Origin of the sequence: Solimicrobium silvestre (genome assembly GCF_002976435.1) — a bacterium.
Lineage (GTDB): Bacteria > Pseudomonadota > Gammaproteobacteria > Burkholderiales > Burkholderiaceae_D > Solimicrobium > Solimicrobium silvestre.
Genome location: NZ_PUGF01000009.1, coordinates 115,344 through 173,014, shown reverse-complemented (window position 1 = coordinate 173,014; position 57,671 = coordinate 115,344). Strand labels below are relative to the sequence as shown.

The 57,671-nt window shown below is 45.8% G+C and carries 48 protein-coding genes (1 of these 48 only partly in view); 11 read left to right on the top strand and 37 right to left on the bottom strand.

Annotated features, from left to right (window positions below; all coding sequences use genetic code 11):
* Positions 1-321 precede the first annotated feature (321 nt).
* The 4 genes from S2091_RS11240 to S2091_RS11225 all read left to right on the top strand — a co-directional run bounded on the left by S2091_RS11240 (position 322) and on the right by S2091_RS11225 (position 2,712).
* Positions 322-768, top strand: a complete 447-nt coding sequence (locus tag S2091_RS11240) for a hypothetical protein (RefSeq protein WP_105531906.1) — start codon at positions 322-324, stop codon at positions 766-768.
* Between the two features lie 89 nt (positions 769-857).
* Positions 858-1,205 carry a hypothetical protein gene (locus S2091_RS11235; protein WP_105531905.1) on the top strand — a complete coding sequence of 116 codons (348 nt, stop codon included), beginning with the start codon at positions 858-860 and terminating at the stop codon, positions 1,203-1,205.
* 244 nt (positions 1,206-1,449) lie between these two features.
* Positions 1,450-1,974: a hypothetical protein gene (locus S2091_RS11230; RefSeq protein WP_105531904.1), complete on the top strand. Its 525-nt coding sequence runs from the start codon at positions 1,450-1,452 to the stop codon at positions 1,972-1,974.
* 207 nt (positions 1,975-2,181) lie between these two features.
* Positions 2,182-2,712: a dihydrofolate reductase family protein gene (locus S2091_RS11225; protein WP_165794974.1), complete on the top strand. Its 531-nt coding sequence runs from the start codon at positions 2,182-2,184 to the stop codon at positions 2,710-2,712.
* Between the two features lie 224 nt (positions 2,713-2,936).
* Here the strand turns inward: S2091_RS11225 and S2091_RS11220 are convergent, their stop codons facing one another.
* Both S2091_RS11220 and S2091_RS11215 read right to left on the bottom strand, forming a co-directional pair.
* Entirely contained in the window at positions 2,937-5,162 is a 2,226-nt protein-coding gene (locus tag S2091_RS11220; RefSeq protein ID WP_207769682.1) for a DUF3141 domain-containing protein, read from the bottom strand.
* Positions 5,163-5,575: 413 nt separating this feature from the next.
* The gene (locus S2091_RS11215) at positions 5,576-5,857 is read right to left on the bottom strand and encodes a hypothetical protein (protein ID WP_105531902.1); all 282 of its coding nucleotides are present in this window, start codon (positions 5,855-5,857) and stop codon (positions 5,576-5,578) included.
* Positions 5,858-6,027: 170 nt separating this feature from the next.
* Between S2091_RS11215 and S2091_RS11210 the strand changes: the two genes are divergently transcribed.
* On the top strand, positions 6,028-6,981 hold the full coding sequence (locus tag S2091_RS11210; RefSeq protein WP_105531901.1) for a LysR family transcriptional regulator: 954 nt from the start codon (positions 6,028-6,030) through the stop codon (positions 6,979-6,981).
* A gap of 59 nt (positions 6,982-7,040) precedes the next feature.
* On the opposite strand, the gene S2091_RS11205 is transcribed toward S2091_RS11210, so the two are convergent.
* The 21 genes from S2091_RS11205 to leuC all read right to left on the bottom strand — a co-directional run bounded on the left by S2091_RS11205 (position 7,041) and on the right by leuC (position 30,881).
* On the bottom strand, positions 7,041-8,432 hold the full coding sequence (locus S2091_RS11205) for a carbohydrate porin (RefSeq protein WP_105531900.1): 1,392 nt from the start codon (positions 8,430-8,432) through the stop codon (positions 7,041-7,043).
* Positions 8,433-8,526: 94 nt separating this feature from the next.
* Entirely contained in the window at positions 8,527-8,739 is a 213-nt protein-coding gene (locus tag S2091_RS24470; RefSeq protein ID WP_105531899.1) for a hypothetical protein, read from the bottom strand.
* 13 nt (positions 8,740-8,752) lie between these two features.
* Positions 8,753-9,931 carry a methyltransferase gene (locus S2091_RS11195; protein ID WP_105531898.1) on the bottom strand — a complete coding sequence of 393 codons (1,179 nt, stop codon included), beginning with the start codon at positions 9,929-9,931 and terminating at the stop codon, positions 8,753-8,755.
* An 85-nt stretch (positions 9,932-10,016) separates the two neighbouring features.
* The gene (locus S2091_RS11190; RefSeq protein WP_105531897.1) at positions 10,017-10,415 is read right to left on the bottom strand and encodes a group II truncated hemoglobin; all 399 of its coding nucleotides are present in this window, start codon (positions 10,413-10,415) and stop codon (positions 10,017-10,019) included.
* Between the two features lie 58 nt (positions 10,416-10,473).
* Positions 10,474-12,948 carry an ABC transporter permease gene (locus S2091_RS11185; RefSeq protein WP_105531896.1) on the bottom strand — a complete coding sequence of 825 codons (2,475 nt, stop codon included), beginning with the start codon at positions 12,946-12,948 and terminating at the stop codon, positions 10,474-10,476.
* Between the two features lie 46 nt (positions 12,949-12,994).
* Positions 12,995-14,224: a cystathionine gamma-synthase family protein gene (locus tag S2091_RS11180; RefSeq protein WP_105531895.1), complete on the bottom strand. Its 1,230-nt coding sequence runs from the start codon at positions 14,222-14,224 to the stop codon at positions 12,995-12,997.
* A gap of 5 nt (positions 14,225-14,229) precedes the next feature.
* The gene (gene purF / locus S2091_RS11175) at positions 14,230-15,747 is read right to left on the bottom strand and encodes an amidophosphoribosyltransferase (protein ID WP_105531894.1); all 1,518 of its coding nucleotides are present in this window, start codon (positions 15,745-15,747) and stop codon (positions 14,230-14,232) included.
* A gap of 22 nt (positions 15,748-15,769) precedes the next feature.
* A complete protein-coding gene (locus tag S2091_RS11170) occupies positions 15,770-16,252 on the bottom strand; it encodes a CvpA family protein (protein ID WP_105531893.1) in 483 nt (160 codons plus the stop codon).
* Positions 16,253-16,270: 18 nt separating this feature from the next.
* Complete coding sequence (locus tag S2091_RS11165) at positions 16,271-17,203, bottom strand: SPOR domain-containing protein (protein WP_105531892.1); 933 nt, start codon at positions 17,201-17,203, stop codon at positions 16,271-16,273.
* Positions 17,204-17,274: 71 nt separating this feature from the next.
* Positions 17,275-18,573, bottom strand: a complete 1,299-nt coding sequence (gene folC / locus S2091_RS11160; protein WP_105531891.1) for a bifunctional tetrahydrofolate synthase/dihydrofolate synthase — start codon at positions 18,571-18,573, stop codon at positions 17,275-17,277.
* Positions 18,574-18,635: 62 nt separating this feature from the next.
* Positions 18,636-19,508: an acetyl-CoA carboxylase, carboxyltransferase subunit beta gene (gene accD / locus S2091_RS11155; RefSeq protein ID WP_105531890.1), complete on the bottom strand. Its 873-nt coding sequence runs from the start codon at positions 19,506-19,508 to the stop codon at positions 18,636-18,638.
* A 50-nt stretch (positions 19,509-19,558) separates the two neighbouring features.
* A complete protein-coding gene (gene trpA / locus S2091_RS11150; RefSeq protein WP_105531889.1) occupies positions 19,559-20,368 on the bottom strand; it encodes a tryptophan synthase subunit alpha in 810 nt (269 codons plus the stop codon).
* Positions 20,369-20,386: 18 nt separating this feature from the next.
* Positions 20,387-21,631 (bottom strand): tryptophan synthase subunit beta, encoded by a 1,245-nt coding sequence (trpB, locus tag S2091_RS11145; protein ID WP_207769684.1) that lies wholly within the window; start codon positions 21,629-21,631, stop codon positions 20,387-20,389.
* On the bottom strand, positions 21,606-22,313 hold the full coding sequence (locus S2091_RS11140; RefSeq protein ID WP_105531887.1) for a phosphoribosylanthranilate isomerase: 708 nt from the start codon (positions 22,311-22,313) through the stop codon (positions 21,606-21,608). Before S2091_RS11140 ends, trpB begins: the two co-directional genes overlap by 26 nt.
* Before the next feature lie 13 nt (positions 22,314-22,326).
* Positions 22,327-23,136: a tRNA pseudouridine(38-40) synthase TruA gene (truA, locus tag S2091_RS11135; protein WP_105531886.1), complete on the bottom strand. Its 810-nt coding sequence runs from the start codon at positions 23,134-23,136 to the stop codon at positions 22,327-22,329.
* 116 nt (positions 23,137-23,252) lie between these two features.
* Complete coding sequence (locus tag S2091_RS11130) at positions 23,253-25,985, bottom strand: motility hub landmark protein FimV (RefSeq protein ID WP_243405397.1); 2,733 nt, start codon at positions 25,983-25,985, stop codon at positions 23,253-23,255.
* Positions 25,986-26,355: 370 nt separating this feature from the next.
* Positions 26,356-27,480, bottom strand: a complete 1,125-nt coding sequence (gene asd, locus S2091_RS11125; protein WP_105531884.1) for an aspartate-semialdehyde dehydrogenase — start codon at positions 27,478-27,480, stop codon at positions 26,356-26,358.
* 55 nt (positions 27,481-27,535) lie between these two features.
* On the bottom strand, positions 27,536-28,606 hold the full coding sequence (gene leuB, locus S2091_RS11120; protein ID WP_105531883.1) for a 3-isopropylmalate dehydrogenase: 1,071 nt from the start codon (positions 28,604-28,606) through the stop codon (positions 27,536-27,538).
* Positions 28,607-28,626: 20 nt separating this feature from the next.
* Positions 28,627-29,274: a 3-isopropylmalate dehydratase small subunit gene (gene leuD, locus S2091_RS11115; RefSeq protein WP_105531882.1), complete on the bottom strand. Its 648-nt coding sequence runs from the start codon at positions 29,272-29,274 to the stop codon at positions 28,627-28,629.
* 33 nt (positions 29,275-29,307) lie between these two features.
* Positions 29,308-29,451, bottom strand: coding sequence for an entericidin A/B family lipoprotein (locus S2091_RS11110; RefSeq protein ID WP_105531935.1), 144 nt, complete (start codon positions 29,449-29,451; stop codon positions 29,308-29,310).
* Positions 29,452-29,474: 23 nt separating this feature from the next.
* Positions 29,475-30,881, bottom strand: a complete 1,407-nt coding sequence (gene leuC / locus S2091_RS11105) for a 3-isopropylmalate dehydratase large subunit (RefSeq protein WP_105531934.1) — start codon at positions 30,879-30,881, stop codon at positions 29,475-29,477.
* 594 nt (positions 30,882-31,475) lie between these two features.
* Here leuC and S2091_RS11100 point away from each other — a divergent pair.
* Positions 31,476-32,105 carry a glutathione S-transferase family protein gene (locus S2091_RS11100; protein ID WP_105531881.1) on the top strand — a complete coding sequence of 210 codons (630 nt, stop codon included), beginning with the start codon at positions 31,476-31,478 and terminating at the stop codon, positions 32,103-32,105.
* A gap of 65 nt (positions 32,106-32,170) precedes the next feature.
* Here S2091_RS11100 and glmM read toward each other — a convergent pair whose 3' ends face one another.
* The 4 genes from glmM to S2091_RS11080 form a co-directional block, all read right to left on the bottom strand.
* Positions 32,171-33,514 carry a phosphoglucosamine mutase gene (glmM, locus tag S2091_RS11095; protein WP_105531880.1) on the bottom strand — a complete coding sequence of 448 codons (1,344 nt, stop codon included), beginning with the start codon at positions 33,512-33,514 and terminating at the stop codon, positions 32,171-32,173.
* On the bottom strand, positions 33,511-34,377 hold the full coding sequence (gene folP, locus S2091_RS11090; RefSeq protein WP_105531879.1) for a dihydropteroate synthase: 867 nt from the start codon (positions 34,375-34,377) through the stop codon (positions 33,511-33,513). The genes glmM and folP overlap by 4 nt, the downstream gene beginning before the upstream one ends.
* A gap of 83 nt (positions 34,378-34,460) precedes the next feature.
* Complete coding sequence (ftsH, locus tag S2091_RS11085) at positions 34,461-36,335, bottom strand: ATP-dependent zinc metalloprotease FtsH (protein WP_105531878.1); 1,875 nt, start codon at positions 36,333-36,335, stop codon at positions 34,461-34,463.
* Between the two features lie 158 nt (positions 36,336-36,493).
* Positions 36,494-37,129: an RlmE family RNA methyltransferase gene (locus S2091_RS11080; RefSeq protein ID WP_105531877.1), complete on the bottom strand. Its 636-nt coding sequence runs from the start codon at positions 37,127-37,129 to the stop codon at positions 36,494-36,496.
* Positions 37,130-37,167: 38 nt separating this feature from the next.
* Here S2091_RS11080 and S2091_RS11075 point away from each other — a divergent pair, with 38 nt between their 5' ends.
* On the top strand, positions 37,168-37,644 hold the full coding sequence (locus S2091_RS11075; RefSeq protein WP_105531876.1) for a YhbY family RNA-binding protein: 477 nt from the start codon (positions 37,168-37,170) through the stop codon (positions 37,642-37,644).
* 42 nt (positions 37,645-37,686) lie between these two features.
* Here S2091_RS11075 and S2091_RS11070 read toward each other — a convergent pair whose 3' ends face one another.
* From S2091_RS11070 to carA, 4 genes are all read right to left on the bottom strand, one after another.
* The gene (locus tag S2091_RS11070; RefSeq protein WP_105531875.1) at positions 37,687-38,133 is read right to left on the bottom strand and encodes a DUF4149 domain-containing protein; all 447 of its coding nucleotides are present in this window, start codon (positions 38,131-38,133) and stop codon (positions 37,687-37,689) included.
* Between the two features lie 19 nt (positions 38,134-38,152).
* Positions 38,153-38,629, bottom strand: coding sequence for a transcription elongation factor GreA (greA, locus tag S2091_RS11065; RefSeq protein WP_105531874.1), 477 nt, complete (start codon positions 38,627-38,629; stop codon positions 38,153-38,155).
* Between the two features lie 113 nt (positions 38,630-38,742).
* Complete coding sequence (carB, locus tag S2091_RS11060) at positions 38,743-41,961, bottom strand: carbamoyl-phosphate synthase large subunit (protein WP_105531873.1); 3,219 nt, start codon at positions 41,959-41,961, stop codon at positions 38,743-38,745.
* Complete coding sequence (gene carA / locus S2091_RS11055) at positions 41,954-43,129, bottom strand: glutamine-hydrolyzing carbamoyl-phosphate synthase small subunit (protein ID WP_105531933.1); 1,176 nt, start codon at positions 43,127-43,129, stop codon at positions 41,954-41,956. Before carA ends, carB begins: the two co-directional genes overlap by 8 nt.
* Before the next feature lie 420 nt (positions 43,130-43,549).
* Between carA and S2091_RS11050 the strand changes: the two genes are divergently transcribed.
* Complete coding sequence (locus S2091_RS11050; RefSeq protein ID WP_105531872.1) at positions 43,550-45,622, top strand: M13 family metallopeptidase; 2,073 nt, start codon at positions 43,550-43,552, stop codon at positions 45,620-45,622.
* A gap of 181 nt (positions 45,623-45,803) precedes the next feature.
* Here S2091_RS11050 and S2091_RS11045 read toward each other — a convergent pair whose 3' ends face one another.
* From S2091_RS11045 to S2091_RS11030, 4 genes are all read right to left on the bottom strand, one after another.
* Positions 45,804-46,661 carry an alpha/beta fold hydrolase gene (locus S2091_RS11045; RefSeq protein ID WP_105531871.1) on the bottom strand — a complete coding sequence of 286 codons (858 nt, stop codon included), beginning with the start codon at positions 46,659-46,661 and terminating at the stop codon, positions 45,804-45,806.
* A 67-nt stretch (positions 46,662-46,728) separates the two neighbouring features.
* Positions 46,729-48,135 (bottom strand): ATP-grasp domain-containing protein, encoded by a 1,407-nt coding sequence (locus S2091_RS11040; protein ID WP_105531870.1) that lies wholly within the window; start codon positions 48,133-48,135, stop codon positions 46,729-46,731.
* 75 nt (positions 48,136-48,210) lie between these two features.
* Entirely contained in the window at positions 48,211-50,700 is a 2,490-nt protein-coding gene (locus S2091_RS11035; RefSeq protein WP_105531869.1) for a DNA internalization-related competence protein ComEC/Rec2, read from the bottom strand.
* A complete protein-coding gene (locus S2091_RS11030) occupies positions 50,700-51,497 on the bottom strand; it encodes a TatD family hydrolase (protein WP_105531868.1) in 798 nt (265 codons plus the stop codon). The genes S2091_RS11035 and S2091_RS11030 overlap by 1 nt, the downstream gene beginning before the upstream one ends.
* A gap of 259 nt (positions 51,498-51,756) precedes the next feature.
* On the opposite strand from S2091_RS11030, the gene S2091_RS11025 reads away from it, so the two are divergent.
* From S2091_RS11025 to S2091_RS11015, 3 genes are all read left to right on the top strand, one after another.
* Entirely contained in the window at positions 51,757-53,937 is a 2,181-nt protein-coding gene (locus S2091_RS11025) for a TonB-dependent siderophore receptor (protein WP_105531867.1), read from the top strand.
* 18 nt (positions 53,938-53,955) lie between these two features.
* Positions 53,956-55,164 carry a PepSY-associated TM helix domain-containing protein gene (locus S2091_RS11020; RefSeq protein WP_105531932.1) on the top strand — a complete coding sequence of 403 codons (1,209 nt, stop codon included), beginning with the start codon at positions 53,956-53,958 and terminating at the stop codon, positions 55,162-55,164.
* Between the two features lie 79 nt (positions 55,165-55,243).
* On the top strand, positions 55,244-56,269 hold the full coding sequence (locus S2091_RS11015) for a GGDEF domain-containing protein (RefSeq protein ID WP_105531866.1): 1,026 nt from the start codon (positions 55,244-55,246) through the stop codon (positions 56,267-56,269).
* A gap of 26 nt (positions 56,270-56,295) precedes the next feature.
* Here the strand turns inward: S2091_RS11015 and S2091_RS11010 are convergent, their stop codons facing one another.
* The gene (locus S2091_RS11010) at positions 56,296-57,285 is read right to left on the bottom strand and encodes a YncE family protein (RefSeq protein WP_105531865.1); all 990 of its coding nucleotides are present in this window, start codon (positions 57,283-57,285) and stop codon (positions 56,296-56,298) included.
* 158 nt (positions 57,286-57,443) lie between these two features.
* Positions 57,444-57,671, bottom strand: partial view of an ABC transporter ATP-binding protein gene (locus S2091_RS11005; protein WP_105531864.1) — the final stretch only. The gene runs 1,101 nt beyond the window's last position; 228 of the gene's 1,329 nt are visible here — the last part of the coding sequence; its start codon lies beyond the right edge, outside the window; the stop codon is at positions 57,444-57,446.

The following is a 57,671-nucleotide window of genomic DNA, read 5'->3' as shown; positions in this document are numbered from 1 at the left end:
ACCCAAGCTCGCGAGCTGTTTTGCTTGGCATGTCACTCTTAACCGAGACTGAACTCTATGGTGGTAAGGATACATATCCGCAGCAAAAAAATATTAAAATAGCAAAATATGACACTAAGGCGACGGTCATGCAGACCACCAATATATGTCCAATTCAATGGTAAATCCAACGTTCGATTACCGTTTTGATTCTACAAACCTGAGAATAAAGTGTGGATTCGACACACATTCCGGACCTTCGTCTGTAGGCGCTGATTTTGCAAACTAAGATTTTACTGCCTGACTTGGGCTATTCAACTATTCAAGTGAAGGTTCAAAAATATGAAAATACTTTCGGCATTTGTTGCAGTAATTTCTGGCATCGTCCTTGGCAATCTAATTATCTACGTTTCAGGATATTTAGCCGCAATAGCCATTCCTAGAGAATATTTTTTATGGTTTGGTAAGCCGCATATTACGATGGCTTTAATCATTTATGACGCAATCGTCATGGGACTCCCAAGAGTGATCATTGCCACAATCTGGTGCGTTTGCACCATTCTTGTGTTCCGCAAAAAATATTTACTATTGATAACAGCGTGGTGCTTTGGTGGTTATGTTTTGACGCAGGCATATTGGGATTGGAAATTTGACTTTGGTATCAATTACCCAACATTATTTATTCAACAGCCGTGGGCTATCCTGAGCATAATCGCAGCTCCATGCGGAATTTTATTTGCCGGAATTTTCTTTTATAAATCCCATCATGCTAATTATTTGTCACCTTAACAGGTAACATTCGGCACGTTGCGGGCACAACTTTCAAGAACGCGCGTAAGTACAAAATTCATCACCTACAACAAAGTTAGATACTAAATATGAGACTTATTTTTATCCTGATATTCACAATATTAGTTGCAGGATGTGACTTTACCTTTCCAGGAGCAGATGAAAAATTTGGTCAGCAAAATTTTGTCTCTGCAGTTTCATTAATCGAGCTTCATAAAACAAGAAATGGCGTTTATCCAGAAAGTCTCAAGGATTTGAAATACCTTGGGGATTGGGATGGCATTTGGCTGTCGGCTGTTCGATATGAAAAAGCAGGAAAGGGCTACAACTTATTTGTGGAAAGAGGCTGGGCAGGCAAGCCACATCTTGAATTTCCAATCGGATTCAAGCAAGGTCTTGGTCTGCAAGATAGTAATGTAGCGTGGATTTCAAAATAAGTACTGGGCTATTGAGTACTATCGGCACTATATAGATAGTCCGTTTCATTTTTAGTTGATTTAGCCAGGTCGTTCTTGAATCCAGTCGGTCGGATGCGCGGCCAATTTTCTTCAATTGTTGATGAAAATGCCCTAAATAGGGCATATCTTAAAATCAGAATGTTCGATAGTATTCCTCGGCTGAAACTAAATTGGCTAAAGCTCAGCACGCAAGAAAACCAACCAAACCGATTTTGAGAAAACAATGAAATTTCTTGTATCTGTCCTAGCTTGTGTCTTGTTTCAATCAGGTTCCGCGAACGCAGCCACACCGTCATATTTGGAAAATCACGCGACCTCATCAGAAGATTTCAGTTCGATCACAAAGCTCATCGGTGATTTTGGAACGGCGATCAAAACAAAGAATCCCAAATTGCTTTCGACTTTGGTCTTAAATAACAAGGTCTTGTTCATGTCGCCATGGCCCGTGGAAGATATAAAGGAAGCGCAAAACGGATGGGATACGACATTTGATGGGACATACCCAGACGGGTACAGCACATTTGTCAAACTATTGAAAACCGAGAAATCCCCGATAGAAGAGAAATTTTATAACGTCAAGATTACTCAGGACGACAATTTGGCCTGGGTGATGTCTGACTTTGAATTCATGAAAGAAGGCGTCACGCTCAATCACGGCGTTAAAGTCTGGCAATTGATGAAATCGGTGGATGGAAACTGGAAGATCCTATCGGTGGTTTGGTCTAGCAAAGGCAAGCCGTCCCAATAGCGGTGTAGGGAACGGCTTATGACAGGTTCGATCCTGCAGTGCGATTTTTGCGGGAGAATTACCCGAATACCTTCCGGGATAAACCTGAAAACACTGGCTGAAATTTTGTTAGGGCCGTAGATACTGGTTTGAAAACCCGGCATCTATTTTTTTAACTCGAATCTATCTACCGTAGCTAGGGCGATTCGGCCAGTAGGAGGAACTAAAGTGCGAAAATTGACAGCCAACCTTTTTATTTCGCTCGATGGCGTCGTCGAAGCGCCAAGTACTTTTATGCGCCCGGACCTATATGGCGACATCCCTGAAGAATATATTGCCGAACAAGATACCGTTCTTATGGGGCGGAAGATATACGAAGAATGGTCACAATTCTGGCCTGACTCGAAAATTGAGCCGTTTGCATCCTTTATCAACAAGCACCCGAAGATTGTTGTAAGTAGCACTTTACGCAATTTGGAATGGCGTAATTCAACGCTACTGGATGGTGACCTCGAAGGAGCCGTAAGAAAACTCAAAGCTCAACCAGGCAAGACGATCGGTGTACATGGCATTAGTTTAATTCAATCATTGTTGCTAGCTGGCTTAGTAGATGAATTGCACTTAACACTGGTTCCTGCCATTGCAGGACGTGGACGAAGATTGCTTGACCACCAAGGCGCTGCGATACAACTAGATCTGCAGAATTCACGTAGCACTCCTAGAGGATTAGAGTGTTTGGTTTATGCAGTAAGGCGATAGAATAACGCGATTGGCAGGAATTTCATTTCTCGGACTACACCTGTAAATGAATGACCGCACTCGAAAATCCTATCTGGCGGCATCGAGCACAACAGGGGCAGTCGCCTCATAAAATCAATGTCTATCAACTGGCGGTGATTTGCCAGTTAATTAAGTTAAATTTATCAAATAGCAACCAAAAATGTAAATGGGGAGATTTTAAGTTTTGATTCGATCTGGCACTTTCATTTAGACACTTTTTTTGGCACGACCGATTTAGCGCGAACCGCCTTTTTCTTGCTAACGGCCACATCACTATCCAAATCCAGCACATGTGCAACCCGTTGCAAGCGCCCTTCTTTTTCCGCACTAATCGGCCCGCTTAATTCGAGCAGTTCACGCGCCAATTTCAGTGCGCGATGACGTTCGGCTGGCTTTGGAAGCAGCACCGTTAAACCTGACAATGCCCGCTGTTCGTCCATTCGCACCAAAAAAGTTTGCTGCTTAATGGTCGCTTTTAATTGTTGCAAGCTCACGGTTTTGTCGAGTCCGATTTCAAGCATCAAGCGCCGGATGCCATTAAAAGGACGTTCATCGATCACCCCATTACCACTGGCGACAAAGATTAATAAGCGCAGGAAGCCGGTTTCTACGCTGCCTTGTTCAAACCAGCATTCATGCTCAGCGCGCCGTTGGCGCATTTTTTCGTCTTGCTCATCGTTTGAACGGTGTCTGGTTCCCTCTTCCTGGTTGTATCCACTCATGCTTGCAACTAGCGGCGATTCGTAAATGGCTTTGAATAGTTTTTCGTAACCGGCATCGCGCTTGTCACGATAACTGTCCCAGGAGTTGCGTATTGCCTCGGCAGTTTTTTGTTCCGCTTTTAGCCAAGGATTATCGGCGGCAATGGGCTTGCGTTGGGCGCGCACCATATCTGCTAGTGGTTTTAATGCTTTTAACATCGGATTGGAGTCCGAAATGAGCGAACGTTCTAATCTGGCCGAATTCAGGTTCCGCAAACATGTTGCTGTCAGTTCACTGGAAAACATTTTCACAAAAGGAGACATGAATTTGTCATACATGGACTGGTTCAATTCAGCCACGTGCCGCACCAATTCAAAGGCCTTCTCACCTTCGCGCCCATCGCCTAACGCCAGAATATCCGCGACGTCACGCGGCTCGAATCGGATCACGTGTTTATCATCGCCAAAGGATAATCCCGGCATATCTGGGGTTGTGTCCCGGATGATCGCCTCGTATAAGCCAGGCGGCAGGACGTCGATTAAATCAAGCGCGCTGGCAAATTCACTGTGTTCGCGATTTGCCACGCCGGAAGAGACAAAAATGCCGAGGTGCCCTATTTGCTCATGAAGAAAATAGACAATAGTTTGTTCGTTGTCGCGAATTTCATCTGCACTGTCATATAAATCAGGTATCCAGTTCAAGGCCTGTTGCGGCGGCGTAATGTTGTCACCCCACGACGCAAAAACGACGATGGGCGAGCGAATATTGCGCAGATTCACTGTTTCGCCGTCGATCGTTATCTCGCCTGCGCTCAGGCGGTTTCCAACAAACAAATTTTGCGATATCCATTCCATTTCCTCTTTATTTAACAGGAAATGCCCGCCCCACCAGCGTTCAAATTCAAGATAACGTTCCTTTTCGGTATCAATATTGGCGTACAAGCCATAAAGCTTGCTCCAATGCGTGTTGCCAGGATCTAATTTTTCGAAATTATTGACCAGATTGGCACCATCAAACTTCCCATTACCTAAATCACCAGCAAACGAGGCAGCCCAAGTTCCACCCAATAAACCGCCCATATACCGCATCGGATTCTTGCCTTCGACGCCTGCCCAATAGGAAATCGGCGAGCCGGCCAGTAGGATTGGACCAACCGAGTTCGGCGCAAGAGCAGCCAATATCATCAACGCCCATCCGCCTTGGCAATTACCGATGACGAATGGTTTGCCGGGCGCATGTGGATGTCGCTCGTTGACTTTGTCAAGAAACAGGCGCTCAGCATTGGTTACACACTCTATCGTTTGCCCTTCCACCGGATGCGGGAAGAACATTACGAAATAGCAAGGATGACCGGCTTTAAGTGCGATGCCGATTTCACTGTCCATTTTAAAACCGCCAATACCCGGGCCATGTCCAGCGCGTGGGTCGATCACGACAAACGGACGTTTATTCAAGTCAGTTGGAATGCAACCAGCCGGTGGCAGTATCGCAGCCAGCGCGTAATTTGCGGCGCGCGTGAATTTGCGCGCATCAAGAATAATTTGGTAATCAAACACCAGCACTGGCGGTTTGCCGGATTGTTCATGCTCGATATAGTCATTACCGCGCTCGCGCAAGGCATCCCAGAACAGCAATGTACGCTGGGCGGTATCAGTCCAATAGTCGAAAGCCGATGTATTTAGTGAGTTTAAAGTAGGGATTGGAACATCAGAAGAAAGCATGGGCATGTGGCACTCCCAGAGGATAAATCGCGTGAATATCAAGACACAGCAATGTGTCATTTCACTATAGCAGTAATTTTATTTATTGATACACCACGCGATTTTCTTTTATTTTATTCAAATAAATCAATTACTTGCAATTCAAATCAAATGTGATTTGTAATCATGTAATTTCAATCCTTATATTACCATCAGCCAAATCAGAATACAGTTTGTGTGTGCTCAAATGCGAGTTACGTATTCAACTGCCTATTGGCTAGCAACAAATTCACCCTGATTTCTTCGCCCCCTTGCCAACAGGCGTCGGTGAACGCCCGCGGCAGGACTTTGGACTCAAGGCAAATCGTTAGAATGCAGTACCGCGCGTTGCGATAAGCCGGTGTTTAACATTTAAATTTTTTCAAGCTGTGAATCTGCTTTTAGTGCGCAGCGTAGATACGCACGTCTGGATCGGACGCTAACAGCGGTTTCAAACTAACCACCACGTCGTTGGTAAAGAGCGCGCTGTGGAGATAAGCGTTGGCGTTTTCTCTCGTATCAAAACCGTGCTGTACCTGAACGTCTTCATCCCGTATCAACAGTTCTTTAGACTTAGCGCCTGGTACCTGTTCCAAGAACGCACTTTTGAACTTGCTATAAATTGCGGCTGCTGCTGGACGGTTGATTGGTGCAATGTTCAGGCTGATTTGCAAATAAATCATGGTATTTCCTTTATATGTCGTTGATGAATGTATTTTTCACTTCATTTGCTACTTCATTTACTAACTCTCGCAAACGTGGTGTTCGCTTAAGAAGTAGGATATTCTTTTGTGAACTTATTTAAAAATTGTCATTCAACATGCCACTCATTCAATAAATCTATTAATAAACCATGAATTTGAATCAACTTCGTTTTGCCCATGCCGTCGCCACTACAGGCTCATTTACTGCCGCTGCCGCAGAATGCTTTGTCACTCAGCCGACTTTATCGAATGGAATTGCTCAGTTTGAAGAGGAATTAGGCGAGCGCCTGTTCGTCCGCACCACACGAAAAGTGACGCTAACAGCATTCGGCATTCATATTCTGCCTTGTATTATTGATGTGCTAAGCGCACAGGCTACGCTGGTGCATCAGGCTCAGGCATTTCTTCAGCCGGAAAAACGTTTGATACGAATAGGCACCTCACCGCTCATTAACGCGAATTTGCTTGGTTTGATGATCGAACCGTTTCAGCGTGAAAACCCCGCTGTTGATGTAGTGCTGCGCGAAATGAATATGGAAGACCTGTATCGCATGTTGGATAGCGATCAGCTAGATTTTGTTTTTGGGATTACCAATACCCACAAAGGGAGCTGGGATAGCACTTTTTTGTACCAGGAACCGCTACTTTTTATTCCCCGGCTGGCGGAACTGCACAAGTCTCCACATGCGCAATCGGTGCAATTTAAAGATATTTCCGACGAAACCTATGTGATGGTCCCGGACGGCTGCGGCCTGTCACGTGCTACTCGAGCGCTGTTTCGCAGTCATCGTCGCAAACTGAACGAGTATGCAGGCCAAGCCATGAGTTATCAGGTGCTGGAAGAATGGGCCATGCTTGGCATCGGTGCGGCAATTTTGCCTAAGTCCAAAGTGTCGGACAAGACCCAGCATGCGCTTCCCATCACGGATAAAGCCGGGGTGGATGTGGTACTGGATTTTCAGGCAATCTGGTCGCGAAAAGGCTTGCAGCTGCCGCATTTATTTGCATTTTCCAATCATCTCAGCCAAGTGGTTCCCGCCGTAGTTGCGGGGCTTGGGCTAGGTATGAAAAATGAAAGTCAAGCCAGCTATCAATCCAATTAAATCAATTGGTTAATGAACTAACTTAATTTAATAAATTAAGTTAGTTATTGGGTGAGCTATTAGAAATTGGCGTGTAGACGAAGGCTATAAACCGACACTGGGCCACGATCTTGGTTGTAGGCCGGATTAGCAATATATTGATAATCGACGCTCGCTGTTGCAGTGGAACTGAATTGCATCGAGTAAAACATTTCCACTATTTTTTCTGGTGCATAGTTCAAATTGCCATCACCAATCAACAAACCTAAGCCTCCGGCAGTAAAGTATTTTTGAGCATCACCAGAAATCCGGTTCATTACAACAGCGATTCCAATCGTGTCATTCTCACGAGCCCAAGTCCCCCCTTTTATCGATAAGCCAGCCGAAATGGATTGGTTAATATCGCTAAATTCATAAGTTTCTTTGTCACCCCGATTAGCACTAAGGCGCGCAAAAGCGCCTATATCGCTTGATATTTCCTGTTCCATATTCAGAGCAACACCAGCGCGAGAGCTGTAACGACGCACTAAAGCAACGTCTGGCGTTGAATTCGTTGCTTGCCCAAGCGCAACCGCATCTTGGTAGCTAGCCATTCGTCCCTGGTTAATCCAGGTGAGTAGTTTGATTTTCCCTGGATGGCCTAACCACTGATGCCTTGCTTCAACTTCCAGGTTGGTGGAATTTTCTCCAAAGTTGATACGGGTAATTTTCCCGTTTGGCTCAGATGACAATTGAAAAAATCCCGCCCGTAAGGTCCACCAATCTTGGTTCCATTCGGCGGCCGCACCAAAGGTAAAGCCCCATGGATCCGCCGCATAATCATAAGAACCAGCTTCAAAAATAGACCAGTTTAAAAAGTCGGCGCGTGGATCGTGCGCATAACTGTTGGTATCAAAAATATCAACTACCGAAAATTTACCGACGGTAAGCGTGACATTGTTCGATGTTTGGCTGCCAGCTAACTGATTCGGCGCAGCGGCAATCGCTTCGTTTGTGCCATCTAAGGCAATTATCTGGCGTACGAATAATTTGGGGAAGCGTAAATAAGGTGTATTGGCACCAATTTTGTAAGCGCCGCCACTGGGAAAGCCAGCCACTCCAAGCGTATTGTCAAAACCAAAGCCTTGATCAACTTCAGGGTTAAGCCATACTTCTGCGCCACTCCACAAACGTAATCCAAGGAACAGTGTGGTGTCGGTAGTTTCTTCCATCCCACCATGTGGGTTCAAGCTATTGGTACCGCTGTAGGGTGCGATGAAGTCAGAATGTTTTTGGGTGATGTTGGTTGCTTGCCAGTGTATTGCCCAAGCTTCACTGTCTGGGATAAGTAGCTCAGTTGCTGGAGGAACAGTGGTGGCATTTGACGACGTGGTGTCAACTGCGTGGGCCAAATCACTCGATAAAACAGTCAAGCTAAAACAAACGGCCAACATTGCCGCCATATTGGGAGATATTTTTTTAATATTGAACATGTTCGCTTGTTTTAGGCTGAGCAAGAAATAAAATTTATAGTTTAAATTCAATTACTTAAATAAGTAATTGAATGTTTTAAACTAAATAGCTTGTTTAATGATGGTGGGACCAATCGCTATCTGCCGAATTGATAAACGAGGTCACGGCATCTGCCTGACCTGTAGCGTGGCGATGTAATTCACCGCATTTGCAAATGCCTTGATAAGGCTGAATGTGGGAGCATGCGGAAACTTTTTGCAAAAACACCTGTACCGGTTTTGCGCATTTTTTGCATTTAAAGGTCAAAATTCGTGCTGGTTTGTTCATGTTTCTTCTTTCTTTATTTACTCTTAGTTGCTAATAAATTTGCTGTTAAGCGCCATAACGAAGTTATTTCTGCGGCTCTGGCGGTATGTAACGGATCGGTCTGATCAACTACTTTAGGGTGCGTTGGCTTCACGTCAATGCGTTCGGCCACCTGCAAACCGGCTTGCTCTATCCACAGCAATAATTCTGCACGGGTACGAAGTCCTAAGTGCTCGGCAAAGTCGGAAAGTAATAACCACCCTTCCCCATTTACGTCCAAATGCTCGGCTAAACCCGCTAAAAAGCCTTTTAACATGCGGCTTTCCGGATCGAAAATAGCGTATTCAATCGGTGAACTAGGACGCGCAGGAACCCACGGTGGATTACAAACGATGAGTGGTGCTTTGCCCTCTGGAAACAAGTCGACTGAAGTCAGTTGCACCTGATTCAAAAAGCCGAGCCGTTGCAGGTTTTCTTGCGCGCACGCTAAAGCGCGTGGATCTTGGTCGGTTGCAATAACGCGCTGCACGCCGCGTTTAGCTAGTACGGCAGCCAGCACACCAGTCCCTGTACCAATATCAAACGCGAGTTGCGTGTTAGGCAATACGGCATTCGCAACCAGGCCGATGTATTCGCCACGCACCGGAGAAAAAACGCCGTAATGTGGATGAATATTGGCTTCCAGTTCAGGAATCGCTACACCTTTTTTGCGCCATTCATGCGCGCCAATCAAGCCTTGCAGTTCACGTAAAGAAACGATGGAGTTCGGCGTTGCTTCAGTCAGCTTTCCATAAGCTTCGGTACAGGCATCCAGCACGTTGGGCGCACGTTTTAGGGGAATTGTGTAATCAGAATTCAGGGGGATTAATACCATCGCCAAAATTCGGGCGCGTTGCGATTGAGCTTGTCGGTGCAAATTAAATACTTGCGCCGATGTCGGCTCAACAGCTTCTTTTGCCGCTTTACGTGGTTTTTTATCTGGGCGATCACAGCGTCGCGCTAAGGCTTGTAATAATTGGCGGGCATTTTGAAAGTCGCCCTGCCATAACAGGCCACAACCTTCGCACGCCAATTTGTAGGCACTATCTGCCGTTAATGTGTCATCGGCAACAATGAATTTTTTGGGCGCAGTAACTCCATTTTCGGCGCGCCAGACAATGTGCTGCGTTTGTTGGGCGTCTTGCCATTGGAGAATTTCGTGGATCGGTTTCATTATTTGTCGGCCTGACGGCTCGTAAGTTGCTGCGATTAAAGTAAATTATTTCTTGGTTCAATGTATTGGTGAATCTGAGACTAAATCAGCCTTCCCGATTACGCATCCAATCCGCTGTTTCATAAAAAGACTGTAGCAAACGATCACGAAGTTTTTCTTCTATTTGCATGTCTTGCATCGCTGTACACATACAGATGAGCCATTGATTACGTTCAGAAATACCAATTTGATAGGGTAAATGGCGTGCGCGCAAGCGCGGATGTCCAAACTGTTCAATATACAAATCCGGCCCGCCCATCCAGCCGCTTAAAAACCAGAATAATTTATCGCGTGAGCCAGATAAGGGTGTTGGATGCAATTTTAAAATGCCGTTAAAATCCGCTTCCAACGACATCAAGTCATAAAACCGGTCGACCAGTTCGCGTAGTTTTTCTGCCCCGCCAATTTGTTCGTAAAGAGTACTGCTGTCACTATGTTGAGTCATTGAATCAGAGATAAGTTAAATAGATATAAAAGAAATTTTGCAAAAAATGAGGCAACTTTCATGCTTCGCGCAGGCTTAATAATGGCGGTTGCCGCAATATATGCCGCAAACCTAGCCAGCCGCCAATTAAGGCACACAGTGCTCCTGCGACTAAACCAAACAGCCATAATACCGGGCTTGGATGGAAAGCAAATTCAAACACTTGATGTGCCAACACCCAGCCGATTGCTGCCGCGCCACTTGCTGCCAGCAAGCCGGCCAAACTACCCAGCAAGCCATATTCTATCCATTGCGCTTGGGAAAGTTGCTTTTTGGATGCGCCTAACGCACGCAATAAACTGGCTTCTTGCAAGCGTTGTTGCTGGGAACTTTGTAGCGCCGCATACAACACCAGTAAACCGCAAGCCAAGGTAAATAAGAATAAAAATTGCACAGCAGCGACAACCTGATCCAACACGTGCTGCAACTGAAGCAGCACCGCGCCGGTATCAACAATGGTTAAATTCGGGTAGTCACGTGATAATTCGGCGATTAACCCCGGTTGATTGGCAGGCAGATGGAAAGCCGTAATAAAAGTTTGCGGCAAGCCAACGGCGCTTTTGGGATTGATAATCACAAAGAAATTGACTTGCATCGAGCCCCAGTCCAATTTACGGATGCTGGTAATATCCACGTCCATTTGCTGCCCCGCTACATCAAAGCGCAATTTATCACCTAGTTTTAAGCGCAGCGTTTTGGCGATGCCCTCTTCTACAGATGCTTCTGGCTTGTCGCCGGAAAACCATTGACCGGAAATTAAGCGGTTATGGCTTTGCATTTGGGCCATTGTTGACAGGTTAAATTCACGCTCAATCATGCGCTTGGCGTTGTCGGCTTCAAAATCTTTAGCACTAATTGATGTGGCATTTACGGCAATTAAACGGCCACGTATCATCGGATAGAGCGCAGGATTGTCTACTTTGTGTTGAGCAAGCAGCGCAGCAATCGGTTCTTTTTGTTCCGGCAAAATGTTAATAATGAATTGATTTGGTGCGTTAGCCGGCGTTGCCTGCTGCCAGGCAGACAGCAAATCGGCGCGTATAGCAGTCAGCAACAATAAAGCCATTAGCCCCAAGGACAAGGCCACGACTTGGACGATGCTCGCAACCGGACGGCGTTGCAATGCGTTAATGGCGAAGCGCCAAGCCGGAAAATGAAACCAGCCTCGCATGAGTTTCATCGCGCGTAAAAAAGCCCAGGCACATACTGCAAAAACGAGCATGCCGACTAAAAATCCCAGCAAGGTAAAGCCCGCTAATTTAACGTTGCCGGTTTGCCAGACCAGCAAAATCGCAAACATGACGACACCAATCAGATAGGCGAAGATGGTATGCGCTTGGGGCGTACCGGTTTCGCGCCGCACCATCAAGTTATGTGGAACATTGCGCAGTTGCAAAATAGGTGGAATGGCGAAACCGATCAACAACAACATGCCGATCGCAATCCCCTGCAATGCCGGTAATACAGAGGGTTCCGGTAAAGTGGTACTGATAAAACTGCCCAACCAGATGAGTAAGGCTAAATGTCCAAAGTAGCCCAACGCTGCGCCAAGTAAGCTGGCGACGAGTCCTAGCGTAAAAAATTCAATCAAAAACAATGTTGTGACTTGTGTTTGCGTCATGCCCAGGCAACGCAACATGGCGCAAGCATCAATATGGCGTAACATAAAACGGCGTGCAGCCAAGGCAATCGCTAATGCGGCCAGCATCGCTGATAGCAAGCTAACTAAGGATAAGAATTGTTTGGCTCGGTCTAGCGTAGAGCTCATTTCTGGCCGGCCAGTTTCCAGCGATTCTAAATTCACGCCTTTTAACTGCTGGCTTTCAATCATTTTTACCAGTGTCTTTTGCGTTGCACTGACTTGCTTGGCGGCGCCCGATAACATCAGCCGATAAGTTACCCGTGAGCCAGGCTGGATTAAGTTAGTTGCGGCTAAATCGCTTTCCGCCAACATCACTCGAGGAGCAAAATTAATGAAGGCTGAACCGCGATCGGGTTCGTTTTGGATCAAATGGCTGACGGTGAAAAATTGGTCACCTAGTTTAAGGCGTTGTCCGAGTTGGGTGTTTAGCGCAGTTAATACGGCTTGATCAACCCAGACCGTGCCCGATGCGGGAATCTGCTGCTGAGCAATACCGCTGTCTAAAGTAAGGTGACCGCGCAACGGATATTGAGCTGAAACTGATTTAACGGACACTAATTTGCTGAGTGACTCATCATTATTCACAGCCATGCTGACAAAGCTGGCGGTTTCGGCTTGTTGTAAGCCTTTGGTTGGCTCCCGCAGATTGTTACCGATCGGTGCGTCAGAGCTAATCACCAAATCAGCGCCCAACAATTGATTGGCATCGCGTTGCAAACCGCTGCTAACCCGATCAACAAAAAAGCCGACGGAACTGAGCGCACCGACGGCAATCACTAAAGCGATTAACAGAAAATGTAATTCACCGGCACGCCAATCGCGCCAAGTCATGCGTAGGGATTGCAGTAACATGGTTATCCTAAAAGGGACAGCTAGCTTCGGTGAATTTCAACGAGTTTCAGGAAAGCTCTAAGGCTTGCTTGAAATCAGATAACAAATCGGCAGGATCTTCAATGCCAACGGAAACACGAATCAACGACTCGGCAATACCCATTGCAGCACGACGTTCGGCACCCATTTCAAAGAAAATGGTGTGTGCTACAGGAATAATCAAGGTGCGATTATCGCCCAGGTGGGTTGCGGAGATGGCAATTTTTAGGTGATTTAAAAAATCAAAACAGTCGATATCGGCGTTTAATTCAAAACTAAAAATAGAACCCTGCGCTTTGAATAATTCACTTGCCAAACCATGTTGAGGGTGATTTTTCAGGCCAGGATAATAGACTGCTGCTACTTTTGGATGTGCGGCCAACATTTCTGTTAGCTGACTAGTATTGCTACATTGACGATCAATTCGGAGTGCCATAGTTTCGGCACCGATGGCAATTTGATGTGCCGCATCGGGCGACAAACAAGCGCCAAAATCACGTAAAGATTTAGCGCGCAACTGGGCAATTCCCCATTGCTGCACCGCTTGCTTTTGAAAGTTGACTGCTATATTCGGATAGTTACGCCAGTCATACGCGCCAGTATCGGTAATACAGCCGCCCAAGACATCACCATGCCCTGATATTGCTTTAGTTAAAGAATTAATCACCAGACCTGCGCCAACAGCTTTAGGGCGGAACAGATAAGGCGAAGTCATGGTGTTATCCACCACAAATAGAATTCCACGTGCCTGACAAAGTGCGCCAATTTGAGCCAAATCAACAACTTGGGTACGTGGATTAGCGATGGTTTCTACAAACACCATGCGCGTTGCCTTCGTTATGGCCGCTTCGACATTAGCAACATTAGTGGCATCAACAAAGCTGACCTCAACACCCAAATTAGCTGCTGTTTGCCATAAATTACTGGTATTGCCAAACAAAAAAGCCGACGAAACAACGTGGTCTCCCGACTTTAATAACGCTAACGGTAGCGCGCCGATGGCTGCCATACCACTGGCAAAACACAGGCTGGCTACGCCGTCTTCCATTTTTGTGAGCTTGTCTTCTAACGCTGTTACGGTCGGATTCCCCTGTCTACCATAACGGTAACCACTTTTTTTGCCTTGAAACACCTCAGCCAACTCACGCGCATCGGAATACCCGTAGGTCACCGCGGTGTGAATCGGCTTATGAACAGAACCATGTTCAATTAAACTCTGGCGATCATTATGCAAAATCGTGGTGGTGAATCCGGCCATAGGAACTATTCGCCTTTAGCTAAATTTAAATTTAATTGTGAAGGTACGCCATCTTCAGTCATCGAATTCGGGCTATTGCGCGCAGCTTCCAATCTATCCAAATAATCACGGGTAATATCGCCAGTAATGTATTCGCCGTCAAAACAAGACGCTTCCAAGCTAGTAAGACGTGGATTCACATCAGCAATTGCGCGACGCATGGCTGATACTTCCTGGTAGACCAATGCATCGGCCGTAATTTCACGGCAGATTTCTTCATTACTGCGGCCATAGGCAATCAACTCTTGACGGGTTGGCATATCAATACCGTACACATTCGGGAATTTAACCGGAGGTGCTGCAGAAGCAAAAATAACCCGGGTTGCGCCGGATTCACGGGCCATTTGAACGATTTCACGACTAGTTGTGCCGCGTACAATGGAGTCATCCACCAGCAATACCGATTTGCCTTTAAATTCAGAACCGATTGCGTTGAGTTTCTGACGTACCGATTTACGACGTGACACATTACCCGGCATGATAAACGTACGGCCAATGTAGCGGTTTTTAATAAAACCTTCGCGATAATCCAGGTTCAATTTAAGCGCTAATTGCATTGCCGATGGGCGCGATGTATCAGGGATCGGCATAACCACGTCAATGGCACCGGAAGCCATATGATGACGCACTTGTTCTGCCAAGTATTCGCCCATTTTAAGACGCGTCGCATACACCGAAGCACCGTCGATTATTGAATCCGGACGTGCCAAGTAGACATACTCAAAGGCACACGGATTAAGACTAGGATTTTCAGCACATTGTTGACTGTACAGTTTGTGATCTTCATCAATAAAGATCGCTTCACCAGGTTCAACATCGCGGACAAATCTAAAGCCCAAACCTTCCAAGGCAACAGATTCGCTGGCGATCATGTATTCATCGCCTTTGTCTGTTTCCAATACGCCAAGGCATAAAGGGCGAATACCGTAAGGATCGCGGAACGCTAACAAACCGAAACCGGCAATTTGCGCAACCACCGCATAAGCACCACGTACCCGGTTATGCAAGCGTGCAATTGCACCAAACAGAGTTGCCGGATCTAACGAGTAGGAACTGGTAGCTTGTTGAATTTCATGCGCTAACACATTCAATAACACTTCCGAATCGGAATCGGTATTGATGTGGCGACGATCATTTTTGAACAGTTCAATTTTCAACTGTTCAGCATTGGTCAGGTTACCGTTATGCGCCAACGTAATGCCGAATGGGGCATTCACATAAAACGGTTGTGCCTCTTCTTCGCTGGTTGATCCAGCGGTTGGGTAACGCACATGACCGATACCGACATTGCCCGGTAAAGAACGCATATTGCGAGTACGGAAAACATCTCGCACCAAGCCATTTGCTTTATGCATAGCAAACGAACTGCTGTGATTGGTTGCGATACCTGCAGCATCTTGACCACGATGCTGCAACAATAACAGTGCATCGTAAATCACTTGGTTGACCATACTATTTGAAACTACGCCGACTATCCCACACATGGTGGACTCCTAAAACAATGAATTAAAAATTGACATACCGTGCAAATGAGCCCGGCAATAATGGTTTAACGACCAATGCCGCTGTTTCTACAGTTGGCCTAAAAAATGCTTCTCGCCAAAATGCTTGTTGCGGTAGATTTGTCATTCCGCACACAAACGTTAAAGCCAACACAATCACGCAACCGCGCGCTGCGCCAAATAAGCTACCTAAACTTCTATCCACCGACTTTAATCCGCTCGCTGTAATGATGCTGTCGAGTGCCATTGTCAATAACCACATTAGCAAACGTACGCCAATGAACAAGGAAACAAATGCCGTTATCAGTCGGATTGATTGTTCGGTCAGTGGGATGAATTCAGCTAGTTGTGCACCATAAGCGTTAGCAACCAAGAAAGCGATTACCCAACTGGCGAGGGATAAAATTTCCTTTAACAGGCCGCGCATGGTACTGATGATGATTGATGTAATTAATATAAATAAAACCAGGTAATCGAATAAAGTCATACAAATAATGTCGTTACACTACAGGGGAACCAACTTACCGGTTAATCCTAATTTCTCCAATTGCGTTTTAACTTTATCAGCAGCGTCTTTATCAGAAAAAGGGCCGATTCTTACGCGAATTTTATCGCCAGAATCAGTCGCTACTTTTTGAGTAAAGGATTTGAACCCTGCAGACGTTAATTTGCTTTGTAATTCATTTACTTTTTCTTGGGTCGCAAACGCGCCAACCTGTACGACAATACGAGACGTTACGGCAGTTGCTTTAGCGCTAGTGTCAGCACCACCTAAAATGGCCATCGCTCGAGCTGATTCATCGGCGCTGGTGACGTGCGAATCGGAAGGTTTAGGGTCGGCTTTAAAGTCAGCTTTAGATTCGGCTTTAGGTTTGGCTGCCGCCTCTTTCTTAGCAACCATTTCACTGGAATGCGCTGTTTCAACTTTGGCTTCGGCCTTAGTTTCAATCTTCGGTTCTGGCTTGCTTGTTTTAGGCGCGGCTTCCGCCACAGTCGTTACAGGTGTAATTGTTCTTGTATCTGGCGCAGCTTTAGCAACTGGCGGCACTGACGGCTGTTTAGGTGCTGTAGGTGCTGGTATCGGCGTGTCAACTTGTAGCCCATTCTGGACAATCTCTTCTTTCGGATCCAGAGAAGCGACCGTTGCATCCTTAGATGGAATTTGTATAACGATGTTTTTATTTAATGGCTTAGGTTCTGAATCAAGCACCATAGGCAAACCAATAACTACTGCTAACACCATGGCAATGGCACCGATTAAACGGCGTCGAGCCCGTTTTTTTTCAGGCACCAACTGCTCATTTTGTGCATCTGTGTGTCGCGTATCTGATTTACGGCTTTTTGATTTAGCGGGTGTGGCATCAGCCGTTCCAGCTAAAGCTTCGGCAACGGAAGTCACTTCGGGTTGTTTTTTACTAAAAATTGAAAACAAGCTCATGCGTAATTTCAGTTTAATTAATGATTAAAATACAGAATTAAAAACAACGTCGTAACCAGCCATTTTCAGCGTCATTGCTGCTCATTTCGTTGCTGAATTACACCCGCAACAGTTAAGAATGAGCCGAAAACCACTATTCTATCATTTTCCCCTGCTTTACTTACGGCATAAGTGTAGGCGGAAGCTGGATTTTCAAAGCATTGAATACTATGATCCTTGTCATTTACAACATTTTGCTCAGTTAATAGGCTCTGAATGTGCTCCGCCGTAGCGCCACGAGGCAGCGGCAGGTCTGTTAAGCACCAGTGATCTATCTGATTTTTTAACTGACTGATAACACCTGCAATATCTTTATCTTGCATCGCTCCAAATACTGCATAGGTGTAAGCATGAAAACCCATATTATCCAGGTTTTGATGCAAAGTAGCCGCCGCATGAGGATTATGCGCCACATCCAAAACCACAGCCGGCACCCCTGGCAGCACTTGGAATCTGCCTGGCAAATCAACCATCACCAAGCCACTACGAACTTCCTGCGCACCTAATGGCAAACGGGTGCGAAGAGCTTCTAATGCCGCTAATGCCGCAGACGCATTTAATAACTGGTTTGCACCACGCAAGCTCGGATATGCGAGTGAATGACGGCGATGCTGACGACCGGCAAAATTCCATTGCTGCTTATCGCCAGAATAATTAAAGTCACGATTAAATAACCATAAATCTGCGCCGATTTTATTCGCATGTTCGATGAGTGAAAGCGGTGCAGCTGGGTCAGAGCAAATGGCTGTACGCCCTGCCCGGAAAATCCCTGCTTTTTCAAATCCAATCGCTTCCCGGGTGTCGCCTAAATATTCAACATGATCAATATCAACGCTGGTGATGATGGCGACATCCGCATCAAATATATTCACCGCGTCTAAACGACCACCTAAACCGACTTCTAATATCACGACATCGAGTTTTGCATCGGCAAAGATTTTTACGCAAGCCAGCATAGTGAATTCAAAATAGCTCAATGATGTATCTTGCTTCGCTTCTTCTACTTGTTCAAAAGCGCTAACGAATTCAGCATCCGCAACGGATACACCATTGATTCTGGCCCGTTCATTAAAATGAATTAAATGCGGTGACGTGTACAAGCCGACTTTATAGCCGCCTTGCATTAAGATTGATTCCAACATCGCACAGGTAGAACCTTTGCCGTTAGTGCCCCCGACAATAATAACCGGGCATTCAAATTGAATGCCCAAACGATCGCGAACGGAGCCTACACGCTGCAGGCCAAGTTCGATGACAGTTGGATGTGCGGTTTCTAAATGAGCTAACCAGTCGGCTAAAGTAGACAGAGATGTGGTGTTGATATTTGTCATTATTTTAAAGATGTAATGAAAAAACCACGGCGCACCGTGGTTTTATTTGGTACTAAGCTGGCTTATGCCACCGCTTCTGCAGGCTGACTTTGTAATAAAGCGAGTAATTTAGCGATTTCTTCACGCATTTTACGGCGATCTACAATCATATCAATCGCACCCTTAGTCAATAAAAACTCAGAGCGCTGAAACCCTTCCGGCAATTTTTCGCGCACGGTATTTTCAATCACGCGTGCACCGGCAAAGCCGATTAACGCTTTAGGTTCAGCCATGACGACATCGCCCATGAAGGCAAACGAAGCCGAAACACCGCCAGTAGTCGGATCAGTTAATACCGAAATAAACGGCAATTTTTTCTCGGACAGTTTGGTCAGCATCGCGGTTGTTTTAGCCATCTGCATTAACGACAACAAGCCTTCTTGCATACGTGCGCCACCAGTCGCGGTGATGCAGATGAATGGAACTTTTTGTTCTAATGCCGCTTGAGCGCCACGCACAAAACGTTCACCAACGACAGAACCCATCGAACCAGCCATGAAGCCGAATTCAAAACAGGCAACAACGACAGGCATACTCATAATAGAGCCGCCAATTACAACTAACGCGTCGGTTTCGCCAGTGGATTCCATAGCAGCTTTTAAGCGGTCAGGATATTTTTTACTGTCTTTGAATTTCAAGGTGTCGACTGGCAAAGTTTCTTGGCCAATTTCATAATGGCCGCCAACGTCTAACAAGCTATCCAAACGTTCACGTGCACTAATCCGCATGTGGTGGCTGCATTTAGGGCAGACATGCAAATTCACTTCCAAATCGGAGCGATACAAAACCGCTTCGCAAGAAGGACACTTAACCCACAGTCCTTCAGGGATGGACTTGCGCGTACCAGCATCATTACGTTGAATTCGTGGTGGCAGTAATTTTTCTAACCAACTCATTTTTCTCTCCTCTTTACTAGCTGCATCCTATGAATGCAGCCATGGTCAATTTATTGATTCATTGCTTGCCGCACAGTGCTTAAAAAATCCTGTACCGATGTAAGCATTAAATCCGGTGCAAGGTTTGCATCATGCGTTTCAATCTCTTGAATAATCCGGCTACCGATAACAACGGCATCGGCAACATGAGAAATTAATTTAGCCGTAGCCGCATCGCGAACTCCAAAACCAACTGCTACCGGCACCTGCACATGTTGCTTAATCTTAGGCAACATCCGATTAACTTCACTTAAATCAATTGCATTATTTCCGGTGACGCCTTTTAGCGAAACATAATACACATACCCGCTGGCAATTTGAGCAACCTGCGCTATGCGCTGGTCAGTCGATGTTGGTGCCAACAAAAAGATTACATCCAAGCCGTGTTTTTTCATACAAGCCGCATATGCAACACATTCTTCTGGAGGGTAATCTACTACCAGCACGCCATCTACGCCAGCATTTGCTGACTCAGAAACAAATAATTCTATTCCCATGCGCTCAATAGGATTGGCGTATCCCATTAATACTACCGGTGTTATTTTATTACTCGCACGGAATTCACGAACGCATTGTAATACATCAATTAGTCCAACACCATGCTTTAAAGCACGTTCTGAAGCACGTTGAATCACCGGACCATCAGCCATTGGGTCGGAAAATGGTACGCCGAGCTCGATAATGTCTGCTCCGCCGCGTACTAAAGCATGCATTAATTGCACGGTTATCGCTGGACTTGGATCGCCGGCGGTGATAAATGGTATCAAGCCTTTACGGCCATTTTTTGCCAATTCGGCAAAAGTATTTTTAATTCTGGACATGATGATTTCTCCTTGGAGTTAAAGTTTAATACCGGCTTGTTGAGCAACGGTATGCATATCTTTATCACCACGTCCGGATAAATTAACCAGCAATAATTTATCTTTTGCTAAAGTTGCCGCTAATTTGGTCGCATAGGCAATCGCATGACTTGATTCCAATGCAGGAATAATCCCTTCTATCCGACAGCAATCATGGAAGGCCTTCAGTGCCTCCTGGTCGGTAATCGTGACATATTGCGCCCGACCCGAATCTTTAAGCCATGCGTGTTCTGGGCCTACGCCGGGGTAATCCAGGCCAGCTGAAACCGAATGAGTTTCAATTACCTGTCCATTTTTGTCTTGCAGCAAGTAAGTACGGTTGCCATGTAACACGCCAGGTGAGCCAGCAGTCAGTGACGCTGCATGACGACCGGTTTCCAGACCATCTCCAGCCGCTTCAACACCGATTAATTGCACATCGGCGTAGTCGATATAGGGATGAAAAATACCCATGGCATTCGAACCACCACCGACACAAGCAATTACCGCATCTGGTTGCCGGCCAGTCATTTCCGGCATTTGCACCAGACATTCATTACCAATCACAACTTGAAAATCCCTGACCATTTTAGGATAAGGGTGCGGACCAGCCACGGTGCCTATGATGTAAAAGGTATTGTCAACATTGGCAACCCAATCGCGCATCGCTTCATTGAGCGCATCTTTAAGTGTTTTAGAACCAGAATCAACAGGCACAACAGTCGCGCCCAACAACTTCATGCGATACACGTTTTGCGCTTGTCTGGCTACGTCTTCCGAGCCCATATATACCACGCACTCCAAACCGAATCGTGCGCAAATAGTGGCTGTTGCTACGCCGTGCTGCCCTGCCCCGGTTTCGGCAATCACTCGTGGCTTACCCATGCGTTTAGCCAATAAGGCTTGGCCAATTACATTATTGATTTTGTGCGCGCCGGTATGATTAAGATCTTCGCGCTTCAAATAAATTTGTGCACCACCTAACTCTGAAGACCAGCGTTTAGCGTGATAAATGGGGGATGGGCGACCGACGAAGTGCTTTAACTCGCTATGATATTCAGCAAGAAATTCAGCATCTTGCGAGTAATACGCATACGCGTCCGTTAACTGATTGAGCGCATGACTTAATGTTTCGGAAACAAAGCTACCGCCGTAGATACCGAAATGTCCACGCTCATCTGGTAGTTGGTAATGCGGGGAGGTAGCGGCAGTAGCTGTATTAGACGGATTTTGATTGGGATTCATATTGGAGGGCATATTCGTTCTCAGGTAAATTAGTGTCGGCCATTTGCACCGCTTTTACAAAAGCGCGCATTTTAGCCGGATCTTTAATACCCTTAGCCAACTCAACACCACTGCTGATGTCAACGGCCCAAGGGCGTAGTTGAACCACTGCGCCACTGACATTGTGCGCGGTTAAGCCACCACTTAAAACGACCCGAGGTGCGAGTTCTTTTGGGATAACTGACCAATCGAATACCTTTCCACTACCACCGAAACTATCTACGAAGGAATCTAATAATAACCCGCTAAACCAGGGACTGCTAACCCGGTAGAGCGTTTCGCATTGTAACAAATCATCGGCACACATGTCATCTTTAACCCGCAAAGCACGAATAAATGGGCGCTGTGCAGCTTGGGCTATAGCATGACATTGCTCTGGAGTTTCATCGCCGTGAAACTGCAATACATTCACTGGAGCAACAGCCAATACCGCCAGCACTTGCTCGACAGTGGCATTCACAAACAAACCTACCGATGTGACAAACGGCGGCAGCAAGGCAATTAATTCACGTGCCTGCTCTGCGCTGACAAGGCGTGGGCTTTTGGGATAAAACACAAAACCCAGGGCATGTGCGCCCAATTGTAGTGCGACCTGTACGTCTTTTTTTCTCGTTAACCCACAAATTTTGATACGCGTAACCATGCACTCGCCCCTGTTAAGCAAACCAATTTAAGGAAGAAATTTGCTGAGGTAAATTCCATTTTGGATCGTAATCAACTTTAGCCAGATATAAACCATCCGGCATGAATGTCGGGGCGGAAATGCTGCGGTCAGCTGTTTGCAGCACCTCCTGCATCCATTCTGGCTCATATTTGCCCACACCGACAGCTATCAAGCTGCCGACTATATTTCTAACCATATGGTGCAAAAATGCACTCGCACGTAAAGTTAAGAAGATAAAGTTACCTTGGCGTTGAAGAGTAATTTCATGCATCGTTTTAACCGGCGATTTTGCTTGGCAGGTAGTTGCCCGAAACGCGGAAAAATCATGCTCACCAACCAAATACTGAGCAGCATCCTGCATTTTCTGTTCATCTAATGGGCGAAAAACCCAGCCGACCCGGCCAGAAAGTAACGGCGATCTCACAGGATGATTGTATAAAACATAGTGGTATGTGCGCGCCCTGGCACTGAATCGCGCATGAAACTCCAATTCAGGCTCACTGGCTTGAGCGATTTCGCTAGACCAGCGCACCGCAATAGACTCAGGTAAATGGGCATTGACACCACGCACCCAGGAAGTAAGCGAGCGATCAATATCCGTATCAAAATGCACAACTTGCTCTAAAGCATGAACGCCAGCATCGGTTCTTCCAGCACATGACACTTTAACCGGCTGCGTAGCAATGCTTTGCAGTGCCTTTTCAAGCATATCTTGCACGGTCTGACCATTGGGCTGAGATTGCCAGCCGAGCCAAGGTCTGCCGTCATATTGAACGCCTAATACTATCCGTTTCAATTGCATTCCTAAGTAAAAATAATGGCAGCACTATAAAGCAAAACGGGCGCTTAGCATCATGCCGCGCCCGTTTTTTATGTTGCTGCCTGACTAAAGTCAGTCATACCAGCACCTACCAGCAATTAAGCCATTTCATGCATCATCGCTTTTGCACGAGCGATTTGCTCTGGATTTCCGCCTTTAAGAACTTCATCCAATAATTCGCGGGCACCGTCTTTATCACCAATTTCTTGATAAGCAACCGCCAAATCTAATTTCGTCGCCATTTCTGCGCTATATTCAGCCTCCGAAACTATTTCAACAGGAGCTTGAGGTGCTGCATCATGTTTAGATTCAACAGGGCTTGCTTGCGCAAAACTTGGCTCTGCATGATGCGCCTCAGTCGCCACTTTAGGCAATTCCAAATCGATGTCTGACAAATCAAAATCAAATGATGGCGCAGCTTGTTCAGGCTGATGTGATGTTGGCATTTCCAGCATCGACATATCATCATCGTGATGCGTATGCGTTTCAACCTGCACTACCTCTTCTGGCTTAGATTTCGGAATATCAAAATCAAAATCCAACGCGGCAAAATCCATTCCAATTTCTTCAGCGTCAGGCTGAACATGCGCTGCTGGAGCAGTTTTAGTTGGAATCATTGGTATGATTTCTTCAGCAGGAGTTTCTGGTGGCAAAGCCACAGCAAAGTCGGCCATGTCAAAACTTTCCTTGGCTTCATGAGCAGGCATAGCGATGGTTGGCGCATCTTCCTTGACCGGAGTCGATGAGAACGAGGATTTGAACTCATTTTCTGGGACAGCTGCAGTCGTCAAACCAAGGTCAAAATCCAAACCATCATCTAATTCATCCGTTCTATGCGTCCGATCATTAATATCACCGAGCATTAAGGAATGACTGCTATCGTGTTTGGCTGAAATTGAATCCAACATTTGTTGCGATAAAGAATTACCTAACAACGCTTCAGGATCAAGACTTTCAATCGGCAACGTTGATGCACCTAACACCGATGAATGCTCAGCAGCAAGGCCGCCTGCATACAATGGGTTTTGTGGGTCGATAATGATACCCAAAGAAGCCGCTTGCGCCCAATCTGCGCCAGCACCACCTGTCATACCATAAAGCTCACTGGCTACGGTTTCAAAGGTACGGGTATCTTTACGATGAGCGTATATTTCTAACAGCTTAACGCGCACTGCCTGACGATCTGGCTGGGTACGCAAAGCCTCTTTTAGAATCTCTTCCGCTTGCTCATCACGGCCATAGGCAATATACACATCTGCTTCTGCTACCGGATCAACTTCATTCGCATCCAACTGACTGGCGGAAGGCGCAAAGTTAGAGTTAAAGACGCTGTTATTGGTATCAACACTTTGACCACCAGTAGAGCCAAATAAGGAATTGGCCTTCATGCTGGAACCAGTCAAAATACTTTCATCATCAAAATGCTCAGGCTTTTTCTTGCGCTTACTAGAGTAAATTCCGGCTACTCCAAGCAACGCTAACACACCTGCTCCATATGGCAAATACTTCAGCCAGCCGTCAAAGAATCCTGGTGTTGGCTCAGGTACTGGTGCAGCTTGCACGCGCGGACGAACAGGCTTGTGCGCTGGCATAGATGCTGGAACACTAGCTTCAATAGCTGGCAAAGATGCTGGCGCAGATGCTGTTGTAGGCGCTGGCGCTAGTGCTGGTGTTGAAGCAGAATGATCTGGCTCAACATTTTTCACAGGAGCGGCTACTGGAGCGGTTTTATTTTTAAGATCAAGTATGCTTTGCAGTTTCGCCGTATTTTGCTCTAACTCTTTAACACGCGCATTGGCCACATCAAGTGCTTTTTGTTTCGCAATCTTATCTTCTTCCAGCGCTTTTTTATCAGCCTGATCTTGCATTTGAGCCTTAGATAATTTTAGTTTATCTTTGGACTCATTTATTGGCGTTGGAGCCTCAGTCACCTTGGCTGTAATTTTTCCGCTGTCAGTTTTTTTGGTCTCAACCGCTTTTTCAGGTTGAGCCTGTGCTACTTGATTAGCAACCTTATTGCGATAAGTATTGAAGTCAACAGATTGAGCCAAAATAATTTTTTTGGCTTCAGATTGCGATGTACGCTCAACCTCAGCAGTGTCAGGAATACTTAAAATACGGCCTGAACGCAACAAGTTCATGTTGTCGTTAATAAAAGCCGATGAATTATTGCGATGCAATGCAACCAACATCTGATCTAAAGAAACACCCTGAGGTTTAAATTTATCTGCAATTTTACCTAAGGTATCGCCTGCTTTAATCTGGTAGCTTGCGCCCTTATCACCTGCCGGACCCGCATTTTTATTCACAACAACATTGGAGGCATGTTCTGCCGATTTTGCCGTTGTAGTTGTGGAGCTTGGCGTGATTGGCGTTGATGTAAGACTGGATCTGGAAGCCGAACCTGAACTAACACTAGTTGCAGAGTTATTTGCCTGCATTTCAAGCGGGTCAATCAGCATGGTGTATTCGCGGATTAACTTACCACTACTTGAATTTAATTCTAATAGGATTTCTACAAATGGCTCATTGACTGATTGCGTTGAAGTAACCAATACAAAATGTCGAGAGCCACGCTCTTCAACTGCAAAGCGTAACGACAATAAATTGGAATTAAAATCGATGTTAGCTTGCTTGAAAGCTTCAGCACTGGCTAATTTGGGAACCAAGTTACCAGCATCGTCTTGAGTGACCGAAGTCAGTTCAATTTCAGCTCGCAATGGCTGTCCAAGCGCAGAGAGGACAGTTAACTTGCCCAAACCTGCTGCGTCTGCTCCCGAATAGATCAGACACGAAGAAGCTAACGCTAAACTAAACGTTTTAACACCCATTGAAGCGAATCTTGCGTATTTTTTCGGTTGCATATTCTGTGGCATAAGATTGATTGAGGGTATAACCGAACTGGCGGCAAACTCAAGAGATGCAATAGGATTATTAAACAGCTATGTTGTGTAGCATGCTTTTCCTATTTGCTTGTCTCCAAATAATTATTCTGCTTTTCACATTAACATCAGGAACTTAGCCTTGCAAGTTTATCTTGTTTGCTAGCAATATCAATGATGCAGAAGCAACACTTATGACATAATGTTACCCTGCGACAATTGTTGTGTGAAACATGATTATATGACGCACTTTTAGATAGGAACAGTTATATTGTCAAAAAGGGACTGAAACGTCCCTTTTTTCATCTTTAATTGCAAATTAATCCACCAATATCCGCAACATACGCCGCAAAGGCTCCGCCGCACCCCAAAGCAATTGGTCACCAACAGTAAATGCCGATAGATAATCACCGCCCATTTGTAACTTTCGTAACCGTCCAACAGGAATTGTCATGCTGCCAGTAACTGCTGCCGGCGTTAATTCGCGCATAGATGCTTCACGGGTATTTTCAACTACCTTAACCCATTGATTGTTTTGCGCAATAATGTCTGCCAGTTCATTTAACGGCACATCTTGCTTAAGCTTGATAGTCAATGCCTGAGAATGACAACGCATAGCACCAACTCGTATGCACAAACCATCAACAGGAATCGCAGTTTTATTGAAACCGGCACCGCGTCCTAAAATTTTATTGGTTTCTGCGCCAGCCTTCCATTCTTCTTTGGAGCTACCATCACCTAAATCTTTATCTATCCAGGGGATTAAGTTGCCAGCCAATGGGACACCAAATTGTTTGGTGTCTTCAGCCGTAAATGCATGTTGCTGAGCCAGCACTTGGCGATCAATCTCTAAGATTGCCGAGCTAGGGTTATCCAATAAGGATTTCACAGAAGCATTAATTTGACCAAACTGAGTAAGCAATTCACGCATATGTTGCGCGCCGCCACCAGAGGCCGCTTGATAGGTCATGCTGGTGACCCACTCCACCATATCATGCTCAAATAAACCGCCCAACCCCATTAACATGCATGAAACTGTGCAATTGCCGCCGATGTAATTCTTAATGCCGCGTGACAAGCCAGATTTGATTACGTCGGAATTGACTGGGTCCAAAATAATGATCGCGTCGTCATTCATGCGCAAAGTAGATGCCGCATCGATCCAATAGCCGTTCCAGCCGCTAGCACGCAGTTGCGGGAAAATTTCAGAAGTGTAGTCACCACCTTGGCAGGTAATGATAATGTCGCATTTCTTTAATGCAGCAATATCATTTGCGTCTTGCAATGACGTCTCGTTCTTAGCCATGCTCGGCGCTTTACCACCTGCATTGGAAGTCGAAAAAAAGACTGGCTCAATATGCGCAAAATCGCCCTCTTCCTGCATGCGCTGCAACAAAACCGAACCTACCATGCCACGCCAACCAACTAAACCAACTAATTTCATTTTTTTCCCGCTTTCGTTAACTATTTATTGTGCTTGCTGTATTCATTTTGACTTTTCAGGTGAGCGCTCGTACCACTGCATTACCCATTTCTTCCGTTCCTACTTTCGTGGTGCCTGGCTCATAAATATCCGGGGTACGCAAACCTTGTGCTAACACTTTTTTAACCGCTGTTTCAATTCGATCCGCTTGTTCTGGTTTCGCCAAGGTAAAGCGCAACATCATCGCAGCAGAAAGAATGGTGGCCAATGGATTAGCGATTCCTTTACCGGCAATATCAGGTGCTGAGCCGTGCGATGGCTCATAAAGACCTTTGTTGTTGGCGTCTAATGACGCCGAAGGCAACATGCCGATAGAGCCTGTTAACATTGCGGCCGCATCCGATAAAATATCACCAAACATATTGCCTGTCACGATCACATCAAACTTTTTCGGTGCGCGGATTAATTGCATTGAAGCATTATCAATATACATATGATCCAAAGCGACATCTGGATATTCCTGATGTACTTCGGTCACAATGTCTTTCCAGAACTGGAAAGTTTCCAGCACATTGGCTTTATCGACACTAGTTAAACGCTTATCGCGTTTTTGCGCGGCCTGAAAAGCCACATGAGCAATGCGGCGGATTTCAGTTTCCGCGTAACGCATCGTATCAAAACCTTCACGCTCTCCAATAAATGCACCATCAGTTGCGATACGCACGCCACGCGGTTGACCAAAGTAGACATCACCGGTTAATTCACGAATAATTAAAATATCTAAACCCGAGACGATTTCAGGCTTCAAAGTCGAAGCACCGGCTAATTCAGGGTATAAAATGGCCGGTCGCAAATTAGCAAATAAATTCAGATGCTTACGCAATCCTAAAATAGCTTGCTCAGGACGCAAAGCACGTTCCAGCGTGTCGTATTTCCAATCGCCCACTGCGCCCAACAATATTGCATCAGCTTGCTTTGCCAAAGTTAGCGTTGCTTCAGGCAATGGATGCCCGTGTGCAGCATAACCAGCGCCGCCAACTGGCGCAGTTTCCATTTCAAATGATTCGCCCAATACGTTCAATACATTAACGGCTTGCGCAACGATTTCTGGTCCAATGCCGTCACCCGGCAAGATAGCTATTTTCATTATTTTAATTGGGTAAAAGATTAAATTGTGTTAGCCAACCAAGGTTGACTAGCTAAATGACGTGCTTCAAATTCGCGGATTTTGTCAGCTGAGCGCAAAGTCAGCGCAATATCATCCAGGCCATTAAGCAAGCAATGTTTACGGAACGCCTCGATCTCAAATTCAAAATGACGGTCAGCGCTTGCCGTAGAAATCACTTGATTCTCTAAATCAATTTGTAATTGAAAACCGATAAACGCATTAGTTTCGTTAAACAAAGCATCGATAGTCGCTTCGGGCAACACAATCGGCAGCAAACCATTTTTAAAACAGTTGTTGTAAAAAATATCGGCATAACTTGGCGCAATGACGGCGCGAAACCCAAATTGCTGCAACGCCCAAGGAGCATGCTCACGCGAAGATCCACAACCAAAATTTTTACGCGTCAATAAAATTGATGCGCCTTGATAGCGCGCCTGATTCAGTACAAATTCTGGATTAAGCGGGCGATGACTGTTGTCGATGCCAGGTTCGCCATGATCTAAATAGCGCCATTCATCAAACAAGTTGGGACCAAAGCCCGTGCGGTGTATCGACTTTAAAAACTGCTTGGGAATAATGGCATCGGTGTCGACATTTGCTCTGTCTAACGGTGCCACAATTCCTTTATGTACAATAAATTTATCCATGCTGACAGCTCTTCCAATACATTTCAGTCGCTATTAATTATTCGTTTTTTTGGCAGCCGCATTTTCCATTGATTGCCCTGCATTTTTCACATCTTTGCCAAAACCTTCAATAGTGTTACATGCAGATAAAACAGTGATTGCCAAGACAGCCAAACAACATAGTGCAAATTTTTTCATGATCATAGTCCGATATTTAAATATTAGTTACGCAAAGTACGCACATCAACAAAATGGCCGGCGATACCTGCTGCCGCCGCCATTGCAGGGGAAACCAGATGCGTGCGTCCGCCCTGCCCCTGGCGGCCCTCAAAATTACGGTTTGAAGTGGAAGCGCAACGCTCGCCCGGCTCTAAGCGGTCGGCATTCATCGCTAAACACATTGAACAACCCGGTTCGCGCCACTCAAAACCGGCATCTTTGAAGATCCGGTCCAAGCCTTCGCGTTCGGCCTGCTCTTTCACCAAACCAGAACCTGGTACCACCATCGCCAATTTTACATTTGAGGCGCGATATTTACCACGTACAACTGAAGCCGCAGCGCGTAAATCTTCAATCCGTGAATTGGTGCACGAGCCGATGAAAACTTTATCAATCCGGATATCGGTGATCGCGGTATTCGGTTTTAATGCCATATACGCTAACGCTTTTTCAATTGCGTCACGTTTAGTCGCATCTTTTTCTTGGTCCGGATCTGGAATACGTCCATCTATGGACAACACCATTTCCGGCGATGTACCCCAGGTTACTTGCGGCTTGATTTCGGCAGCATTTAAATGAATCACCAAATCAAATGGCGCACCTGCATCGGTATGTAAGGTGCGCCAGTATGATACCGCTTGCTCCCAATGCGGACCAACTGGCGAATAAGGGCGGCCTTTCACGTAATCAATAGTCGTATCATCCACCGCAATCATGCCCGCTCTAGCTCCGGCCTCAATCGCCATATTGCATACGGTCATGCGCCCTTCCATCGACAAACTACGGATTGCGGAACCGGCAAATTCAATTGCATAACCGGTGCCACCAGCCGTGCCGATTTTGCCGATAATGGCGAGCACTACATCTTTAGCAGTGACGCCCAACGGCAACGCGCCATCAACCTGCACTAGCATGGCTTTTGATTTTTGCGTGATCAGTGTCTGGGTTGCCAGCACATGCTCGACTTCAGACGTGCCGATACCATGTGCCAAACAGCCGAAAGCGCCGTGCGTAGAAGTATGTGAATCGCCGCAAACAACCGTCATTCCCGGTAAAGTTGCACCTTGCTCAGGACCGATGACGTGCACAATTCCCTGGCGCTTATCATTCATGCCAAAGTAAGTTAAGCCGTATTGTTTGGTGTTAGCGTCCAGCGTTTCAACTTGTAGACGGGAAGTTGGGTCAGCGATACCATTGATGCGATTAGTAGTGGGTACATTATGATCAGCAACCACTAAATTGGCTGAAACGCGCCACGGTGCGCGGCCGGTCAGGCGCAAACCGTCAAATGCCTGGGGACTGGTTACTTCATGTAATAAATGGCGATCTATGTACAGGATTGTCGTGCCATCGGGTTCTGCGTGAACTGCATGGGATTCCCACAATTTATCGTAGAGCGTTTTCAACATAATTCTAGCTACCTGATTGACGTATTTATTGGAGCGTTTGATTATGCCATAATTGCGCGCTGCAATCATAAGCCCGCGAGCAACAGTCTGTAAGAATTCCAACTATTCTTTGCTTAAGATTAATTGGATCCAAATATAAACTTGTATTGACGCGAACGTAAAGCAATGCTCCGCATAAAATACAGTTGGATATGGCAAGTTCTAAATCCAAAACTTTGCACCATAAATCAAATAAATTTAAGCAGAATTAAGCAAAAAACCAATACTCCCTCAATTCTTTAAAATATTTAACGCATTACATGCCTCTTAGCATGGTGAAAATCAATTTTTTGACAGTATATTTATCGCCTAGTGTATTTATTGAGCTATAGCTAAGAAATATTAATTTCACACTACTGTATTCTCAAATAAAAATTTGAACTATTTTTCACACTGCTGTAGTTATTTCTTTGCATAATTCTCCAGTCAGGCTATTTGTTCTTGCCTTACGCGCGTTGTAGATGTTACAAATGCCGGGCTGGCGCATTTCTAAGCAAATTTTCAACTTTCAACATCTTACTTATTAATCAACATAACCCGATCAGGAGTTTGATTATGAGCACAGTTCGCGAACTAACCTTTTACCATTGCCCAAATACCCGCTCCACAGGCGTGCTGACCTTGCTGGAAGAACTGGCCGCCGAATACCATCTTTACGTTTTAAATATGAAAGAAGGTGAGCAAAGAAAGCCGGCGTTTTTAGCAATTAATCCAATGGGAAAAGTGCCCACACTTAAACACGGCGAAGCGATTATTACTGAACAATCAGCGGTGTATTTATATCTGGCAGATCTATACCCGGACGCCGGTCTTGCGCCGAAAATTGACGATCCGCTGCGCGGCCCATATTTACGCTGGATGGTATATTACAGCTCGTGTTTTGAGCCAGCGATTGTTGATCGCTCACAAAAGCGTGAACCAGTTCCACAGAGTATGTCGCCCTACGGTGATTTTGAGACCATGTATAAAACCTTAACGGACCAACTCAGCAAAGGGCATTACTTACTAGGCGATAGATTCACCGCAGTTGACGTGTTGTGGGGAACGGCACTCACCTGGATAACCAAATTCCAGCTGGTGCCATTACTGCCCGTAGTTAAAACGTATATTGATCGGATTAACGCACGCCCGGCTGTGGCTTGGGCGCGTGCTAAAGATGCTGAATTGATCGCAACGTTTGAGTAAGTTGCAATTGAGCTTTAGGCAGCAGCAAAACTTTCCCAAACTAGTTAATGCTGCGCCCAAATCATCTACACTCCGGACAAATGCGCTGCTAATCGCTTAGCCATTTGCTGCGCCAGCTCGTCCTGACGCGCTTCTACCATCACACGAATTAACGGCTCGGTGCCGGATGCACGAATTAACACCCGTCCATTTTTGCCCAATTCTGCTTCCACAAGTGCCTTATCCGCCACCATCGCTGCATTTTTTTGCCAGTCTGTTCCAGCAACCACCCGGACATTCACTAAGGCCTGCGGAAACATACTGATGCCAGTAAAAAATTCCGGCAATGTTTTGTTATGACGGCGCAATGCAGACAGCACCTGTAACGCTGAAATGATGCCGTCGCCTGTGCTGTGCTGATCTAAGCAGAGTAAATGCCCGGAACCTTCACCACCTAAAATCCAACCACGTTCACGCATCAACTCCAACACGTAACGGTCACCGACTTTAGCGCGCGCAAACGGCACACCCAATTCTTCAAACGCCACTTCTAACGCCATATTGGTCATTAAAGTACCCACTACGCCGGATAAACTACCCTGCGCAAGACGATCAGTCGCCATTAAATACAGTAATTCGTCACCGTTATAAACGCGACCGGTGGCGTCCGTCATCATTAAACGATCTGCATCGCCATCCAATGCAATACCTAAATCGGCATGATGATGTTGCACCGCTTGCGATAATGCCGCAGTGTCCGTAGCACCGACCTGATCGTTAATGTTAATGCCGTTGGGCTGATTGCCGATTGCAATCACTTCCGCGCCGAGTTCATGCAAGACGTGCGGCGCAATGTGGTATGCCGCACCGTGTGCGCAGTCGACCACAATTTTTAAGCCACGCAAATCCAACTCATTCGGGAAACTGCTTTTACAAAACTCAATGTAACGCCCTGGCGCATCGTCTAAACGGCGCGCTTTACCCAATTTTTCGGAAGGAACACAGTGCATTTCCAACTCTAAATTAGCCTCAATTTCCAACTCAACCTGATCCGGTAATTTAGTGCCTTGGGCGGAAAAAAACTTAATGCCGTTATCGTCAAAAGGATTATGTGAAGCGGAAATAACTACACCAGCATTCAACCGTAAAGCACGAGTTAAATAAGCGATAGCTGGCGTAGGCATTGGCCCAGCCAACACCACATCGACTCCGGCTGCGGCAAAACCCGCTTGTAAAGCAGCTTCCAGCATGTAGCCAGATATACGAGTATCTTTACCGATTAACACCGTTGGACGATTTGATTCTTGATGGCTGACTTGCGCCAGCACTTTTCCAGCGGCATAACCTAGGCGCATCACAAAATCAGGCGTTATTGGCGCTGCGCCCACTTTTCCGCGTATTCCATCGGTGCCAAAATATTTTCTTTTCATTGCTCTATTCCCTGCTGGTTTATATTTTTAATGGAGTTCCAGATTGTTAACGCATCAATTGTTTCTGCCACATCATGCACGCGCACAATCTGAGCGCCGTGCGCCACTGCCGTAATGGCTGCACCGATACTGGCGGCTAATCGCAGCTCTACTGGCTTGCCAGTCAGCGCACCTAGCATAGATTTACGCGATAAGCCGGCTAAAACGGGCAAACTAAAACGCTCTGAGAATAATTTTTGCTGTCGTAAAAGAGTGAGATTATGAGGCAAACTTTTGCCAAAACCAAATCCCACATCTAATAACAGCCTATTTTTTTCGATGCGATGCTGTTGCATTGTGCGGATGCGCTCAGCAAAAAAATCGCTGACTTCGGTAATCACATCATCGTACTGCGGCTGATCTTGCATCGTTTGCGGAGTGTTTTGCATATGCATAATACATAACGCACAATCACTATTGGCAACGGCTTCTAAAGCACCTTCAGCACGAAAACCATGTACGTCATTAATCATATCTACGCCAGCCAATTGCGCTTCGCGCATCACTTCCGGTTTATAGGTATCAATTGAGAGTGGAATGCCGCAATCGCGCAGTGCATAAATGATAGGCATAACGCGTTGCAATTCCAGCTCCAGGCTAACCGGTTTGGCACCGGGCCGGGTCGACTCTCCACCGATATCAATAATATCAACACCGGCATTAATCATAGCTTCGGCACGATCTAACAGAAAATTCAAATCAGCATTTTCTGATCCATCCGAAAAAGAATCAGGTGTAACGTTGAGTATTCCCATTACCAAAGGTCGTGCATCTTTACCTATTAAGGGAAAGCGATAGCGGCCACATTGTAAATATTTTTCCATTCAGATTTCTAATTCTTGTTTTGAGAGATAAAAAAAGGGTGAGAAATATTCCCACCCTTTTTAAATAAACACCAAAATCTAGCTTAAGCCGTAGCAGTCACACTAGGTGCAATGCCATCACCGGAACTTGGTTTTCTGACCGAGCCACTAACCTTAGGAGGACGTGGTTCAATGCCTTGCATGATATCGCCAATCTGGTCGGCATCAATGGTTTCCCAATCGAGCAAGGCTTTAGTCATGGCTTCCACTTTATCGCGATTTTCTTCTAACAATTGGCGCGACTGCGCGTATTGAGTATCAAGAATACGGCGAATTTCAGCATCAACAGTTTGCTGAGTCGCTTCAGAAATAGTTTTTGACGCACCACCAAAATAACCTTCTTGCTGACTATCTTCGTACACCATCACGCCTAATTTTTCGGACATACCAAAACGCGTCACCATGGCACGTGCCAATTTAGTTGCACGTGAAAAATCGTTAGATGCACCAGTCGACATTTGACCGACAAAAATTTCTTCGGCAATCCGACCACCAAATAAAATAGTAATTTCGCCAAGCATTTTATCTTTGTAGCCACTAATCTGATCATGTTCAGGCAACTGCCAAGTTAAGCCAAGCGCATTACCACGCGGCATAATAGTGACTTTATGAACCGGATCAGCTTTGGGCAGCAAACTCGCCACCACAGCGTGGCCAGATTCGTGGTACGCAGTATTGCGGCGCTCATCTTCACGCATTACCATCGATTTACGCTCAGGGCCCATGTAGATTTTGTCTTTAGCATCTTCAAAATCCTGCATCTCTACCAACCGTTTATTGCGGCGAGCAGCAAACAAAGCTGATTCATTTACCAGATTAGCTAAATCAGCACCCGAAAAACCAGGTGTACCGCGCGCTAAAATATCAGCTTTAACGTCTGGGGCAATTGGTACTTTACGCATGTGAACATTCAGAATCTGCTCACGACCACGAATATCTGGCAAGCCTACCGTCACCTGACGATCAAAACGACCTGGGCGCAGCAAGGCTTTATCTAATACATCGGCACGGTTAGTTGCCGCAATAACGATCACGCCAGAATTTGGTTCAAAGCCATCCATCTCAACCAGCATTTGATTCAAGGTTTGTTCGCGTTCGTCATTACCGCCGCCCATACCGGCACCACGATGGCGACCAACTGCGTCAATTTCATCGATAAAGATAATACATGGTGCATGTTTTTTTGCATTTTCAAACATATCGCGCACGCGAGAAGCACCAACACCGACAAACATTTCTACGAAATCAGAACCGGAAATAGTAAAGAAAGGTACTTTAGCTTCACCGGCGATCGCACGTGCCAGTAAAGTTTTACCAGTACCCGGAGGGCCAACCATTAATACGCCGCGTGGAATACGACCACCGAGTTTTTGGAATTTAGTAGGATCGCGCAAGAATTCAACCACTTCCTGCACTTCTTCTTTGGCTTCATCGCAACCTGCAACGTCGGCAAAACTCACGTTATTAGTGGTTTCATCCAGCATCCGTGCTTTAGATTTACCGAAGGAGAATGCGCCACCTTTACCGCCGCCTTGCATTTGGCGCATAAAAAATATCCACACACCGATCAGTAACAACATCGGTCCATAAGACATTAATAATTGAATTAACAGCGAAGGCTCTTCAGCGCGCTTGATGTCAAATTTAATTCCGCTGCTGACTAAATCACCAATTAAGCCTCGGTCTAAGGCCGTTGCTGTAGTTTTAACTTTGTTACCGTCTTGCGTAACTGCTGTGATATTTCCATCTTCTATGACGACTTCTTTGAGTTGCTTAGATTTCACCTGATCCAAAAAATCAGAATAAGCAATTGGCGCGGCACCAGCACTAAGGCCTTTGCCATCGAATTGCTTAAAAACCATGAACAAAACCATGGCAACAACAACCCAAATGGCTGCTTTAGAAAACATATTATTCACAAAAACTCCTTAGACACGAATGGCGTCAACTACACAAATTAATGCACCCAGGTATTACCCAGGTTCTAAAATCACTGAATCAGAATGCGGCAAGTATACTAATTGACATATAGTGGCGGCTTATTATTTATCAAGTGTTAGCTGGCAATATTCAACACTTATTTCAAACCACGTCCCAAAATAAATATTTCTGACGATTTATCCCTGCTAGCTTTAGGTTTTTTTGATGAAACCACCTTAAATTCGCTTTTAAATCGATCCCAAACCGTATTGTAAGCAGGCCCGTGGAAGCATTTTACCAATAATGAGCCAGTTGGTTTGAGATGCGCCTTAGAAAATTCAATGGCGAGCTCAATAATATCTTCCATCCGCGCCGCATCTGCAGTTGGAATCCCGGATAAATTCGGTGCCATATCCGATAATACTAGATCTACCTTGCGTCCTAACAGGCGAGTTTCAAGCAAATCAAGTATTTCTTGTTCGCGGAAATCACCAAGTAAAAATTGTACATCGGCAATTGGTTCCATAGGTAACATATCTAAAGCAAAAATTTCGCCTAAAATACCGCCACCTGCTTTACCAGCCAATTTATTCCGTACATATTGCGACCAACTACCTGGAGTTGCTCCCAAATCAACAATAATTTGACCCGGTTTGATTAATTTTTCTGCTTCATCTATTTCTTTTAGTTTATATACAGCCCTTGCACGATAGCCTTCTCGTTGCGCTAATTTTACATAAGGATCATTTATATGATCATGTAACCAGTTTTGATTGAATTTATTCTTAGCCATTCGCGTAAAATAGTGCCTTTAGAGGAAATAGTGAAACCATGTTAAAACTTACTGCAATCGAACGTAGCGCTTTGCGCTCAGAGGCTCATGCCTTAAATCCTATCGTATTAATCGGCGAAGCCGGTCTGTCTGAAGCCGTCATGAAAGAAATCGATAATGGATTAAATTCCCACGGCTTGATCAAAGTGCGTGTGTTTGGTGATGATCGTGAAGCCCGCCTTGCTATGTATGAAACTATCTGTACGACATTAAAAGCGGCTCCAATTCAGCATATTGGCAAACTTTTTGTTCTGTTCCGTCCAAAGTTGGAAGGCTCCGTTGAAAAAGTATTGCGTAAAACAGGCGGCGGCTTGCGCGAAGTAACTATCGTCAAACCAAGTCCTAGCGGTCAAAAACGCCCTACTGTTTCCAAAGTTATGCTTAAAGGGAATGAACGGGTTACTCAAGGTGGCAATATTAAACGTGCTAAACCGCGTCAAGCCAGTGCTAAAAAATCAGCATTGAAAAGTTCGTAAAATCTAAAAGTATCCAATTGCTTTGAGGTTGCCGTCGTTACTTTAACGCAATGCAACCTCAACGTTCTTGTTCAAATGCTCCAATACCAGCATAGCACCTAGAACGCTTTGCATCAGATAAAACCCGCTTGAGATGGCATGCAACATGCCAAACTGCCATTTATTATCCGGATTAGTTAATCCAGCCGCGCGTAATTCGGCCATAAACGGATGCAAGACAAAATAACCTAATATCGTACATAGCAGCATGCCGAGCACCAGTTTCGGTAAGCGTTTGCGCTGATACAACGCAATACCCAACAACAGCAGCGCACAAACTACCGACAAACAGGCTTCAACATAAAATAACTGCCCAGCAATTGTGCCTGCCAGGCTTGAGTCGGTAAGCGTCTTGAATAAGGTGGGCGCGACCAAGTAGCCAATAGTCCATAGGCTACCAACCCACGCCGTGGTGATTAATAATTGCGCCCGATCCCAAGCCGTAGTCATTGAATTTTACGCATTAATATTAAATATAGCGGACATCAATAACTTCATACTCACGCACACCGGCGGGCGCTTGTACTGCGATGATATCGCCAGCATACTTGCCAATTAAAGCACGTGCGATTGGCGAGGTAATAGAGACTTTCTTTTCTTTTAAATCTGCCTCATCTTCACCAACGATTTGATAGGTAACTTTTTCACCGGTTTCCAAATCATCCAAATCCACTGTCGAAGCAAAAACAATACGGCCTTCTGCATCCAGGGTTGCTGGGTCGATGATCTGTGCGGAGCTTAATTTACCTTCCAGATCGGCAATACGACCCTCAACAAAACTTTGGCGCTCTTTAGCTGCATCATACTCAGCATTTTCTGACAAATCGCCATGCGAACGTGCTTCGGCAATCGCACTGATTACAGCGTGTCTTTCACGCGTTTTTAATTGATGAAGCTCTTGCTTTAACAGCTCGGCTCCGAATTTAGTTAGAGGTACTGTACTCATCGTATTTCTTTAAGTGAAAACCACAGAGCTCATTTATAAAGCACTGAAACAAAGTGCCAAATAAATAAGCTCTGTGGTTGTTATATCAAACTAGGCGAAAAACCTACCAACGCTTAGTGTAAAGTTTTATGCAAACCTTGTAAATCATATACGTGCAATTCATCTAAATGACGCATACCTTCTACTGCAGCTTCCGCACCGGCAATCGTGGTAAAAGTCGTTACTCGCGCGGCCAAGGAAGATACGCGGATCGCGCCGCTGTCTTGAATCGCTGAACGTTTTTCTTCTACGGTATTAATCACCAGGGCAATTTCACGATTGATGATCATATCAACAATATGTGGACGCCCTTCACTCTTTTTATTGACTGGAGTGACTGGTACGCCAGCTGCGCTGATTTGAGCTGCAGTGCCTTTCGTTGCCAAAATAGTAAAGCCCATTTTAACTAAATTTGCTGCCACTTTAACTGCACGTGGTTTGTCGTTGTTTTTGACGCTAAGGAACACTTTACCTGCTTTAGGCAAATGAACGCCAGCACCCAACTGCGACTTAACGAACGCTTCGCCAAAGGTTTTACCCACACCCATGACTTCACCGGTCGATTTCATTTCCGGCCCTAAAATCGTATCAACGCCAGGGAATTTAACAAACGGGAATACCGCTTCTTTAACACTGTAGTAAGAAGGAACGACTTCGTTGATAATTCCTTGGGAATCCAGCGATTGTCCAGCCATGCAACGCGCTGCAATTTTTGCTAATTGCAAACCGGTTACCTTAGAAACAAATGGCACCGTACGTGAAGCGCGTGGATTGACTTCCAGCACAAACACGACATCTTTACCTTCAGCCTGTTGAATTGCAAACTGCACATTCATCAAACCAACCACGTTCAGGCCTTTAGCCATTAACGACGTTTGACGTTTCAGTTCAGCTATAGTCTCGGCAGAAAGTGAATACGGAGGCAATGAGCAAGCTGAGTCACCGGAATGCACGCCAGCCTGTTCGATATGCTCCATTACGCCGCCAATAAAGGTGCGTTCGCCGTCAGACAAACAATCTACGTCGACTTCAATTGCGTCATTCAAGAAGCGGTCTAACAGCACTGGCGAGTCATGTGAAACCTTGACCGCTTCGCGCATGTAACGCTCTAAATCACGTTGTTCATGCACGATTTCCATCGCTCGTCCGCCCAAAACATAAGAAGGACGTACGACCAGCGGGTAACCGATTTCAGCAGCCAAACGCAATGCATCTTCTTCAGTGCGCGCAGTTCGATTCGGCGGTTGACGCAAATTCAATTCATGCAACAATTTTTGAAAACGTTCACGATCTTCAGCTGCATCAATCATGTCTGGCGAAGTGCCAATAATCGGCACGCCATTCGCTTCCAGATCTAAGGCCAATTTCAACGGGGTCTGACCACCGTATTGCACAATCACGCCGATTGGTTTTTCTTTGGCGACAATTTCCAATACGTCTTCCAAAGTGACTGGCTCAAAATACAAACGATCGGAAGTATCGTAATCGGTTGAAACGGTTTCTGGATTACAGTTGACCATAATCGTTTCATAGCCGTCTTCACGCATTGCCAAGGCAGCGTGTACGCAGCAGTAATCAAACTCAATCCCTTGCCCAATCCGATTTGGCCCGCCGCCCAACACCATAATTTTTTTATTATTGGTTGGCAGCGATTCGCACTCTTCCTCGTAGGTTGAATACATGTACGCAGTTTTGGTTGCAAATTCTGCCGCACAGGTATCAACCCGTTTATAGACTGGGAAAATATTCAGGGAATGACGGTATTCACGTACTTCTTTATCCGTGGTGTGCAACAGTTTCGCCAAACGGCGATCTGCAAAACCTTTTTGCTTTAAGCGGAATAAGATGTTTTTATCCAACTGCTCAAGTTTTTGCGTTTCAAGCCACAGTTCAATATCAACAATGTCTTTAATCTGCGCTAAGAACCAAGGATCAATATGAGTTAATTGATGTACTTCTTCCAAGCTGAAGCCTTGTGCAAACGCGTCACCAACGTACCAGATACGCTCAGGTCCAGGCTCGCCCAATTCTTCTTTAATTACTTCGTGATCGCGGGTTTTTTCATTCAAACCATCAACACCGACTTCCAAACCGCGCAAGGCTTTTTGGAACGATTCCTGGAAAGTGCGGCCAATCGCCATCACCTCACCAACGGATTTCATTTGAGTCGTTAAATGATCATTCGCTTGCGGGAATTTTTCAAAAGTGAAACGTGGAATTTTAGTAACCACGTAATCAATGGTTGGCTCAAATGAGGCCGGCGTAGCGCTTCCGGTAATATCATTGCGCAATTCATTGAGTGTGTAACCTACCGCCAGTTTGGCTGCAATTTTAGCAATCGGGAAACCGGTTGCCTTGGATGCCAATGCGGAAGAACGGGAAACACGTGGATTCATTTCAATGACGATCATACGGCCATCCGCCGGATTAATCGCGTATTGCACGTTCGATCCGCCGGTATCTACGCCGATTTCACGCAACACTGCAATCGAAGCGTTACGCATGATCTGATACTCTTTATCTGTCAACGTTTGCGCTGGCGCTACGGTGATCGAATCACCAGTATGCACGCCCATCGGATCCAGATTTTCAATCGAGCAAACAATGATGCAGTTGTCGGCTGAATCGCGGACGACTTCCATCTCAAACTCTTTCCAGCCAATCAATGATTCTTCAATCAATAATTCTGAGGTTGGTGACGCTTCCAGGCCGCGTTTGCAGATGGTTTCGAATTCTTCTTCGTTGTAAGCAATCCCGCCGCCAGTTCCACCCATCGTAAATGAAGGACGAATAATCACTGGGAAACCTAAAGTTCTTTGTACAGCCCAAGATTCTTCCAGTGTGTGCGCTACATCGGAACGTGCCGAACCCAAACCGATTTTGGTCATGGCAGCTTTAAACTTGGAACGATCTTCGGCCTTATCAATTGCTTCCGGTGATGCGCCGATTAATTCACAGCTATATTTTTCCAGTACACCATGGCGGTGCAAATCTAACGCGCAATTCAGTGCAGTTTGACCGCCCATGGTTGGCAAAATCGCATCTGGACGCTCTTTGGCGATAATGCGCTCAACTACTTGCCATGTAATTGGCTCGATGTACGTTACATCGGCCATTTCAGGGTCAGTCATGATCGTGGCAGGATTACTGTTCACCAAAATGACTTTATAACCCTCTTCACGCAAGGCTTTACAAGCTTGTGCACCAGAATAATCGAACTCACAGGCCTGGCCGATAATGATCGGACCAGCGCCAATAATCAGAATACTTTTTATATCACTACGTTTAGGCATTTTTATTTTTCTCCGAATTCATCAGCGCAATGAAGCGATCAAACAAAGGGGCAATTTCATGCGGACCTGGCGAAGCTTCCGGATGACCCTGGAAGCAAAATGCTGGTTTGTCAGTACGCTCGAAGCCTTGCAATGAACCGTCAAACAAAGACACATGCGTAACTTTGCAGTTGGCCGGCAAAGTCGCTTCATCAACTGCAAAACCGTGGTTTTGTGAAGTGATGAATACTTCCTTAGTTACCAGATCTTGTACCGGATGATTCGCGCCGTGGTGGCCGAATTTCATCTTCAAGGTTTTAGCGCCCGAAGCTATCCCCATAATTTGGTGTCCTAAACAGATACCAAAAGTAGGAATGCCGCGCTCAATCAATTCTTTTGCTGCATCAATTGCATAAGTACATGGTTCAGGATCACCAGGGCCATTCGACAGGAACACACCATCTGGATTCAACGCCAGCACTTCTGCCGCAGTGGTTTCTGCTGGCATTACCGTAACGCGGCAACCGCGCTCTGCTAACATCCGCAAAATATTACGCTTCACGCCGAAATCAAATGCGACCACGTGAAATTTTGGAGTAATTTGTGTGCCGTAACCTTCGCCAAGCACCCATTCCGTTTCACGCCATTCGTAGGTTTTTTTGGTTGAGACAACTTTCGCCAAATCCATGCCCGCCAAACCGGCAAACGATTGCGCGAGTTGAACCGCTTTTTGCGCATCATCGCCAACTAAAATGGCGCCGCATTGTGCACCTTTTTCACGCAAAATACGCGTCAGCTTGCGAGTATCTATGCCAGCTATCGCAACAATATTTTGTGCTTTTAAATATGCGGCTAAGTTTTGCTCTGACCTGAAATTAGAAACCAGCAGAGGTAAGTCTTTGATGATTAAACCCGCTACCTGGCATTTGTCGGATTCATTGTCTTCCGAATTAATGCCGGTGTTGCCGATATGCGGATAAGTCAGCGTAACAATCTGCTGGCAATAACTTGGGTCGGTTAATATTTCCTGATAGCCGGTCATGGCGGTATTGAAAACAACTTCGCCAATGGTGCTGCCTGTAGCACCAATTGAATAACCATGAAACAACGTGCCGTCAGAGAGTGCAAGAATGGCTGGAGAATCTAAGCCGGAACATAAGGACTGCGGTAGGGACTGCGAAAGTGGCAGCAAGGGTAACTCCTGAGTTGTTACCGCCGCTGCGACCTGTCTGCTAGAGTTGCGCACAATCAATGCCCGGAACTGAGGGCAATGTGCAGCTTACTTAGAAGATGTGAATGAAGGTATGCGCTATGCGGCGGGAATTAAGTTAGATAAACCCTACAAGTATAGAGCAAAACAGCCTTTCCAGCCAGCTACTTATGATGATTTTAGGCGGGCGCAGGCGACTTTACGCCCATTTAATTAAGATAATTTCAATACTATTCTGAAGCGATGTCTTATTTTTAAGAAAATATCATCAATTAGTTGCAAATTAATTGCATTGGCGAAAGAACTATTTCACAATACCCTTGTCTTAGACAGTGGCTTTTTTGCCAAACCGAACACGAATTCCACATTTACTCTTAAAATAATATTTGGAGCTATTTAATGAAGCAACTTACCAAACGCTTTGCCCTGAGCGCGATTGTTCTGGCCTTATCCAGCGCCAGCCTGTACGCCGCAACTCCTGCCACAGCTGAAACTACCTCTTCTGTTGCTGCCCTACCATCAGGCATAGAAAAAGCAAACATCGACGGCACTGTGCGCATTCAAGATGATTTTTATCGTCATGTGAATGGCACTTGGTTAAAAACTACTGAGATTCCTGCTGACAAATCACGCTGGGGTTCATTTAATGTCTTGGCCGATGCAGTTCTGCCGCAAATGCAAGGCATTATTGAAACTTTATCCAAAGATCCTAATATTGCACCTGGTACTGATGCGCAAAAAGTCAGTGATTTATATGCCAGTTATATGGACACTACTACCATCGATGCGCTTGGCCTGAAGCCACTCGATGCAACTTTTGCACAAATTGATGCTGTTTCCGACAAAAATCAAATCCCAACCTTAATCGCGTATTTAAACCGTGTCGGCATTACAGCGCCATACGGTTTCGGTATACACCAAGACGCTAAAGATTCGACAAAATATATTGTTGACCTTGGTCAAAGCGGCTTAGGTTTGCCTGATCGTGATTATTATTTAAAAGATGACGACGCCAAGCTGAAAAGCGCACGCGACGCATACCAAAAACACATAGAAAAAATGTTGGGCATGGCTGGCGACGCTAAAGCCGCTGACAGCGCAGCCGCTATCATTAAACTGGAAACCGCTTTAGCTCAGGTTCAATGGAGCAAAGTTGAGCAACGTGACCCAGTTAAAGGCTACAACAAAATTGAATTGGCTAAGTTAAATGCACTTACGCCAGATCATGATTTCCTGTCCTATTTAAAAGCAGTTGGCGTTGACGGCAAAATCACTTATGTGATTGTTTCCCAACCTAGTTATTTCACTGGCTTTGCCAAAGTAATGCAAGATACTCCGTTGGCAACATGGAAAACCTACTTTAAATGGCACGCATTATCAGACAACTCTTCTTTACTGCCAGCTAATTTCGCAGACGAACACTTTGCGTTTTACAGCACTACATTGCGCGGAGTCCCACAACAGGAAGTACGTTGGAAACGCGGCGTAAGAATGGCTGATGGCGATATGGGCGAAGCATTGGGTAAAATCTATGTGTCCAAATATTTCCCGCCTGAATACAAAGCCAGAATGGAAAAATTGGTTGATAACTTGTTAGCTGCGTACAAGCAAAGCGTGACCAAGTTGGACTGGATGAGCCCAGCGACTAAAAAAGAAGCCCAAGCAAAATTGGCTACTTTCATGCCAAAAATCGGTTATCCATCCAAGTGGCGCGACTATTCAGCGTTGACCATCAAAAAAGATGATTTGATTGGTAACAGCATGCGTGCAAATGAATTTGCTACGCAGTTTGAAATCAACAAACTCGGTCAACCAATTGACCGCGCTGAATGGGGCATGACGCCGCAAACAGTGAATGCTTATTACAACCCAGAGTTGAATGAAATCGTCTTCCCTGCAGCGATTTTACAACCACCGTTCTTCAATGCAAATGCAGACGATGCGGTGAATTACGGTGCAATCGGTGCGGTAATTGGTCATGAAATCAGCCACGGCTTTGATGATCAAGGCAGCCAATACGATGAAAAAGGTAATTTGCGTGATTGGTGGACTAAGCAAGATCACAAAAAATTTGCTGCAAAAACCGCCGCACTGGTTAAGCAATACAACTCATTCAGCCCGTTACCTGGTTATTTTGTGAACGGCGAACTAACTTTGGGTGAAAACATTGCTGATAACTCCGGTTTGGCGATTGCATTCAAAGCCTACAAAATCTCATTGAACGGCAAACCAGCGCCGGTGATTGATGGCTTTACAGGTGAGCAGCGTTTCTACATGGGCTTTGGTCAAGTTTGGCAAAGCAAATCACGCGATGCAGCAACCTTGGTTCAGATCAAAACTGACCCACATTCCCCTGCTGAATTCCGTGGTAATGGCACAGTCCAGAACCAACCTGAGTTCTACAAAGCATTTGATGTGAAAAAAGGCGACAAAATGTACGTTGCGCCTGCAAACCGTGTGATTATCTGGTAATAATTATCGAACAATTGAACGTTAGCTAAGTACGACAAAAAGGCGGCCTAAAAAGCCGCCTTTTTTTGATTTTGCAACGTAGTTTGGGTAGATCGTGCAGTGGAAAATATTTGCTAAATTCGTTTCACACAATCAAACCTGAATGAACGATATCAGTTTTGCGAATTACTAAAAAAATGCCTTATTTAGTTTTCGCCAGTAATTTCTGAACCATTGCATGCGCCTTCTCTGCTGCAAGCTCAGGAGATTCCAAGGGATATAAATGCCCGCCTTCTATCCAGTCAAAATTTTCACCGACCAGTTTTTTTGTGTGAAATAGCCCAGCCTGACTGCACTCTTGCGATGTTGTCCCGCAAATAAAGCCGATCGGAACTGGGTAAGGTTGCGCGCAAAATCGATTAATGGCATGTGGCAAGGAACAATAAATTGCTGTTTCAACATCCCGTTTAAATCGCAATGTCACGCCTTCTGAATGCAGCTCAGTACCAAAACTAATGTAGTCGCACAAAACTTGCTCAGGCCAGATGGCAAACATATCCTTGCTGGCAAAATGCTGGAATGCTGCTTCTTTACTCGGCCAAATTTCACGCCGCTTTAAAGAGAATTTTGCTGGGGGAAATTTAACGGCGACATTAAGGCTTTTTGCGACGTGCAACACTTTGGCACGCCAACCTGCAACTACCGGCGAATCCAGCATCACCACGCAGCGCACTAACTCCGGCCGCATTTTTGCCACCATTAAACTCAACATACCGCCTAGCGAATGTCCGAGCAGGATTATTGGCTTATTGTGACGCGCGTGGCTTACTTCTAAGCTGGCAATTAATTCCTTACATAATTCCGGCCAGCAATCGGTAACTGGATAGGCCGGATTGTGGCCGTGCATTTCCAAAGCACGAATTTGGTAATTGCTTTGTAGTTGATCCAAAAACACCTTGTAAGTACCCGTTGGAAAACTATTTCCGTGTACAAAATGAATCAGTGGCAAGGAATTATCGGAGGTGGCTTGCAGCCAATATGGCGTGTCAGAAACGGGCATGAGTAAATTTTTGTGGCGCTGGAAAGCTGACAGTATTGCCGAAATAAAGATATGCTGCCGCCAATTGTCAGGTTTTAGATGTATTACTCGAATCTAAGTTTGATATCCGCCGCACTTGCATTTGCTCAAACGCATCAGCAATCCGTTGTATGTACGGGTTTTTATGCGCCAAAAGGCCATCGCTCGCTACGCGATGTACCAACATGGTCGCATTGGCTTCAAAAATAAACACTTGTCCGTCAGGCAGTAACGCAAAGTCGATACCGGCATAGTCCAAATTAAGGCGCTGACCAATTTGGACTAATGCCGCCATTGCAGGCTCGCCCAATACAGCCGCAGTATTTTGCAAAAATAGCTTTTCTTCTGCAATTTTCCACGCGTTACTCACCATGTCAGCCGAATGATAATGCACCATCCATTCGTTTGAGATCGCTAAGTGATAAGCAAAAGGCTGCTTGTCGACATAAATAATCCGATATTTTCTGAAGTAGCCATCAGCGCTGCGGCAATCAATAAAACTGCTTAAATAGTGCGCCGAATCTGTGCTTTGCAAGGCGGTTAAAGTTGCTACCAGATCATCGCAGCGCACCAAACCCTGACCGCCGTGGCTTCCTGCTGGGCGCACTAAAACGGGAAAGTGTATATCGCCATTAACTATGTTCGCTTGCAACTGTTCTGCTGAAACAGGTTCAGCTTCCATTCGAACACACGGCGCGACGACCACGTTTTCCAATCCTGTCATTAATTCGCTCAACAGATGGCGCTGAGTACGGGCAACCAACGTCGGTAAATTTAAAATCGGACGCTGACAAGTCTGGATAAAGCGATCTAATCTCTCTGCCAATGGTGCCGCAACATCAGGCTCGCCAATCGCGTTAAAGGCTAAATCATAGGGCGGTAACTGCGCATCTTCAGTTACATCGGCGTAATCAATAATGTATTTAATGCGCTGGCTGGTTTCCGCCGACAACAATACTTCGTAGGGAATATTTCCTTGAGTACGACCCACGCATAAAATCAATAATTGACGCACTGGATTCACGACAGGGTCAATAAACACCCGTTGAATCTGGTAGGCGCGGGCTCGGCACACCTCCGCTTCGGCATGGCGGCCAAAGTGTAAATGAATTACCACTAAATTTTGATAGGCCGCAGCCAAGTTGGGATCAAGTGTTAATACAATCTGATACCAGCGTTCGGCAATTGCGTAATCGCCCTTCATAAAGTAACCGGTTGCAACCAAGTAGAGTTGCCATGCAGCGTTATTACCATCATCGGTTAAGTATGCGTCGATAGCTTTGGCAGCAATTAAATGCGCCAACGCGCCAAGCTCATCGCCCTGCTGATGCTTTCTATCAAACATCAGTCTATGTAAGTCCACATTTAGCGGTTTTTGGGCAACAGCTAATTCCAAATCAGCAAGAGATAAGGAAGAAAAGGGAGCAGAAAATTCTGGTTCGGGAATGGCCGTCATTGCATTACCCTAAGTTGTGTTGGTAACCGACAATATAATCCTTAGTTGTAACTTAATTTCAACCAAGGATCAAATTTAATAGCGATCAGCACTCAATGTTGGATGCCAATACCGTGCATCCGTAACGCGGTATTCCTCAAAACTCACTTCAGCACCAAACTTGAGCGTAATAGCACCGGCATCATCATTTCTTAAGCGCGTAATGCCAAAATCAGCATAACGCTGCCAAACCGAAGATTTCGGGTGGCGGTAACGGTTATGGTATCCAAGTTGGAAAATGGCTAGTTGCGGATTAACTTCACGTAAAAATTCTGTGGTGGAAGAAGTACCGCTGCCATGATGCGGCGCAAGTAGCACGGTAGCTGATAACTTTTCTGGGATGCTATTGACCAGCTGATCTTCTTGAATCGCTTCAATATCGCCTGCCAATAACAGCGAATGAGCACCGTTGGTAATTTTTAAGGTGCATGATTTAGCGTTCGGCTTCCATTTATCACTGGTATAAATCACCGCGGGTGGATGCAGCACTTCAAATTGAACGCCATCCCATTCCCATGATTGTCCAGCTAAACAAGTGATGTGCTGCGACTGTTGTTGCGCTGTTTGCACTATCGTGCTGTCCAACGCCAGAGAACTTGCCACCCAATTTATCTTCAGTTGCTGCATCAAAGACAAGGCACCACCGGAATGATCGCTGTCGTTGTGGCTAATCATCAAACCGTCTAACTGGTTAATACCGCGCATTTTCAAATACGGATAAATTACCCGACTCCCTGCATCCGACTCTGGCGAATAGGACGGGCCGGTATCGTATAACAAACGATGTCTCTCAGTTTCAATCAATAGCGCCATCCCCTGCCCCACATCTAACGCTGTCACTTTGAATTCACCAGGTGCTGGAAAATTACTGCTGTTTAAGCACAAAGGTAGCCATGCCAACAAGCCCGCCCAACGCAACGGCCAGCCTTTTGGTGCCAGACACCAAAAGGTGCCGGCAAACGCACATAAAAACATCCAGACTTCAGGGCGTGGCGCTTGCCATACAGCCCAGGAAAGTTGGCTTAACCAACCTAAAAAAGAAATTAAATACTGCAAAATAAAATTGGTCAGCACCAAAACCCAAGTGCCTATCGGTGCCGGAAGGACGCTACCCAATAAAGCGAAGGGCGTTACCAGCAAACTGACTATAGGAATCGCGACCGCATTGGCGATCGGGCTGACGATGGATACCTGATTAAACAGCAGCATCGTCAGCGGCACTAAACCAAGGGTAATTGCATATTGGATAGTTGAAGCTTGTCGAATATGCTGAAAAAATTTGCTAGCTCGAATGGAAGGTTTGGGCGATAGACTGAATTGTTCAACCGCCTTCATCTCACGTCGCCCTAAGCTGACAAAAAATATGATGCCAACAGCACTAAACGACAACCAAAACCCCGGCCACAATACCGCCCACGGATCAACCAGTAACACTAGGGCCAAAGCCAGACACAGCACATTGCTGACACTTGTTACCCGATCCATCCACAAGGCCAGAGCCAGTACAGCAATCATAATTAAAGTACGTTGCGCTGGCACGCCAAAACCTGCCAAGGCGACATAAATTAGCGCCATCAAAAAGCCCGACAAAGCTGCTGCTTTATGCGCCGGTAAAATTAAGGGTAATTGGTAACGGGTAAAAAATGATTTGCGCCATAGATAAAACATCAGGTTCGCACACATCCCGGACAGCATGGTGACATGCAAGCCAGAGATGGAAATGAGGTGACTAATACCGGTTCGGGCAAACACTTGCCAGTCGCTTTGCCTTATGGCACCTTGCTCGCCGATCACCAATGCAACCAGCACTGGCGCATAAGGCTGATTAGGTAATGCGCTTAAAATACGATTGCGCAGTTTTCCGCGTGCCCATTCTATGCAATTTTTTACGCTAAACGCAAAGCTATTTAGTTGTTGATTTTTAATCGCATTGTTACGATCATTTCTGACGGTACCCGTCGCGTCCAAGCCCTGCTCTAATAACCAGACTTCATAATCGAAACCATAAGGATTAGCTAACCCATGCGGTCTGCGCAAACGTACATTCAACTGCCAGCGTTCACCGGCTTGTAATGGCGTTGTTGATTGTGTTTTGACTTGAGGATTAGAACGTTGAAAAGAATTTGCTTCGTACCAGCTGAGTAGTACTTTGTCAGGCATGTGAGCGGAGTTCACATTAGGGGTGAGAACCCGTTCAATTGAAAACTGAAAACGCTGTCCATAATCAGATTGACTCGGCAAACTACTGATAACGCCGACTACTGCAATGTCTTGTTCTTCTATTTCTGGCGCTAATCGGGTAGATAAAGCAACAATGGCAAAGCCACTCGCCCAAACCCAGCCGGACAACCCACCCACCAGCAACATGAACAAGTTGCATAAGGCAGCCCTGTGCACCCAACGCAATGAAAGAAAAATTAGTACAGCCACACATATTAACGCCGCTAAAGCAGGCCATTCCCACAAACTGCGCTGCTGTTGTAGCAGTAAAACTCCTAAAACAAAGCCGATAATTGTGCTGCGCATCAGCTAGGCGGCGGTAGAGCCAACAGGCGCGGCAATACCGCAGACGCATTGGCACAGGTTGCACTGGCTAATTCATCCAAAGAAATGCCACGTAACTGTGCGAGTACTTCGGCTATTTGCGGTAGTTGTTCAGGTGAATTTTGACCGGCTTCCAACCAATTCGGCGGAATATCCGGTGCATCGGTTTCCAGCACGATGCTGGAAAGTGGCAACGTACTGGCCAAACGACGAATCTGCAATGCACGGGTGTAAGTCATAGCGCCACCAAAGCCCAATTTAAATCCTAATTTAATTAGCATGTCAGCTTGTTGCTGGCTGCCATTAAATGCGTGAGCGATGCCGCCTGGAACGCCAATTTGACGTAAATATTTTAAAATCTGATCCACTGAACGGCGTACATGCAGCAATACCGGCAAACCAAAATCCTTGGCTATGCGTAGTTGTTCACGGTAAAAATAAGCCTGTTTTTCGCGCATTTCAGGGGTGCATAATTCAGCCACAAAAAAATCCAGACCAATTTCACCTATCGCCACAAAATGCGGATCAGACATCGCGCGTTCAACCGAGGTACGTAAAAACTGTAAATCGGCCTCTTCTGCCTTTGGTACAAAGATAGGATGAATTCCCAGCGCATAACCGCCAAACTGGCCTAAATTTGCCACACTGGCAAAATTTGCCCGACATACCGCCGGTACGACAATACTACGCACCCCGCGTTGCTTGGCTCTCAATGCAACTTGTGCGCCAGTGCCATTAAATTCGGGTGCATCTAGATGACAGTGTGTATCTATCCACATAACTTTTCATGCCTTGATTGGGTTGAACCACTAACGACGAAGTATATAACGAGGTTCATTTTATTCATGTCATTTCCCTATTAATTACCCAATATCAGTCGCGTAAATTTGTTGCTATGTCAATGAGTTCGCTTTGATTTGTTGAGTAAAAAATAAAATAATTCTTGCGAATGATAATCATTCTCATTAAAATGCGTTTCCATTTGCAGAAAATGTAAAAAAATAAAAGCATCGCAATAACTTATATAGGAAGTAATCAATGCCAAGTATCGCCAACTCAATCCATACGCCTGCTTATTTTTTACCACCGCACTTAACATTACGCCCTATCGCCCTGGCACTGACGTTAGCGCTATCAGTTACCGCACCTGCTATAGCGTTTGCACAGCAAATCAACTCCACAGACACAGAAACTAAATTACCGGAAGTGTTGGTGCTATCAAACAGCGAACAACAACCGACTGAAAAAACTGACGACTACACCGTCAGCAAAAGTAATACAGCAACCAAACTTGATCTGTCGCTACGCGAAACACCGCAATCGGTGTCAGTCACCACTAGCACCAAAATGAACGACTTCAAGCTAGATAATATTAATCAAGTGCTGGCCGGCACCACTGGCGTCACTGTCGAAAAAGTGGAAACCGATCGTACTTATTACACGGCACGCGGTTTCGATATCATCAATTTTCAATATGATGGTGTTGGCGTACCACTAGTATTCGGCAACCAAAACGGTGATCTGGATACCGCGATCTATGATCGCGTTGAAGTAGTGCGCGGTGCCAACGGGTTGATGTCTTCAACCGGAAACCCATCGGCCACGGTCAATTTTGTGCGTAAGCGCCCAACTTATGATTTTCAAGCATCAGGCGATGTTAGTTACGGTTCTTGGGATACCCGCCGCATTGACGCCGATGTGTCCGGTGCCCTGAATAGTGAAAAAACCGTGGCAGCTCGCTTTGTTGTTGCGCAGCAAGATGGCAACTCGTATTTGGATCGCTATAAACCAAGTAAATCCGTGCTCTACGGCGTAATCGAAGCCAATTTGAGCGATAACACCTTATTGACGGTCGGACACAATTACCAAAAAAATGATTCGGAAGGGGCGATGTGGGGAGCTTTGCCTATGTATTACAGCAATGGCGCACCGACCAATTACGGCGTAAACACCAACACCTCGGCCAACTGGTCTTATTGGGATTCTGAGGAACAACGTACTTTTGCCGAATTAAACCATCATTTCAGTAACGACTGGCAATGGAAAACGACGCTTAGTTATAATCGTTTGAGCACCGACGGCAAATTATTCTATGTGTACGGCACACCAGTTCAAAGTACCGGGCTAGGCTTGTACAGCTACCCGTCAATGTATGATTCTGAAAACAAACAAACATTGCTCGACAGCTACGGCACAGGCAAATACACATTAGGCGGGCGTCAGCATGACCTTACCTTTGGTGCTAGCTGGTCGCGGTCAACACTGGATGATATCTCCCATTACGGTCAAGGCGTAGGTACCCCGCTGACTGCAACAGGCGCATTTGACGGCAGCTATCCAGAGCCGAGTTTTAATGCTTCGACCGCTGGCAGCACCTACACCGACAAACGCCAGAGCGCCTATGCAGCGACCCGACTTAACTTGGCCGACGATTGGAAACTACTGATCGGTGCCAACTATACCGATGCGCAAAGTACCGGTATTGCATACGGCATTAGCCACCAAACCAGCGCCAGTGCCACTACTCCCTATACAGGTCTGGTATACGACCTGAACAAGAGCGTATCTGCTTATGCAAGCTATACCGAAATTTTCAATCCGCAATACCAGACCAATGCCAGCGGTGCAACGCTAGCGCCTGTTACGGGAAAAAGTTATGAGCTCGGGTTAAAAAGCGATTTGATTGACCGCAAACTCAACGCATCTGCGGCCCTGTTCCGCGTGGAGCAGCAAAATGCCGCCGAACAGGCTGGCTATATCGGCACTACGGCTTATTACCGTGGAATCAATGCGAATTCAGAAGGTGTAGAAATGGAGCTCTCTGGCGAGTTGGCTAAAGGTTGGCAAGCAAACCTCGGTTATACAGCAATGACTATTAAGGATCAGGATGGTAATCCGGCCAGAACCTATGTACCGAAAACGCTACTGCGCATGGCAACCACGTACCAAGTACCGCAGCTGGAAAAGCTGAAAATTGGCGCGAGTTTCAACTGGCAAGGTAAGACCAGCTATGTGCAGAGCGCGCCAACCAATACGACTACCCAGCAAGGGTATGGATTGCTGAACTTGATGATGCGTTACGACATCAGCAAACAACTCAGTGTCAGCGCCAATATCAATAACGTCACGAATCAAAAATATATTTCCAGCCTGTACTGGTCGCAAGCTTATTATGGCGCCCCAATTAACGGCAGCATTTCGCTTAACTGGAAATATTAAGGTCCGCTGACTATGTCTATTCGTCCCCTGTTTGTCATCTTGCACCGCTGGTTTGGTTTGGCGGCAGCCCTCTTCTTGTTTATTGCTGGTGCTACCGGTGCCTTCATATCTTGGGATCATGAGCTGGATGCCTGGCTCAATCCGCAATTATTTAAAGCGCATAGTGCCAAGCAATTACCTGGAATGGAAGCCCTACCCGGTTTAGCGTTGGCAAATCAGGTAGAGGCGCAGGATAAACGTCTACGCGTCACTTACGTATTAACGGAAAGTGACGCAGCTCATACCAGCATGATGATGGTGGAAGGTCGTACTGATCCCGCAACCAAGCGGCCATTTGCGTTGGGCTTCAATCAGATCGCTGTCGACCCAGTCACAGCGGAGATACAAGGCAAGCGCATGTGGGGCGCATTATCCCTGGACAGAGAAAATTTACTCCCGTTTCTATATAAGCTCCATTACACGATGTTTCTTCCTGACGTCGGCGGTATTGAGCTAGGCATCTGGCTGATGGGCATCATCGGTGTAATTTGGGCGTTCGACTGCTTCATTGCCTTATGGTTATCATTCCCAAATTGGCGCAGTTGGCGCAAATCATTTGTTTTCCGCTGGCAACAAGGCGGACATAAATTAAATTTCGATGTGCATCGTTCCGGCGGGGTATGGCTGTGGATTTTACTGTTGATTCTGGCCGTTACTTCCGTCTCGATGAATCTTGAGCGTCCGCTGATACGACCTATCATTCAATTTTTTTCGCCACTGACACCTGATATCTTTGATAGCCGGAAACCTCTCGCGCCAGAACATACCGTTGAAGCCAGTTTTAGCCGCGAGCAGGTCGTGGAACTGGCTGCCGACGAAGGTCGACGACGAGGTTGGTCATTACCTGTTGGCGGTATTTTTTATTCATCCGAGTTCGGTGTCTATGGCGTCGGTTTTTTCAACGCGGGCAATGATCATGGCGATATTGGATTAGGCAACACTTGGCTCTATTTTGACGCCGATAACGGCCAACTGGCTGGCAGTAAAATTCCAGGCACTGGCAGCGCTGGAGATTTATTCTTGCAGGCACAATTCCCCTTGCATTCAGGACGTATTCTCGGCCTGACCGGACGCATACTGATCTCGATTATGGGTATCGCGGTCGCACTTCTTAGCGCTACGGGGGTAATAATTTGGGCTAGAAAACGACGAGCCAGGTTATTAAGCGCCCGCCAGCGAGTGAATTAAACTCAGCAAAGTCGCATTCCGTTTGCTAATATCAATGAGTTATCTCGTCTAAAACAGGGTAATTAGAAAACTTACTTCTATGACACGCTCAACCGATTCCAAGCTATTGCTTTCTTTAACTAAGTTGATTGAAAAACCAGAGATCAAGGCTTTCCAATGCTCGCTAATTCAAACGCTGAACGATATCATCTCTGCCGATTCGATCACCCTTTATGAAATGCATACTCTCAAGAAATTATCTAAAGCTCAAGCTGAAGATTTTTTAGTCAGAGTTGGTTACGATGACAGGTTAGAAAAAGACCTGCCAGCACCAATGCGGTTCAGTGACGAAGCGCAATTTTTGATGGCCTATGAACGTCGCGATGTTGTGATAGAGCAAATCGGTGATCAGGAAAATTCCTTGTTTCGCTGTATTTATCCTATCCTCGGCATTAAAGGTGTGACGGAGTTTCTCGCTATCGATTGTAAAAAGTTGATTAAACAGGAGCAGGAACTCGCAACCAGATTCATTGGGTTTTATCGTAATTATCTAGCACTGCTCAATGATAACCAGCGCGACCATCTTACCGGCTTATTAAATCGAAAATCATTCGACGACAAGATGATGCAGATCATCATTTCGCTGGGAACAGGGAGTAAACGTAACGCTGACAAAGCCCAGTATTGCCTTGCCCTGTTTGATATTGATCACTTTAAACGGGTCAATGATACTTACGGACATCTGGTGGGGGACGAAGTTTTATTACACTTCTCTCAATGCATCAGCGAAACGTTTCGCGAGTATGACTTGCTGTTCCGAGTTGGAGGGGAAGAGTTTGTGGCGGTAATTCGCAACGTCAACGCAAAAACCGCCGAGTTCATCATGGAACGTTTTCGACACGTGATAGAGGCCTATCATTTCCCCCAGGTTGGACATGTCACGGTGAGCATCGGCTCCACCTTTATTGCGCCATCTGACTTGCCTGTCACTATTATGGATAGAGCGGACAAAGCTCTTTATTACGCAAAAGAGCATGGCCGCAATCAGTCAGTGATTTTCGAACAATTAGTGGCTTCAGGAAAATTGCAGGTGGATATAACTGAAAGTGATATTGATTTGTTTTGAGCTATTTCAACCACACCCGTAATTTTTTAATGAAGCGTTTCAACAACCTGATTACTGGCAAGATCAAGTTTGACTATGCTCAAATCTTCATTTAATACGTAGGCGAACTTGCTATCGTGAGTAAATACAATCGCTTGCCGAGGTTGTTTAAAGCCATTCACGGTGGCAGTCACTGTTTGCGACGCTAAGGAAATCACCGACAAGGTGTTATCTGCCAAGTTACCGGAATAAAGGGAATGCTCGTCTGGCGTTAGTGCTGCTCCATACGGATCTTTACCAACGGGAATTGTTGCAATAATCTGGCGTTTGGCAATATCCACCACTGCAATACTGTTGCTACCACTGTTGGCGGCGAACAGTTGCTTTCCATCATGCGTAATGGAAATGGCGCGAATTTTATTAAACCCGGTTATCTCTGCCACGATCTTATTGCTTTGCGTGTCCACCAAGGTAATCTTGTCACCTAGAAAATTCGTGACGAACAGCGTATCACCTGAAGAATTGAGTCGTACGCCTTGGCGCGGTTGAGCAAAACCGGTAATGACTGCCTTGGGGCGATTAGTTGTCAGATCAAAGTTGGTCACGGTGCTAGCGGCTTCATTATTCACATACAACGTCTGCCCGTCTCGACTAATGGTGGTTCCGAACGCACCTGCTCCCGCCGGTAAAGTAGCCAGTTCTTGCAGTGATGCAGTATCGATTTTTTTAATCTGCCCCAAGCTGCTATCCGACACATAGAATGATTTTCCTGATGGGTCGAAGACGATATTGCGCGGAGTGACGTAGCCATGTAATACAGCACGTACCTTGCCTGAATTGAGATCATAGACGACAACATCTGGGCGCTCGCTGTAAGAGGCTACCGCAATAGTTTCGTCGGGACTGATTGCCAGGGAGTTGTTATGAATTGCGCCGTCAAAGGTCCAGCGGGGTTCGGCGGCAGATGTGACACCGACACTAGCTAACGTTGCGACGAAAATACCCAGGATACTAAATATACGTTTAAGTGCGTTCATGGCAGACTCCGGTGAATAATATAGTTCGGTTTGAAATGACTATACGGAGCATCTGACTAGCAGTAAAACAAGTTGTTTGACTAGGATTAAGCAATAAAATAGGTAGAAAAATCTCCTGCACTAAAAGTACAGAAGATTTAAGCTCACAAACTCAACGCTTATTCAGCATCCGGCAACTTCAACATACCAGTGTGATAGTTGTATTCATACATTTCACCGTAACGGCCCCACTCCACCGCCACTTCCAACATCTGCTTAGCTTCTTCTGCGGACAAGAATTCTTCCAGCAAATTGAGGAACGGTTCTTTGCGGATTTCACCTGATTTTTCTTGTTTCAGGCTGTGATGAATACGTGCAGCCAACGGTACATTTTCTAACAATTGCTG

Bases quoted from the DNA above. Each gene is read 5' to 3' on its own strand.
- S2091_RS11240 (WP_105531906.1), top strand. From the start codon at position 322: ATGAAAATACTTTCGGCATTTGTTGCAGTAATTTCTGGCATCGTCCTT.
- S2091_RS11235 (WP_105531905.1), top strand. From the start codon at position 858: ATGAGACTTATTTTTATCCTGATATTCACAATATTAGTTGCAGGATGT.
- S2091_RS11230 (WP_105531904.1), top strand. From the start codon at position 1,450: ATGAAATTTCTTGTATCTGTCCTAGCTTGTGTCTTGTTTCAATCAGGT.
- S2091_RS11220 (WP_207769682.1), bottom strand. From the start codon at position 5,162: ATGCCCATGCTTTCTTCTGATGTTCCAATCCCTACTTTAAACTCACTA.
- S2091_RS11215 (WP_105531902.1), bottom strand. From the start codon at position 5,857: ATGATTTATTTGCAAATCAGCCTGAACATTGCACCAATCAACCGTCCA.
- S2091_RS11210 (WP_105531901.1), top strand. From the start codon at position 6,028: ATGAATTTGAATCAACTTCGTTTTGCCCATGCCGTCGCCACTACAGGC.
- S2091_RS11205 (WP_105531900.1), bottom strand. From the start codon at position 8,432: ATGTTCAATATTAAAAAAATATCTCCCAATATGGCGGCAATGTTGGCC.
- S2091_RS24470 (WP_105531899.1), bottom strand. From the start codon at position 8,739: ATGAACAAACCAGCACGAATTTTGACCTTTAAATGCAAAAAATGCGCA.
- S2091_RS11195 (WP_105531898.1), bottom strand. From the start codon at position 9,931: ATGAAACCGATCCACGAAATTCTCCAATGGCAAGACGCCCAACAAACG.
- S2091_RS11190 (WP_105531897.1), bottom strand. From the start codon at position 10,415: ATGACTCAACATAGTGACAGCAGTACTCTTTACGAACAAATTGGCGGG.
- S2091_RS11185 (WP_105531896.1), bottom strand. From the start codon at position 12,948: ATGTTACTGCAATCCCTACGCATGACTTGGCGCGATTGGCGTGCCGGT.
- S2091_RS11180 (WP_105531895.1), bottom strand. From the start codon at position 14,224: ATGGCCGGATTCACCACCACGATTTTGCATAATGATCGCCAGAGTTTA.
- purF (WP_105531894.1), bottom strand. From the start codon at position 15,747: ATGTGTGGGATAGTCGGCGTAGTTTCAAATAGTATGGTCAACCAAGTG.
- S2091_RS11170 (WP_105531893.1), bottom strand. From the start codon at position 16,252: ATGACTTTATTCGATTACCTGGTTTTATTTATATTAATTACATCAATC.
- S2091_RS11165 (WP_105531892.1), bottom strand. From the start codon at position 17,203: ATGAGCTTGTTTTCAATTTTTAGTAAAAAACAACCCGAAGTGACTTCC.
- folC (WP_105531891.1), bottom strand. From the start codon at position 18,573: ATGACAAATATCAACACCACATCTCTGTCTACTTTAGCCGACTGGTTA.
- accD (WP_105531890.1), bottom strand. From the start codon at position 19,508: ATGAGTTGGTTAGAAAAATTACTGCCACCACGAATTCAACGTAATGAT.
- trpA (WP_105531889.1), bottom strand. From the start codon at position 20,368: ATGTCCAGAATTAAAAATACTTTTGCCGAATTGGCAAAAAATGGCCGT.
- trpB (WP_207769684.1), bottom strand. From the start codon at position 21,631: ATGAATCCCAATCAAAATCCGTCTAATACAGCTACTGCCGCTACCTCC.
- S2091_RS11140 (WP_105531887.1), bottom strand. From the start codon at position 22,313: ATGGTTACGCGTATCAAAATTTGTGGGTTAACGAGAAAAAAAGACGTA.
- truA (WP_105531886.1), bottom strand. From the start codon at position 23,136: ATGCAATTGAAACGGATAGTATTAGGCGTTCAATATGACGGCAGACCT.
- S2091_RS11130 (WP_243405397.1), bottom strand. From the start codon at position 25,985: ATGGGTGTTAAAACGTTTAGTTTAGCGTTAGCTTCTTCGTGTCTGATC.
- asd (WP_105531884.1), bottom strand. From the start codon at position 27,480: ATGAAATTAGTTGGTTTAGTTGGTTGGCGTGGCATGGTAGGTTCGGTT.
- leuB (WP_105531883.1), bottom strand. From the start codon at position 28,606: ATGAAAATAGCTATCTTGCCGGGTGACGGCATTGGACCAGAAATCGTT.
- leuD (WP_105531882.1), bottom strand. From the start codon at position 29,274: ATGGATAAATTTATTGTACATAAAGGAATTGTGGCACCGTTAGACAGA.
- S2091_RS11110 (WP_105531935.1), bottom strand. From the start codon at position 29,451: ATGAAAAAATTTGCACTATGTTGTTTGGCTGTCTTGGCAATCACTGTT.
- leuC (WP_105531934.1), bottom strand. From the start codon at position 30,881: ATGTTGAAAACGCTCTACGATAAATTGTGGGAATCCCATGCAGTTCAC.
- S2091_RS11100 (WP_105531881.1), top strand. From the start codon at position 31,476: ATGAGCACAGTTCGCGAACTAACCTTTTACCATTGCCCAAATACCCGC.
- glmM (WP_105531880.1), bottom strand. From the start codon at position 33,514: ATGAAAAGAAAATATTTTGGCACCGATGGAATACGCGGAAAAGTGGGC.
- folP (WP_105531879.1), bottom strand. From the start codon at position 34,377: ATGGAAAAATATTTACAATGTGGCCGCTATCGCTTTCCCTTAATAGGT.
- S2091_RS11080 (WP_105531877.1), bottom strand. From the start codon at position 37,129: ATGGCTAAGAATAAATTCAATCAAAACTGGTTACATGATCATATAAAT.
- S2091_RS11075 (WP_105531876.1), top strand. From the start codon at position 37,168: ATGTTAAAACTTACTGCAATCGAACGTAGCGCTTTGCGCTCAGAGGCT.
- S2091_RS11070 (WP_105531875.1), bottom strand. From the start codon at position 38,133: ATGACTACGGCTTGGGATCGGGCGCAATTATTAATCACCACGGCGTGG.
- greA (WP_105531874.1), bottom strand. From the start codon at position 38,629: ATGAGTACAGTACCTCTAACTAAATTCGGAGCCGAGCTGTTAAAGCAA.
- carB (WP_105531873.1), bottom strand. From the start codon at position 41,961: ATGCCTAAACGTAGTGATATAAAAAGTATTCTGATTATTGGCGCTGGT.
- S2091_RS11050 (WP_105531872.1), top strand. From the start codon at position 43,550: ATGAAGCAACTTACCAAACGCTTTGCCCTGAGCGCGATTGTTCTGGCC.
- S2091_RS11045 (WP_105531871.1), bottom strand. From the start codon at position 46,661: ATGCCCGTTTCTGACACGCCATATTGGCTGCAAGCCACCTCCGATAAT.
- S2091_RS11040 (WP_105531870.1), bottom strand. From the start codon at position 48,135: ATGACGGCCATTCCCGAACCAGAATTTTCTGCTCCCTTTTCTTCCTTA.
- S2091_RS11035 (WP_105531869.1), bottom strand. From the start codon at position 50,700: ATGCGCAGCACAATTATCGGCTTTGTTTTAGGAGTTTTACTGCTACAA.
- S2091_RS11030 (WP_105531868.1), bottom strand. From the start codon at position 51,497: ATGTGGATAGATACACACTGTCATCTAGATGCACCCGAATTTAATGGC.
- S2091_RS11025 (WP_105531867.1), top strand. From the start codon at position 51,757: ATGCCAAGTATCGCCAACTCAATCCATACGCCTGCTTATTTTTTACCA.
- S2091_RS11015 (WP_105531866.1), top strand. From the start codon at position 55,244: ATGACACGCTCAACCGATTCCAAGCTATTGCTTTCTTTAACTAAGTTG.
- S2091_RS11010 (WP_105531865.1), bottom strand. From the start codon at position 57,285: ATGAACGCACTTAAACGTATATTTAGTATCCTGGGTATTTTCGTCGCA.